Annotated in this window: 46 protein-coding genes and 1 pseudogene (2 of these 47 cut by a window edge); 18 read left to right on the forward strand and 29 right to left on the reverse strand. The window is 74.2% G+C overall.

The window, feature by feature from the left end:
• From ABTX81_RS02855 to ABTX81_RS02880, 6 genes are all read left to right on the forward strand, one after another.
• On the forward strand, positions 1-83 hold the 3' end of the coding sequence (locus ABTX81_RS02855) for a hypothetical protein (RefSeq protein WP_350541144.1). The gene continues 355 nt to the left of window position 1, outside the view; only the last 83 of its 438 coding nucleotides appear in the window; the start codon falls outside the window, past its left edge; it ends in the stop codon at positions 81-83.
• 225 nt (positions 84-308) lie between these two features.
• On the forward strand, positions 309-755 hold the full coding sequence (locus ABTX81_RS02860; protein WP_350541145.1) for a peptidase inhibitor family I36 protein: 447 nt from the start codon (positions 309-311) through the stop codon (positions 753-755).
• A gap of 59 nt (positions 756-814) precedes the next feature.
• The gene (locus ABTX81_RS02865) at positions 815-1,252 is read left to right on the forward strand and encodes a peptidase inhibitor family I36 protein (protein ID WP_350541146.1); all 438 of its coding nucleotides are present in this window, start codon (positions 815-817) and stop codon (positions 1,250-1,252) included.
• Positions 1,253-1,283: 31 nt separating this feature from the next.
• Positions 1,284-1,706, forward strand: a complete 423-nt coding sequence (locus ABTX81_RS02870; RefSeq protein ID WP_350541147.1) for a peptidase inhibitor family I36 protein — start codon at positions 1,284-1,286, stop codon at positions 1,704-1,706.
• A gap of 252 nt (positions 1,707-1,958) precedes the next feature.
• Positions 1,959-4,721, forward strand: coding sequence for an SdrD B-like domain-containing protein (locus tag ABTX81_RS02875; RefSeq protein WP_350541148.1), 2,763 nt, complete (start codon positions 1,959-1,961; stop codon positions 4,719-4,721).
• Positions 4,722-4,965: 244 nt separating this feature from the next.
• On the forward strand, positions 4,966-5,709 hold the full coding sequence (locus tag ABTX81_RS02880) for an alpha/beta hydrolase (RefSeq protein ID WP_350541149.1): 744 nt from the start codon (positions 4,966-4,968) through the stop codon (positions 5,707-5,709).
• An 84-nt stretch (positions 5,710-5,793) separates the two neighbouring features.
• Here ABTX81_RS02880 and ABTX81_RS02885 read toward each other — a convergent pair whose 3' ends face one another.
• The 11 genes from ABTX81_RS02885 to ABTX81_RS02935 all read right to left on the reverse strand — a co-directional run bounded on the left by ABTX81_RS02885 (position 5,794) and on the right by ABTX81_RS02935 (position 19,428).
• Positions 5,794-6,243: a DUF8189 domain-containing protein gene (locus ABTX81_RS02885; protein ID WP_350541150.1), complete on the reverse strand. Its 450-nt coding sequence runs from the start codon at positions 6,241-6,243 to the stop codon at positions 5,794-5,796.
• A gap of 212 nt (positions 6,244-6,455) precedes the next feature.
• Positions 6,456-7,202 (reverse strand): VOC family protein, encoded by a 747-nt coding sequence (locus tag ABTX81_RS02890; protein WP_350541151.1) that lies wholly within the window; start codon positions 7,200-7,202, stop codon positions 6,456-6,458.
• A 271-nt stretch (positions 7,203-7,473) separates the two neighbouring features.
• Complete coding sequence (gene menC / locus ABTX81_RS02895; RefSeq protein ID WP_350541152.1) at positions 7,474-8,583, reverse strand: o-succinylbenzoate synthase; 1,110 nt, start codon at positions 8,581-8,583, stop codon at positions 7,474-7,476.
• Positions 8,580-9,395 carry a GNAT family N-acetyltransferase gene (locus tag ABTX81_RS02900; RefSeq protein WP_350541153.1) on the reverse strand — a complete coding sequence of 272 codons (816 nt, stop codon included), beginning with the start codon at positions 9,393-9,395 and terminating at the stop codon, positions 8,580-8,582. Before ABTX81_RS02900 ends, menC begins: the two co-directional genes overlap by 4 nt.
• Before the next feature lie 53 nt (positions 9,396-9,448).
• Entirely contained in the window at positions 9,449-11,014 is a 1,566-nt protein-coding gene (locus tag ABTX81_RS02905; protein ID WP_350541154.1) for a PucR family transcriptional regulator, read from the reverse strand.
• A 41-nt stretch (positions 11,015-11,055) separates the two neighbouring features.
• Positions 11,056-12,606 (reverse strand): N-acyl-D-amino-acid deacylase family protein, encoded by a 1,551-nt coding sequence (locus ABTX81_RS02910; RefSeq protein ID WP_350541155.1) that lies wholly within the window; start codon positions 12,604-12,606, stop codon positions 11,056-11,058.
• The gene (locus ABTX81_RS02915) at positions 12,599-14,365 is read right to left on the reverse strand and encodes a dipeptide ABC transporter ATP-binding protein (RefSeq protein ID WP_350541156.1); all 1,767 of its coding nucleotides are present in this window, start codon (positions 14,363-14,365) and stop codon (positions 12,599-12,601) included. Before ABTX81_RS02915 ends, ABTX81_RS02910 begins: the two co-directional genes overlap by 8 nt.
• Positions 14,362-15,237, reverse strand: coding sequence for an ABC transporter permease (locus ABTX81_RS02920; RefSeq protein WP_350541157.1), 876 nt, complete (start codon positions 15,235-15,237; stop codon positions 14,362-14,364). The genes ABTX81_RS02915 and ABTX81_RS02920 overlap by 4 nt, the downstream gene beginning before the upstream one ends.
• Positions 15,234-16,172, reverse strand: a complete 939-nt coding sequence (locus tag ABTX81_RS02925) for an ABC transporter permease (RefSeq protein ID WP_350541159.1) — start codon at positions 16,170-16,172, stop codon at positions 15,234-15,236. Before ABTX81_RS02925 ends, ABTX81_RS02920 begins: the two co-directional genes overlap by 4 nt.
• On the reverse strand, positions 16,169-17,635 hold the full coding sequence (locus ABTX81_RS02930; RefSeq protein ID WP_350541160.1) for an ABC transporter substrate-binding protein: 1,467 nt from the start codon (positions 17,633-17,635) through the stop codon (positions 16,169-16,171). Before ABTX81_RS02930 ends, ABTX81_RS02925 begins: the two co-directional genes overlap by 4 nt.
• 212 nt (positions 17,636-17,847) lie before the next feature.
• Positions 17,848-19,428 carry a serine hydrolase domain-containing protein gene (locus tag ABTX81_RS02935; protein ID WP_350541161.1) on the reverse strand — a complete coding sequence of 527 codons (1,581 nt, stop codon included), beginning with the start codon at positions 19,426-19,428 and terminating at the stop codon, positions 17,848-17,850.
• Positions 19,429-19,689: 261 nt separating this feature from the next.
• On the opposite strand from ABTX81_RS02935, the gene ABTX81_RS02940 reads away from it, so the two are divergent.
• Both ABTX81_RS02940 and dapE read left to right on the forward strand, forming a co-directional pair.
• Positions 19,690-20,850 (forward strand): alanine racemase, encoded by a 1,161-nt coding sequence (locus ABTX81_RS02940; RefSeq protein WP_350541162.1) that lies wholly within the window; start codon positions 19,690-19,692, stop codon positions 20,848-20,850.
• Between the two features lie 38 nt (positions 20,851-20,888).
• Positions 20,889-21,970, forward strand: a pseudogene (gene dapE, locus ABTX81_RS02945) (succinyl-diaminopimelate desuccinylase).
• 74 nt (positions 21,971-22,044) lie between these two features.
• Here the strand turns inward: dapE and ABTX81_RS02950 are convergent.
• From ABTX81_RS02950 to ABTX81_RS02985, 8 genes are all read right to left on the reverse strand, one after another.
• Entirely contained in the window at positions 22,045-22,251 is a 207-nt protein-coding gene (locus ABTX81_RS02950; RefSeq protein ID WP_350541163.1) for a DUF397 domain-containing protein, read from the reverse strand.
• 14 nt (positions 22,252-22,265) lie between these two features.
• Positions 22,266-22,469 carry a DUF397 domain-containing protein gene (locus tag ABTX81_RS02955; RefSeq protein ID WP_350541164.1) on the reverse strand — a complete coding sequence of 68 codons (204 nt, stop codon included), beginning with the start codon at positions 22,467-22,469 and terminating at the stop codon, positions 22,266-22,268.
• 78 nt (positions 22,470-22,547) lie between these two features.
• Complete coding sequence (locus ABTX81_RS02960) at positions 22,548-22,754, reverse strand: DUF397 domain-containing protein (RefSeq protein WP_350541165.1); 207 nt, start codon at positions 22,752-22,754, stop codon at positions 22,548-22,550.
• A gap of 14 nt (positions 22,755-22,768) precedes the next feature.
• On the reverse strand, positions 22,769-22,972 hold the full coding sequence (locus ABTX81_RS02965; protein WP_350541166.1) for a DUF397 domain-containing protein: 204 nt from the start codon (positions 22,970-22,972) through the stop codon (positions 22,769-22,771).
• A 103-nt stretch (positions 22,973-23,075) separates the two neighbouring features.
• Positions 23,076-23,282, reverse strand: coding sequence for a DUF397 domain-containing protein (locus ABTX81_RS02970; RefSeq protein ID WP_350541167.1), 207 nt, complete (start codon positions 23,280-23,282; stop codon positions 23,076-23,078).
• A 14-nt stretch (positions 23,283-23,296) separates the two neighbouring features.
• Complete coding sequence (locus tag ABTX81_RS02975) at positions 23,297-23,500, reverse strand: DUF397 domain-containing protein (protein WP_350541168.1); 204 nt, start codon at positions 23,498-23,500, stop codon at positions 23,297-23,299.
• 77 nt (positions 23,501-23,577) lie between these two features.
• Complete coding sequence (locus ABTX81_RS02980; protein ID WP_350541169.1) at positions 23,578-23,784, reverse strand: DUF397 domain-containing protein; 207 nt, start codon at positions 23,782-23,784, stop codon at positions 23,578-23,580.
• A complete protein-coding gene (locus tag ABTX81_RS02985; protein ID WP_350541170.1) occupies positions 23,781-24,611 on the reverse strand; it encodes a helix-turn-helix domain-containing protein in 831 nt (276 codons plus the stop codon). The genes ABTX81_RS02980 and ABTX81_RS02985 overlap by 4 nt, the downstream gene beginning before the upstream one ends.
• Positions 24,612-24,737: 126 nt before the next feature.
• On the opposite strand from ABTX81_RS02985, the gene ABTX81_RS02990 reads away from it, so the two are divergent.
• The 6 genes from ABTX81_RS02990 to ABTX81_RS03015 all read left to right on the forward strand — a co-directional run bounded on the left by ABTX81_RS02990 (position 24,738) and on the right by ABTX81_RS03015 (position 28,896).
• A complete protein-coding gene (locus ABTX81_RS02990) occupies positions 24,738-24,992 on the forward strand; it encodes a hypothetical protein (RefSeq protein ID WP_350541171.1) in 255 nt (84 codons plus the stop codon).
• Entirely contained in the window at positions 24,989-25,186 is a 198-nt protein-coding gene (locus ABTX81_RS02995; protein ID WP_350541172.1) for a hypothetical protein, read from the forward strand. Before ABTX81_RS02990 ends, ABTX81_RS02995 begins: the two co-directional genes overlap by 4 nt.
• Positions 25,187-25,203: 17 nt before the next feature.
• Positions 25,204-25,692, forward strand: a complete 489-nt coding sequence (locus ABTX81_RS03000) for an NUDIX domain-containing protein (RefSeq protein ID WP_350541173.1) — start codon at positions 25,204-25,206, stop codon at positions 25,690-25,692.
• Between the two features lie 144 nt (positions 25,693-25,836).
• Positions 25,837-26,355 carry a hypothetical protein gene (locus ABTX81_RS03005; RefSeq protein ID WP_350541174.1) on the forward strand — a complete coding sequence of 173 codons (519 nt, stop codon included), beginning with the start codon at positions 25,837-25,839 and terminating at the stop codon, positions 26,353-26,355.
• A gap of 262 nt (positions 26,356-26,617) precedes the next feature.
• On the forward strand, positions 26,618-27,181 hold the full coding sequence (locus ABTX81_RS03010) for a GNAT family N-acetyltransferase (RefSeq protein WP_350541175.1): 564 nt from the start codon (positions 26,618-26,620) through the stop codon (positions 27,179-27,181).
• 329 nt (positions 27,182-27,510) lie between these two features.
• Positions 27,511-28,896, forward strand: a complete 1,386-nt coding sequence (locus ABTX81_RS03015) for an MFS transporter (RefSeq protein ID WP_350541176.1) — start codon at positions 27,511-27,513, stop codon at positions 28,894-28,896.
• A 97-nt stretch (positions 28,897-28,993) separates the two neighbouring features.
• On the opposite strand, the gene ABTX81_RS03020 is transcribed toward ABTX81_RS03015, so the two are convergent.
• On the reverse strand, positions 28,994-29,557 hold the full coding sequence (locus ABTX81_RS03020) for a DinB family protein (RefSeq protein ID WP_350541177.1): 564 nt from the start codon (positions 29,555-29,557) through the stop codon (positions 28,994-28,996).
• Between the two features lie 44 nt (positions 29,558-29,601).
• Positions 29,602-30,036, reverse strand: a complete 435-nt coding sequence (locus ABTX81_RS03025; protein ID WP_350541178.1) for a GNAT family N-acetyltransferase — start codon at positions 30,034-30,036, stop codon at positions 29,602-29,604.
• Between the two features lie 101 nt (positions 30,037-30,137).
• On the opposite strand from ABTX81_RS03025, the gene ABTX81_RS03030 reads away from it, so the two are divergent.
• Positions 30,138-31,022: a phosphotransferase enzyme family protein gene (locus tag ABTX81_RS03030; protein ID WP_350541179.1), complete on the forward strand. Its 885-nt coding sequence runs from the start codon at positions 30,138-30,140 to the stop codon at positions 31,020-31,022.
• A gap of 3 nt (positions 31,023-31,025) precedes the next feature.
• Here ABTX81_RS03030 and ABTX81_RS03035 read toward each other — a convergent pair whose 3' ends face one another.
• Complete coding sequence (locus tag ABTX81_RS03035) at positions 31,026-31,847, reverse strand: hypothetical protein (RefSeq protein ID WP_350541180.1); 822 nt, start codon at positions 31,845-31,847, stop codon at positions 31,026-31,028.
• 7 nt (positions 31,848-31,854) lie between these two features.
• On the reverse strand, positions 31,855-32,244 hold the full coding sequence (locus tag ABTX81_RS03040) for a hypothetical protein (protein WP_350541181.1): 390 nt from the start codon (positions 32,242-32,244) through the stop codon (positions 31,855-31,857).
• Positions 32,245-32,317: 73 nt separating this feature from the next.
• On the opposite strand from ABTX81_RS03040, the gene ABTX81_RS03045 reads away from it, so the two are divergent.
• Positions 32,318-36,646 carry a CHAT domain-containing protein gene (locus tag ABTX81_RS03045; protein ID WP_350541182.1) on the forward strand — a complete coding sequence of 1,443 codons (4,329 nt, stop codon included), beginning with the start codon at positions 32,318-32,320 and terminating at the stop codon, positions 36,644-36,646.
• Positions 36,647-36,656: 10 nt separating this feature from the next.
• Here ABTX81_RS03045 and ABTX81_RS03050 read toward each other — a convergent pair whose 3' ends face one another.
• Positions 36,657-37,514: an S-methyl-5'-thioadenosine phosphorylase gene (locus ABTX81_RS03050; RefSeq protein ID WP_350541183.1), complete on the reverse strand. Its 858-nt coding sequence runs from the start codon at positions 37,512-37,514 to the stop codon at positions 36,657-36,659.
• A 175-nt stretch (positions 37,515-37,689) separates the two neighbouring features.
• Here ABTX81_RS03050 and ABTX81_RS03055 point away from each other — a divergent pair, with 175 nt between their 5' ends.
• A complete protein-coding gene (locus ABTX81_RS03055; protein WP_350541184.1) occupies positions 37,690-38,004 on the forward strand; it encodes a hypothetical protein in 315 nt (104 codons plus the stop codon).
• On the opposite strand, the gene ABTX81_RS03060 is transcribed toward ABTX81_RS03055, so the two are convergent.
• A complete protein-coding gene (locus ABTX81_RS03060) occupies positions 37,998-39,017 on the reverse strand; it encodes a hypothetical protein (protein ID WP_350541185.1) in 1,020 nt (339 codons plus the stop codon). The two genes, ABTX81_RS03055 and ABTX81_RS03060, sit on opposite strands and share 7 nt — an antisense overlap.
• A 326-nt stretch (positions 39,018-39,343) precedes the next feature.
• Here ABTX81_RS03060 and ABTX81_RS03065 point away from each other — a divergent pair, with 326 nt between their 5' ends.
• Complete coding sequence (locus ABTX81_RS03065; protein WP_350541186.1) at positions 39,344-42,457, forward strand: AfsR/SARP family transcriptional regulator; 3,114 nt, start codon at positions 39,344-39,346, stop codon at positions 42,455-42,457.
• Between the two features lie 64 nt (positions 42,458-42,521).
• On the opposite strand, the gene ABTX81_RS03070 is transcribed toward ABTX81_RS03065, so the two are convergent.
• The 4 genes from ABTX81_RS03070 to ABTX81_RS03085 all read right to left on the reverse strand — a co-directional run.
• Positions 42,522-42,737 carry a hypothetical protein gene (locus ABTX81_RS03070; protein WP_350541187.1) on the reverse strand — a complete coding sequence of 72 codons (216 nt, stop codon included), beginning with the start codon at positions 42,735-42,737 and terminating at the stop codon, positions 42,522-42,524.
• A gap of 174 nt (positions 42,738-42,911) precedes the next feature.
• The gene (gene ddaH / locus ABTX81_RS03075; protein ID WP_350541188.1) at positions 42,912-43,724 is read right to left on the reverse strand and encodes a dimethylargininase; all 813 of its coding nucleotides are present in this window, start codon (positions 43,722-43,724) and stop codon (positions 42,912-42,914) included.
• 59 nt (positions 43,725-43,783) lie between these two features.
• Positions 43,784-45,100, reverse strand: coding sequence for an MFS transporter (locus tag ABTX81_RS03080; RefSeq protein ID WP_350541189.1), 1,317 nt, complete (start codon positions 45,098-45,100; stop codon positions 43,784-43,786).
• Positions 45,097-57,398, reverse strand: partial view of a non-ribosomal peptide synthetase gene (locus tag ABTX81_RS03085; protein ID WP_350541190.1) — the 3' portion only. Its footprint extends 1,162 nt past the window's final position; the window shows 12,302 of its 13,464 coding nt (coding positions 1,163-13,464); the start codon falls outside the window, past its right edge; it ends in the stop codon at positions 45,097-45,099. Before ABTX81_RS03085 ends, ABTX81_RS03080 begins: the two co-directional genes overlap by 4 nt.

Raw genomic sequence — 57,398 nt, forward strand, 5'->3', positions numbered from 1 at the left:
CCAGCGTGACGGCCACCTTCCGGACCACCACACCGGGCCTGCCGCCGCTGACCGCCACCGTCACGGCCCCGGTCACCTGCTGATCCCCCGCCCGGCGGAGGAGCCCCGACCGGCCGGGCGTGGTCCAGAAGGGCAGTACTCGCCGGGGCCGGCCCAAGCAGTCGCTGTTCCTCCGTCAACAGCTGTCGCTGCGGCCGCAGTCAGATGACTGATGACCGGGTGGGGCCGCCGGCAGCACAGTGGAGTTGCTCCGGGAGCGGGAACGCCGGAGCAACACCCCTGGTAGCAGAGAGAAGGCGGAGGAGATCATGAGGGACCTGCGGCGCACTGGGTTGCGGCTCGCGGTGGGCGCCGCCGCGCTGGCCGGTGCCATCGTCGCCTCGACGACGAGCGCGAGCGCGAGCGTTCTCACCGACATCCAGACCGGCTCCGGCAAGTGCCCGGCCAACTGGGTCTGCCTGTGGAGCGACTACAACTTCGTCCGGGGAAATCCCGCGGGCGGGTACGACTACGGGGCCGTGGGTTCGGACCAGAACGTTCCGGACATGGGCAAGTTCGTCTACGAGAGCAAGTCCTGGCGTTGGAAGGGCATGCAGGACCAGGCCTCCTCGGTGGTGAACAACACCGGCAGCAGCATCTGCTTCTACGAGCACAACGGTTACGGCGGGGCGGAGTTCAGGATCGGCCCCTGGGAGAAGTGGGCCACCGTCCCGGGCTGGATCAACGACAGGATCAGCTCCTTCAAGTACTGCTGATTGCTGATCCGGCCGCGGATTCACCGCCCCGCCACACCACCACTCGGAAAAGAGGGATCATGTTCTCGAAGCGCAGCTTGACGCGGCTCGGACTGGGCACCGCCGTCGCGGCCGGGCTGGTCGTCGCCGCGGCGACGTCCGCCGGGGCCACCACCGTCACCAACATCGGCCACGGTGCCGGGTCGTGCCCCGCCGGCTACATCTGCCTCTGGTCGGAGGGCAACTTCATCCAGGGCGGCTTCGTCTACGACCACAAGTTCGGGTCCTTCGGGTCGAACCAGAACATCAGCGACATGGGCAAGCTGGGCCGCACGTCCACCGGGGACAAGGGCATGCAGGACGTCACCTCGTCGGTGCTGAACAACACCGGCAGCAGCATCTGCTTCTACGAGCACAACGGCTACGGCGGCGCCGAGTTCAGGATCGGCCCCTGGGAGCAGTGGCCGTCCCTCCCGTCGTGGATCAACGACAGGATCAGCTCCTTCAAGTACTGCTGACCCCGAGCGAATTGAACGGATGGTGATGACCATGCCCAAGAAGACGGCCAGGCTCGGACTGCTCGCTGCCGCCGCCACCGGGTTGATCCTGGCAGCGGCGCCCGCCGCAAGCGCCACCACGCTCCCCATCGGAACCGGGTCCGGAGCGTGTCCCAGCAACTTCATCTGCCTCTGGTCCGACTACGACTTCGTCGCCGGCAGTCCCAGCGGCAAGTACGCGGCGCTCGCGTCGGACCAGAACATCGCCGACATGGGGAAGCTCAAGAACGAGGGCGGCTCCTGGACCGGGATGCAGGACATCGCGTCGTCGGTGGTGAACAACACCGGCAGCAGCATCTGCTTCTACGAGCACAACGGTTACGGCGGGGCGGAGTTCAGGATCGGCCCCTGGGAGAAGTGGCGCACCGTCCCGGGCTGGATCAACGACAGGATCAGTTCCTTCAAGTACTGCTGACCGCCGAGTTCCGCTGACCGCGAGGCCGCCGGTCCGAAACCGCCCCCGGCCGTACGCCGGGGGCGGTTTGCCATCAATTCGGCGATGTTGTGACGCACTTGTTGAGCCTCCCTTAAGATCCGGTTCACAAGGCGGATCATCGCCTGAACGATGAGAGCGGGAATGACAGCTACAAGTGAAGAGATGAACGGCGCCGGGCGTGGACCGGGTCGGCGGGGACCGGGGTTAACCGGTCGGCGTCTGGTGGGCCGGGTGGCGGTGCTCGCCGTGGGGATCGGCGGCTGCTCGCTGCTGGCGGCTCCGGCCGCGTATCCGCAGGCGGACGACGGCTCGGTGACGGTGCGGGTGGTACGGGCGGTCGACACCGACGGCGTGTGGAGTCCGGCCCTGGAGCCGGGCATCGGCGGGGTCACCGTGGTGCTCGCCGATGACGGGGGCGCCGAGGTGACCGGTGTGACCGCCCCCGACGGCACGGTCACCCTGGCGCCGGGCAAGGCCCGGTCCGCGAACGGCCGCTACCGGGTGCAGGTGGTGAACCCGAAGCCGGGCCTGCTGTTCCCGGCGTTCGCCTCGCGGCAGGGCCTGGACGGCGCGCCGAACCGGCTGAGCAGCAACGAGGAGTTCGTCGACCTCGCCGGCGGCCGGAACGTGGCGTACACGACGGGTCTGTGGAATCCCGCCGACTACTGCCAGAAGAACGCGCCGCTGGTCACGGCCTGCCAGCCCGCGACGAACGAGTCGCAGAAGCCGCGCACGCTGGTGACCTTCCCCTACAGCGCGCGCGGCACCGACACGGACACCACCGACCTGGCCACCGACGCCGAGACCGGAACCGTCTACGGCATCGGCTGGAGCAAGCCGGGGAAGCGGCTGTTCAGTTCGGCGCTGGCCAAGCGGGACACCACGTACGGCCCCGGCGGCGCCGGCGCGATCTACGTCACCGATGTCGCGAACAAGGCGACGTCGCTGTTCGCCACCGTCCCGGACGCCGGGGCGGCGGTGCACGGGGTCGGCGCCGCGGACGACGCCTTCCTCTCGGCGCCGGGCAAGCAGAGCCTGGGCGCCCTGAAGGTCTCCGAGGACGGCCGCGACCTGTTCGTCGTCAACCTCAGCAACCGCAGGCTGTACCGCTACGACGCCACCGGGCCGACCGCGGCGGCGCCGGAGGCCTCCTACTCGATTCCGGACCCGGGCTGCCCCTCGGCGGTGGACTGGCGTCCGTTCGGTCTTGGCCTGCAGGACGGCGTCGGCTACCTCGGCGGTGTCTGCTCGGGCGAGTCGACCGGGAAGGTCGCGGACCTGCGCGCGGTCGTCCTGCCCTTCGACCCGGCCACGGGCGCGTTCGGCAAGCCGGTGCTGGACCAGCCGCTGGACTACCCGCGCAGCAAGACGGCCAACGGCCTCTGCCCCGGGGACGGCTGGTTCCCGTGGACGGACACCATCCCCGCCGAGCAGAACGGCAAGGCCTGCACCGGCACCGGGTTCTACGCCAACCCCGAGCCCGAGCTGGCCGAGATCGTCTTCGAGACCGACGGCTCCATGCTGCTGGCGTTCCGTGACCGGCACACCGACAAGGCGACGGCGTTCCAACGGACCGGGGACCCCACGACCTACCACAGTTTCGCGTCCGGCGGTGACCTCAACAAGGCGTGCCTGTCCGGCGGCGTGTACGTGATGGACGTCAACACCGGCTGCGGGATGACGCCGCGCGGGACCAGGTTCTTCAGCGTCGGCACCTTCCAGGGCAACCACCCGAACGCGGCCTACGCCGGCATGGCGCTGTCGAAGGTGGAGGACTCCATCGCGGTCTCGGCCGTGGACCCCACCGACGTCTGGTGGACCGTCGGCACGATGTTCACCAACCGTGACGGGACCAGGGAGACCGGGTCCGGCCTGGGGATGAACGACCCGAAGGACAGGCCGGCCTTCGGGAAGGGCGCTTCGATGGGCGACCTGGAGGTGCTCTGCGACCAGGCGCCGCTGCAGATCGGCAACCGGGTCTGGTACGACGCCGAGCGCAAGGGCGTCCAGAGCCCGGGTCAGCGGCCGGTCCCCGGCGCCGCCGTCAACCTCTACGACGAGTCCGGCAAGCTCGTCGCGTCGACGAGGACGACGCCGCGCGGCGAGTACTACTTCGACGACTCGAACGTGCCCGGTGGTCTCAAGCCGAGGACCACGTACACGATCAGGATGGACGATCCGGCGGACTACGCGCCGGGCGGGCCGCTGTACCAGTGGGTGCCGACCGAGGCGGGAGCCGGTGACAACCGCTTCGTGGACTCCAAGGGCGTCGTCCCGGACGGCGCCCGCTACCCGGAACGGACCCTGACCACCGGCGGACCGGGGCAGAACGACCACACCTTCGACCTCGGCTTCCGCCCGCAGGAGGGCCCGGTACGCCTGGTCAAGCACGACCAGGACGGAACGCCGCTGGCCGGCGCGACGTTCGCGCTGTGGCGGGAGACCAACGGCAGCGACGGGCTGCAGACCTCCGGGACGAAGGCCGACACCCGGGTCGGCGGCCCCTGTACGACCGGGGCCGACGGCGTCTGCGCGGCCACGGCGGAGTCCGGAACGTACTACTGGCAGGAGATCAGCCCGCCCGGGGGCTACGCGGTTCCGGAGAACCCGGTGTCCGGCCCGCTGGTGCTGAACTCCGGGACCCTCGACGCCGGGGTCTCCGCGACCGCGGTCAACCGGCTGCTGCCCGCCCCCACGCCGTCGACGACGGTTCCGGCGACGGCGGCTCCGACGCCGACGCCGACGCCGACGCCTGAGCCAGCGCCGTCGGCCACGCCGGTGGCCACGCCGGCGCCGGTGGTGCCGGTCACGGCGCCGACGCCCGACGCGCCCGCGCCGTCAGGCGCGCCGGCCGCGCCGAACGCCGCGCCCGGCGCGCACCTGGCGGCCACCGGCCAGGACAAGGTCGTGCCGATGGCCCTCGCATCCGCGGTGCTCACGGCCCTCGGCTGGGCACTCGTGGAACTCCGCAGGCGCAGGGCCCGGCGCCAGTAGCTCGGGGCGGGGGCCCTCTTCGGTTCCGGAGAGGGCTCCCGCCGGGCTCTGCCTAGCGGCCGGCAGGAAATTAATCGCTTGGCGAAGTATTGCTAGCGCTGCTACCTTTTCTGAGGCCGTGCGAGAGAACGAGGAGGTGGTACCCGTGAACGCAGTATCGAGATGGGTGCTCTCCTCCAGGGTCACGGTCAGGCGATAGGTCGTCCGGGAGCGCCGTTCCAGAGCTCTCCCGAAAGGCACGACCATGCAGTTCACTTCCGAGCAGCGCCTCGACGACGGCGTCCTCGAACGCGAATTCACCCTCGGCGGGATCCCCGGCGTCCTGTGGACGCCCGACTCCGCGTCCGCATCCGCACCGGTGCCGCTGATCCTGATCGGTCTTCCCCCGCTCGGGCTGCGCAGGGTGCACGCCCGGGTGGCGGCGCGGGCCCGGTACTACGCGGCGGAGTACGGCTTCGCCTCGGCCACCATCGAACTCCCCGGGAGCGGTGACCGGCCCCGTCTGGCCGCCACCGAGCAGGCCCGGGCCGACCTGCGCCGGGTGATGGAGGCGGGCGAGCCGGTGACCGGCGAGATCGTCGACGCCCTCGTCCTCCCGCTCGTCGAGAGGGCCGTCCCGGAGTGGCAGGCCGCCCTGGACGCGCTTCTGGCACTGCCCGAGATCGGCGGCCCGGTCGGGTACGAGGGGGGAATCATCTCCATCGGCATCCGGCTGGCGGTGGTCGACCCGCGCATCGCGGCCGCCAATCTGTTCGCCGGGAGCTTCGTGCCCGCCGCCATGGTCGAGGAGGCCCGCCGGGTCACCGTTCCGCTGCAGGTCCTGCTGCAGTGGGACGACGAAGGGAATGACCGGCAGGCGTCCCTGGACCTGTTCGACGCCCTCGGGTCGAAGGAGAAGACCCTGCACGCCAACATGGGCGGGCACACCGGCGTCCCGCACTTCGAACTCGACGCCGGCGCCAGGTTCTTCGCCCGGCATCTGAGCTAGGAGCATATGACCGGGACGGTTCCGGAGAGTTCCGGAACCGTCCCGGGGTTCGGGCCCACTGCCCGGAGGCCCGAGGTCAGCGGATCAGCAGAGGTGCCAGGGGCCCCAGCCGTCGGTCTTGGTGCGGCACCAGAACTGGTAGTCGCCGGTCCACGCGCCGACGCTGGACGGGTTGGGCCAGGCCACCCCGTACCTGAGGTCGAGCCCACTGCCGCCGAGGCTCGTCCAGGAGCCCCAGGAGCCTCCGGCCGTGGTCTGCTCCACGGTCCAGACGGCATGGTCGGTGCCGAGCCCGGTGACCTCCTTGCGGCCGTCCGCCCAGGTCACGACGGTGGTCTGGCTGCCGCAGAGGAGCACGCGGGAGGGCGCGCCGTAGGCGAACGCCGTGGTGCAGCCGCTGACGTTGTCGTAGTAGCCCGGAGCGGCGCCCAGCTCCAGGTCCACGTAGCCGGCGGTTGTGGCGTTCGCGGGCGCGGCAAGGCCGAACAGTGCGCCGACGACAGCGAAGAGGAGCGCGATCAGACGTACCTTCATCTGCAAGGTCCCACCTGTCCATTCCACCCCGGGGACTCTCCTCCGGGAGGTTCGGAGTCTGTCAGAGCCGCCGCGCGCCTCCGTACCCCCAGAGAGGTAATTCCGTGTTCCCCGATTCCGGGAACTTCGGGGACACCGGTGGGACTTGTAGCAGCGCGACGCCCCTCGCGACGGGCCCCGACCGAAAGCCGGTCGGGGCCCGTCACTCAAGGTCAGCGAGGAGCGAGGAGGCAGAACTCGTTGCCTTCCGGGTCGGCCAGAACCGTCCAGGAGATGGCGGACCGGTCGAACCCGGGGTCGGTGGGGCCCACGGCACCCAGGGCACGCAGTCGGGCTTCCTCCGCCGCGAGGTCGTCACCCGGGTAGGGGCGGACGTCGAGGTGGACGCGGTTCCACCCGCTCTTGGTGTCGGGGGTGCGGACGAACTCCAGGTAGGGGCCGACGCCCGCGGCGGACCGCAGGCTCGCGTGGTCGTCGGCGACTTCGTGCACCGTCCAGTCCGTCGCCTGGCCCCAGAACCGGGCCATCTCCCGCGGGTCGGTGCAGTCGACCACCACCGCGGCGATCAGCCCGGTGTCCTGGTGGATCGGGCGGGGCTCCAGGACGCAGAACTCGTTGCCCTCCGGGTCGGCCATGACCGTCCAGGGGACGTCACCCTGACCCACGTCGGCGAGCGTCGCACCGAGATCCTTCAGGCGCGCGACCAACTCCGCCTGATGGGCGGTCGAGGTGGTGGCCAGGTCGAGGTGCACCCGGTTCTTCACCGTCTTGGCTTCCGGGCGGGCGACGATGTCGATACAGATCGCCACGGGGTCGGGGTAGTCAAAGCCCACGGGTTCGAGGTTGGTGACGCCGGGCCCCTCGCTGTCGACACCCCACCCGAGCACCTCCGCCCAGAAGCGGCCGAGCGCGGAGTCGTCGTGGGCCTTCATGTTGATCTGTACAAGTCGTGTTGCCATGCCGCAGATCCTAGAAGCTGCCGACGCCCCAGGTCACCGCGTTTATGCCCGCCCCGGTACCGACCACGGCCGCTCGTCGAGCCTGCGCGAGCGCCGGGGGGCGGTGCCGTGTGCCTGGACCGGGACGGCGGTGGGGTGGGAGGCTGCGACTTCGACGCACTGGCCGCCGTTGTCGCTGGAGGAGCTCGGTGCCGCGCACACAAGCCACCGGCTTCCCGCACCTGCCCCCGGCCCCGGGCACCGCACTGCGGTGCCCGGGGCCCACGGACGGTCAGACGGTGAGGAGCTCCGTGAAGGTGGTGGCGGCCTCCAGGGCGTCGGGGTCGGGGACGATGCCGATCCCCGGGCCCGTGGGGACGGTCAGTCGGCCGTCGTCGAGGACGAAGGGGTCGGTGAGATCGCGGGTGTAGTAGCGGGCCGAGGCCGAGATGTCGCCGGGCAGGGTGAAGCCCGGGAGCGCGGCCAGCGCCAGGTTGGCCGCCCGGCCCAGCCCGGTCTCCAGCATGCCGCCGCACCACACCGGTACGCCGTTCGCCAGGCACAGGTCGTGTATCCGGCGGGCTTCCAGGTACCCGCCGACCCGGCCGGGCTTGATGTTCACGATCGAGCACGCCTCCTGCCGGATGGCGGTGGCCGCGTCCCGGGCCGAGGTGATCGACTCGTCCAGGCAGATCGGGGTGTCCATGCGAGCCGCCAGCCGGGTGTGCGAGAGCAGGTCGTCCGGGGCGAACGGCTGCTCGATCAGCGTCAGCCCGTAGGCGTCGAGCCGGCGCAGGTGGGGCTGGTCCGCCGGACCGTAGGCGGTGTTGGCGTCCACCTGCAAGGCGATGTCCGGGCCGAAGGTGTCCCGGACCGCTCGCAGCGGCTCGGTGTCCCAGCCCGGTTCGATCTTCAGCTTGATCCGGGCGTAGCCCGCGCGCAGATAGCCGTCGACGGCGCTGATCAGCTCGTCGACGGTGTCCATGATGCCGACCGACACACCGACCGCGAGCTCGGTCCGCGTCGCCCCGAAGTACTGGGCGAGGCTGACGCCGGCGGCCCGCAGTTCGGCGTCCAGTACCGCCATCTCGATGGCCGCCTTGGCCATCGGGTTGCCCCTGATCGGACGGAGCAGCTCGGGCACCAGTGCCGCGGTCAGCTCGGGAGCCCGGGACAACCGGGGCAGCAGGAACTCACGCACCACTTCCCGGGCCCCGGCCAGGTACTCGGTGCTGTACGTCGGATCGTCGTCGGCCACGCACTCGCCCCAGCCGACGACTCCGTCGGCCGTGGTCACCTCGACCAGCAGCGAGTTCCGGTGCTCCTGGGTTCCCAGTGAGGTCCGGAACGGCGCGACCAGGGGCAGGGCCACCCCGCGCAACTCCACCTGCTGCAGCTTCATGCCGATGTTTCCTTCCGTCGCAGGACGTACCATCCGGACCGGTCGAACCCGTCGATCCGGTAACCGTTCTCCAGGGCGCCACCGAGCGCCCCGCGCATCGCGGACCGCCAGCGCCGGGCGGCGGCCGGATCCCTTCGCCGCAGGGACTCCGCGTCCACCGGGGTGACACACCGCAGGACGTCACCGGTGGCGGCGCGCGGTACGGGCTCGCCATCGCCGTCCGCTTCGAGCACGGGTTCCGCCACGGCCAGGTCCGGCAACGGTGCCGGTGCCGGTGCCTGCGGCGTCCCGTGCACCGGCCAGCTGACGAACAGCCGGTCGGAGTCGTCGCCGTCGTTGATGCCGTCGTCCAACGGGCCGTAGAAGTCGGGCAGGTACGCCTCCGCGACCGCCCCGAGCCGGTGCAGGTTGAAGTAGGCGTTGCGACGGATCAGCGGGTCGTACGTCCACGAGACCGACGACAGGCCCGCCTCGGCGGCCCACTCCCGCTGGTGCGACTTCATCGCCGCGCCGATCCCGCGCCCGTGCATTCCGGGCACCACGCCGGCCACGTGCGAGTGCAGGCTGTCCCCGACGGTCCGGAACCCGGCGGTCACGCCGACCATCGCCGTCCCGAGGTACGCCGCCGCGACGTAGCCGCCGGTGTGCGCGAGCGCGCACATCACGTCCAGGGCCAACGGTGGCTCGGCGAGGTCCGGGGTGTTCCACACGGCGCGCAGCACCGCGTCGGCCTGCTGGAGTTCGGGTACGGTCCGAAGCAACTGGATTCGGACGTCCGCCCGTTGCGGGACGGCGGAAGGAATGTCGACCATGTGACGAGTCTGCTCGGCGGACCGCCCCGGGCCATTGGCGTCCAGGCCCAAGTTCACCTGGCCTCCTTTGTGCCGATGTCCGGCGTCCGTAGCCGCAGCTGCAGCGCCAGCGCCAGCCGCAGGTCCGGATCATCGATGTCGATCAGCTCGGCCAGCCGGCGCAGCCGGTGCCGCAACGTGTTGGGGTGCAGCGTCATGGCGTCCGCGACCCGCGGCACGTCGTAGTGCCCGGCGATCCAGCAGCGCAGCGTCTTCTCGTACTCCGTCCCGTGCCGGGCGTCATGGTCGAGCACCGTCGACAGCGGTTCCCCGTCCAGGGCCGGACGGTAGCGGAGCGCCTCGTACACGTCCCCCAGGAATATCGGGGCGGCCAGCTCGTCGTGGCGTCCGATCTCCGCCTTGCCGAACGGTCCGCACACCACCTTGAGCGCCTGCCTGGCCTGGCTCAGCCCCGTCGAGATGTCGGCGAGGCCGGGAAGGGTGCGACTGATCCCCGCCCGCCAGCCGCCGCCCAGGGTGTCCCTCGCCCTGGCCAGCACCGTCGCGATGATCAGCTGGATCACGGGCGCGTCGGACGCCGTGTCGACCACCGCCACGGCCTGACCGTCCAGCGCTCCCGCGGCGGCGCCCAGCCGGTAGGCGGAGAGCCCCATCCGCAGCAGGTCGCCGACGTACTCGGCGGCGGAGTCCGGCGACACGCCCCGCGCGTGACCGGCCGGGTCACCGAAGCGGCCGATCACCAGCACGGTCGCCGGGGCGTCGAAGCGTATCCCGAACGAGTCGGCGAGCTCCCGGGTCACTCCCAGGCCGCGGAGCAACCAGCCCAGGCGCTCGGTCCGTTGCCGGCGCTCGGCATCCGCCGCGAGGCTGACCCGGGCCAGGTGGGGCGCGGCCAGCCGCGCGCCCTCGGCGAGGACGTCCGCCGCCTCCTCCGCCAGGGGCTCGTCGCCCTGGAGCACCCAGATGGTGCCCAGCGCCTCGCCGCCGTCCCGGATGGCGATGGCCAGGCGCGGCCAGTAGTCCTTCGGCTCGTAGCTCCACACCGCGGTGTCGGAGCGCAGGACGGCGGCGTACTCCTCGGCGTGGGTCGGGTGGTCCGGTACCCGGCGGCCGAGGATCCCGTCACGACGCGGGTCGTCGACCAGCTGGCCCGGGACCGTGGAGTAGGCCAGCACGCGCATGGACAGGTCCTCGATCGCGACCGCGCCGCCGGCGCGCACGGCGATGTCGTTGGCCAGGGCGAACAGGTCGGTGGACCGGTGCCGGTTCGGCTCGAACACCGGGCTCGTGATCGCCCGCAGCGCGTCGATCAAGGTGTAGAGCTGCCCCCAGGAGATCGCGGCACTGCGCTCCAGGAGCGCCACCCCGGTCCGTTCGGCCGCCCGTGTCAGTGCCGCCGTGTCCGTGCTGCCGGCGCGCGTGACCACCGCCTTGGCGTGGTGCTCGGCGGCCCACTCCAGGACGTCGGCGGTCAGTCGGCCGGGTACCAGGACGATCGCGTCGGTCAGCCCTGTCCCGGGGGCGTCGGTGTCATGGATGGTGGGCGCCCCGACGGCGACCGCCCGGCCTCGTGGCAGCGCGAGCGGCCGGAGGAGATCGGTTCCCAGGCTGTCGAGCACGACCCCGAGGGTGATTCCGGCGGGGGTTCCGGCGGGGGCGGTCACCGCCGCTCCGATCGCAGCATCCGGCCCCGGCGCTCCCCGGTGAACTCACCGTCGGCGATCACCTGTTCACCGGCCAGGAACACCTGGGTGATTCCGGTCGGCCTCAGCTCGGGATGCTCGTAGGTCCCGGCGTGACCGATCCGCGCGGGGTCGAGGACCACCAGGTCCGCGACCGAGCCGCGGCCGATCCAGCCACGGTCGGACAGCCCGAACTGGCTCGCGGTGGCGGAGGTGACCTTCCGGATCGCCTCGGCCAGGTCCACCACGCCGCCGTCCCGCACATAGCCGCCGAGGAAGGTGGGGAAGGTGCCGAAGGTCCGGGGGTGGTTCGGGCCGATCGGGATGTCGCTGTCCGACCCGATCGCGACCAGCGGATCGGCCATGATCGCCCGGACATCGCCTTCGTCCATGGTGTGGCAGACGACGTACGCGTGCGGGTCGGCGATCAGCAACTCGCACAGCGCGTCCCAGGGTTCCCGTCCGGCCAGCACCTCGGCGAGCCGGCGCCCCGTCACCGAGGGATCGGTGTGCCGGAGGATCTGCATGTCCTCGGGGTGGACCTCCCGCCACAACCCGACGCCGGTCCCCGTCCCCGGCCCCTCGGCCGTCGCCCGGAGCGCCGCCCGGGTCCGCGGGTCGAGGAGCCTGGCGCGCAGCGCGTCCACGTTGCCCTCGCACGCCTCGGGAGGCAGCATTGCCGCCATGCCCGTGCAGAAGGCCCGGTACGGGTACTGGTCCCCCCGTGCGTCGACGCCGCTGCGGCGGGCCTCGGCCAGGGTGTCCAGGATCAGCCGGGACGCGCCGTGGACGGCCCGTCCGGAAGCCTTGCAGTGCGACACCTGCAGCCTGACCCCGGCCGCCCTGGCGATCGCGACCGCTTCGCCGAGGGCGTCGGCCAGCCCCTCGCTCTCGCTGCGCATGTGGGTGGCGTACGCCCCGTCGTACCGGCGGGCGATCCGGGCCAGGGCGGTGAGCTCGGCCGGGTCCGCGTACGCTCCGGGCACGTACTCAAGACCGCTGGACAGTCCGCGGGCCCCGGCTGCGAAGGCCTCCTCGGTGAGCTCGCACAGCCGCTCCAGGCCCCCCGGCGGCAGCCGCCGCTCCAGACCGGCCACCGCCAGCCGCAGGGTGTTGTGGCCCACCAGGGGGGCGAAGTGGTTGGTCAGCCCGGCGGCCTCGGCGGCGTCGAGGTAGTCCGCGAAGGTCGTGAACGTCCGCTCGCCCAGCTCGATCGGGCTCAGCCCGGCGGTCGCGGGATCCGCCGGTCCCATCGAGAAGCCACAGTTGCCGATGACCTCCGTGGTGACGCCCTGCAGCAGCTTGAAGGGCTGCGCATCGGGCAGGAACGGAACGCTGTCGGAGTGGCTGTGCGGATCGACGAACCCGGGGGCCGTCACCAGTCCGGTCGCGTCGACGGTCCGTCTGGCCGCCCCGAGGTCCTTGCCCACGGCGGTGACGCGGCCGGCGGTGACGGCGACGTCGGCGGTGACGGGGGCGGAGGCGAATCCGTCGTGGACCTCGCCGCCGGCGATGATCAGATCATGCATGGGCTGTCTTTCCGGTCGGCGCCGGTGGCACGGAGGCCACCAGGCGGCGGGTGTACGCGTGGGTGGGGTTGTCGAGCACCGTCTCGGTGTCGCCCGCTTCGACCACCCGGCCGTGCAGGAGCACGATGGTGCGGTCGGTGATCTGCCGGGCCATGGCCAGGTCGTGCGTGATGAACAGCAGGGCGGTGCCCAGCTCGTTGTTGACGCGGCGCAGCAGTTCCAGGACGTGGGCCTGGACCGACACGTCCAGCGAGGCGGTCGGCTCGTCGCAGATCAACAGCGCGGGGCGCACGGCGAGCGCCCGCGCGATCGCGACCCGCTGCTTCTGACCGCCCGACAACCGGTGCGGCCGCAATCCGGAGTACGCGGGTGGCAGGCCGACCAGCTCCAGCAGTTCGCCGACGGGCAGACGGTCCTCCGGCCGTGCCTGGCCGGCCGCCTCCGCCAGGATGGCGCCCACCGTCATCGCCGGGTTGAGGGAGGTGGACGGATCCTGGAACACGCACTGCACGAGGGTGCGCACGGTTCGCCGCTGGGCCGCGGACAGCCGTCGCGGCCGGGTCGTGTCCGTGCCGTCCAGCAGGATCCGGCCGCCGCTCGCCTCGACCAGGCCGAGCAGGCACCGTGCGAGGGTCGTCTTGCCGGACCCGGACTCGCCGACCAGCGCCACCCTCTCCCCCGGGGCGATCGAGAGGTCGACGCCGTCCAAGGACGTCACCTTGCCGTACTCCTTGCGCAGTCCCTCGACCAGCAGGAGGGGGCGGTCCGACGGCTTCGGAGGCCTGGCCGCGACCGGCTGCTCGTCGACGGCCGGGGGCTCGGGCGGCTGAACCGGGTACCGGCAGGCCGTCCGGTGGGCGACGGCGATCTCGCGCAGCGGGGGCCGGCCGGTGAGGCAGTCGTCCTGCCGCTGCGGGCACCGGTCGGCGAACGCGCACCGGTCGGTGACGTCGGCCGCGCGCGGCACCGAGCCGGGAATGGACACCAGACGCGTGGCGGTGCGTTCCACCGCCGGAAGCGCGCCGATCAGCCCGGCGGTGTACGGGTGGCCCGGGGCGGCGGCGACGGCCCGGCCGCGGCCCGTCTCCAGCACCCGGCCGGCGTACATCACCTGGACCCGGTCGCACAGCGCGAACGCGACGCGCAGATCGTGCGTGATCAGCAGCACGGACATCCCCCGGGCCGCCTGGATCCCGGCGAGCAGCCGCATGATCTCGTGCTGGACGGTGGCGTCGAGGGCCGTGGTGGGCTCGTCGGCGATCAGCAGTTCGGGATCCCCGGCCAGCGCCGCCGCTATCGCCACCCGCTGCCGCATCCCGCCGGACAGCTGGAACGGGTACCGCCGGGCCACCTGCGGGTCGTCGATGCCGACCTCCGCGAGCCGGCGGGCGATCTCGGCCCGGTCGCGGCCGGCGCCGCGGGGAAGCGACTCGGCGATGTGCGCGCCCGCGGTCAGCAGCGGGTTCAGCTGGGTGAACGGGTCCTGCATGAGCAGGCCGACGCGTCGGCCCCGCACTTGGCGCAGCGCCTTCTCCCGCGCCCCGACGAGTTCGGCCCCGGACAGTCGCACCGAGCCGTGGGCCAGCAGGGGCGGGGGCAGCAGTCCGGCTATCGCCCGGGCGGTCAGGGACTTGCCACTGCCCGATTCGCCGACCAGTCCGACGGTTTCGCCGGCCGCGACGGCCAGGTCGACGTCGTCGACGATCCGCCGGTCCCCGAGGGTGACCGTGAGCCCCTGTACCTGGAGCAGCTCACTCATTCCGGAACGCCCTTCCCGGCGTCGAGCCGTTCGAAGATGCTGTCGCCGAGCAGGGTGGCGGCGATGGCGGTGATCATGATGAGCAGCGCCGGTGCCACGGCCGCCCAGGGATTGAGGTCCAGCAGGGTGCGGTTCTCCTGGATCATCAGGCCCCAGTCGGGCGTGCCCGCCGGCAGACCGATGCCCAGGAACGACAGCCCGGTCAGCGCCACCAGCGCGCTGACGAAGCTGAGCAGCAGATTGGCCGTCACGGTCGGCGCCAGATTGGGCAGCAGGTGCCGGAAGACGATCCTGCGGTCCGGCAGGCCCAGCGTGCGGGCGGCGTCGACGTAGGCCAGCTCCCGCTGGCCCAGGGCCAGGCTGCGGATGATCCGGATGTCGGACGGGGCGTTCAGGACGATGAGGGCGAGCACGGCGATCGTGGTCCCGCCGCCGGCGACGCCCACCAGGACGATCAGGACGAGCAGCCCGGGCAGCGCGTACAGCAGGTCGCTCAGCCGCATCAGGACCGCGTCCGGCCAGCCCCGGTGGTAGCCGGCGAGCAGGCCGAGGGTGGTCCCCAGCAGGGTCGTCCCGAGGGCGATCAGCACCGGGGCGACCAGCGCGGTCCTGGTGCCCGCCAGCAGCCGGGACAGCACGTCGCGGCCCAGGTCGTCGGTGCCGAGCAGGTGGGTCGCGCTCGGGCCGGTGGGGCCCAGCTCGACGTTCTGCAGCGCCGGGTCGTGCGGAGCCGCCCAGTCGCCGAGGATCGCGGCCAGCACGATGAGGGCGAGTGCCGACAGCGCCGTCGTCGTCAGGACGCGGCCGCCGGCGATCCGGGGCCGCCGGCCGTGTTCGCGGACGCCCGGCCGGGTCGTCGTCGCCGCGCTCACGCGGGGGCTCCGTGCCGCACCCGGGGGTCGACCACCAGGTAGATCAGGTCCACCAACAGGTTCACGCCGATCACCACCGCGCCACCGAGCAGTACCAAGGCCTGGATCAAGGGAATGTCCTTCTGGTTCACCGCCTGCACCAGGAGCGATCCCAGTCCGGGCAAACTGAATGTCTGTTCCACGAACACCGCTCCGGTCAGGTTCGCCGCGGCCAGCAGTCCCGCGACGGTGAGCACGGGCAGGGCGGCGTTGCGCAGGGAGTAGCTCCCCCAGGTCCGCATCCGGCCGAGGCCCCGGGCCCGGGCGAAGGTGACGTAGTCCTGGGCGCCGACGTCGAGGGTGGCGGCTCGGGTCTGGCGGATCAGGACGGCCGCTTGACCGAGCGACAGCGCGATCGCCGGCAGGGTGTAGTGCCACAGGTCCCCGCCCCCGTACGTCGGGAACCAGCCCAGCTCGACGGCGAAGCCGTACAGCAGCAGCAGGCCCAGCGCGAACGGCGGGAAGGACAGCGCGACGAGCGCGACCAGCGTGACGCCCTGGTCGAGCAGCTTGCCGCGGCGCAGCCCGGCCGCCATGCCGGCCGGAATGCCGAGGAGGAGGGTCAGCACCATCGCGTAACCGGCCAGCGTGGCGGTCACCGGCAGACGCTCGGCGATCACCGTCAGCACCGGCTGCTTGGCGAACACGGAGGATCCGAAGTCCCCCGACAGCACGTCGCTCAGCCAGTGCCAGTACCGCACCGGGAACGGCTCGTCCAGCCGGTACTGCGCGCGGATCGCGGCGACGGTCTCCGGGGTCGACGGGCGATTGCCCAGCAGCGCTTGCACGGGTCCGTCCGGGCTGAGGGACAGCAACCCGTAGGTGAGCACCGACATCACCCCGAGCAGGACGACGGCGGACACCAGCCGCCGGGCGATCAACAGGGCGGCGTTCATCTGGACTCCGCGGGCTTGATCCCGGCAAGGACGTTCAGGGTCCACACTCCGACGTTCTCGGTGAACCTCTTGTTCAGGGCGATCCCCGCGTCCACGCTGTACAGCGGGACGTACGGGGCCTGCTCGGCGGTCTCGGTGAGGATCCCGGTCACCACCCGGCTGCGCTCCTCGCCGTTCTTCAGGGCGAGCACCTTGTCCACCTGGGTGTCCATCCGCGGGCTGGTGAACTGGGCGAAGTTGAAGCCGTAGGGCTGCGCCCCGACACTGGACACGAGGTCGGGCAGCAGCTCGCCCGGGTCCGGGGTGGTGTAGGACAGATCGTTCAGTACCAGGGTGAGTCCCTCGTGCCGGCTCCGGTTGGCGCGGTAGGTGTCGTCGGGCAGCGGGTTGAGCTTGAGCTTGATGCCGATCTCGGCCAGGTCCGCCGCGAGCACCTGCAGGGCGTCCGCCGTGTTGTTGCCGCTGTTGTAGTCGGCGGGCAGCTCGAAGCCATCGGGGTACGCGGACTTCGCCAGCTCGTCCCTGGCCGCGGCCAGGTCGTACGGATACCGGGGCCACCGGTCGGTCACGCTCCGGAAGTCGTCCCCGTAGAGCGCCCGGAGCATGGGATGGGTCAGGATCGTGGTCGCGGGTGACGCCGTGGCGCCGACCACCAGCCGCTGCATCGCCTCCCGGTTCACCGCGTGCGCGACGGCCCTGCGGACGTGGACGTCCGACAGCGGCGGGTAGGTGACGTTGAGGGAGAGGAAGGCGATCGAGTTGCCGGCGTAGAACCGGGTCCTGACGTCCTTCAGCGGGGCCCACTTGCGGATGTCACGCGGCGGTACCTGGGTGGTCCCGTCCACCTCCCCGGAGGAGACGGCCAGCCGCAGGGTCTCCGGATCGGTGATGGTGATCACCTTCACCGTGCCGACGGCCGGCCTGGCGCCCCGGTACTTCTCGTTGGGCTTCAGGGTGATGCCCTTGGTGCTGGAGAACTCGGTGACCTTGTACGGCCCGGTGCCCAGGGTCGGGAAGGCCGGCGTACCCAGGTCCTGCGGGTGCGCCTCGGCGAGCTTCTTCGGCACCACCTGCCACATCACCGCCACGTTCGACAGGAACGTCTGGGTCGGGGCCTTCAGCACGACGGTGACCTCGTCCGGGCCGGTGGCCCGCACCGACTTGACGGCGGCCACCATGCTCGCCGCCTCGGAGGCGACCTGCGGGTCGGTGTGCCGCTCCAGTGAGAACGCGACGTCCTCGGCGGTCACCGGAGAGCCGTCGGAGAACACCACGCCCTCGCGCAGCTTGAACACGTACGTGACCGGGTCCGGTTCGGTCCACGACTCCGCCAGCTGCGGGACGACCTTGCCGTTCTCGTCCCGCGTCACCGGCGACTCCAGGATCGCGAACTGCACCAGGGTGCCCGGGTCGGTGAAGCCGTGGGCGATGTCGAGCACGTTGGGCAGGCTCGTGGTTGCCATCGTGAGCGTGTCCGGGTCGCCAGCGGCCGTGGCGCATCCGGTCAGCAGCAGGCTTCCGGTCAGGGCACCGCCGAGCAGCCCGCGCGCTTTCCGGCGGCTTGGCAGGGTTGGGGTCATGGGGAGTCCTCGTCAGGAGATGGATCGGGTGGAAAGGACGCCGATGAGGGACACCTCGGGGCGGTCGGGGGAGAGCGAACAGCGGGTGGGGGCCGTCAGGTGGCGAGGTTGAGGCCGGGGGGAAGCCCCAGGGGGACGGCGTCGTCGGGCTGTCGGACGAAGCGCAACCGGTGGACACCGTCCGTGCTGATCAGGAGGTCGTCGCCGCTGGGGCGCAGGCTGATCAGGCCGCCCGCGCGGAACGCGCCGTCCGGCGCCGGTTCGATCGCCCCGACGAACTCCAGGCCGAGTTCGAGCGTGCCGTCCCGGGTGACCGTCGCCAGGACGCCGAGCTCCGGACTGCGGTAGACGGCCGGTGGCAGCGTGGCGCCGGCGTCCGCGGGGGGACAGCGCCAGTACTCCGTGGCGCGGCCGGGGCGGTACACCGATCCGATCCTGATCGTGCCGGACGACACCCGCAGCCGGAAGTCGGCGCTGTCCCCCAGGCCCTGCCAGCTGCCGTCGACGGCCGGTGCGAACTCGCCGCCGCGCGGCGCGCCGTGGACGCGGATCCGGCCGCCGCCCACGGCCTCGATCCGGAGCGGGAGGCCGGATCGCGGATCCAGCCAGTCCCCGGTCAGCCGGGCGGCGGGCTCGGCGGCCACCGGGTCCGCCATCAGCTCGACGGGATCGTCCTCGGGCAGCCCGGCGGCCAGCCGGAGCACCCGGGTGGCCAGCTTCGGGGAGTCGATCGAGGAGTTGTTGCCCAGCAGCGCCACGCCGAGACCGGCGTCCGGCATGAACAGCAGCTGCGACCGGTACCCGGGGACACCGCCGGCGTGGCCGAACGCCGGACGGCCCGCGATCGTCGTGTGGTAGAGACCCAGCGTGTACGGCCGCTCCTCGCCGTCCCCGGAGTCGACCCGCCGCACCAGCGCGTCACGGATGTCGGCGCCCAGGACCCGGCCGTCCTGCAGGAACCCGAACCACGGCGCCAGATCGGCGACGCTGGTGGCCAGACCGCCGTCACCGACCGCGGACTCCTCGGTGTCAGCGCGCCGGACGGCACCGCGCGTGACGTCGTACCCGTAGGCGAATCGCGGCAACGGCTCCTGGCTGTCCTCGCGGAACACGGTCTCGTTCATGCCCAGCGGTGCGAACATCCGCTCCGTGGTGAACTCCCCCAGGGTCCGGCCGGTGAGCCGCCGCACGAGCGAGGCGACCAGGACGTACCCCGTGTTGGAGTAGGAGAACGCGGTCCCCGGTTCGAAGTCGACCTCGGTCAGCCCGGCCACGAAGGCCAGCGTCTGGTCCTGGGTGATCCTCGTCAGCGGGCGGCCGGCGATCTCCGCCAGGGCCAGCCAGTCCCGCAGACCGCCCGTGTGCCGCAGGCACTGGCCGACGGTCACCGGCACCGCCAGCTTCAGCTCGGGCAGGTGCGTGCGGATGTCGTCGTCCAGCGACAGCCGCCCGTCGCGGCAGAGCAGCAGCGCCGCCGCGGCGGTGAACTGCTTGCTCATGGAAGCGATGTCGAACCGTGTCCGGGTGTCGACCGGCACCCCGAACTCCACGCTCGCCAGCCCCGCCGATGCCTGGTGGATCAGCTTCCCGTCGGCGTATATCCCGACGGACAGTCCCGGGTCGCCCGGGCGTACCGCCGAGCCCACGACCTCGGACAACGTTGTTGAGAAATCCATGCGCCACAGGCTCTCAGCCACGACTGCCCGGAAGGTTTGTCCCAAACGGCAAAGTCCGCTCGCCCAACGTTGGCCGCAAGGACATGTCCCCATACATCCCGACGTCGGGAGGATTCCTCTGTCGAGCGCGTTCCGGACACGCCGTCGGGCGTGTCGGCGACCCCGAAGCCATCGGCGCGCGTGCGCCGGAACCCGCGCTCCGTCGCACGTGCACGCCCCCCATCACCCAACGGCCCTCAGCTGCCGTGCCCGGAGGAGCCCATGGACCGCGAGATGCCACGAGACGTCCACCCGTCCGCGCAGCTGCCGGAACTCCGCCTCGACGCGCGGGCGCTGGAGCACAACATCCGGCTCATGGCGGCCTGGTGCCACGATCACCGGGTCGAGCTGGCCCCGCACATCAAGACCACCATGACGCGCCCCGTCGTCGAACGGCAGCTGGCCGCGGGGGCCTGGGGCGTCACGGTCGCCACCGTGACACAGGCCGGCATCGCCCTGGAGTGGGGGGCGCGGCGGGTGATCATCGCGAACCAGGTGGTCCACCCGCACGACCTGTCCCGGCTGCGCCGGTGGCTCGACGAGGCACCGGAGCGGGAGCTGTACTGCTTCGTCGACTCCCCGGCCGGCATCGGCTTCGCCCGGTCGTCCACGGCCGGCGCGCGCACCCCCCTGCGCGTCCTCGTCGACGTCGGAACGGACGGGGGCCGCACCGGTGTGAAGGGGCCGGCCGAGGCCGCCGGCCTGGCCCGGGCCGTCCGGGCGGCGCCCGGACTCCTGCTCGCCGGTGTCGCCGGCTACGAAGGCGTCCGGCCCAACCTGAGGGACACCGCCACCCTCGCGGCCGTCGACGAGCACTGCGATCGGACCGTCGCGGTGTTCCGCGGCCTCACCCCGCTCTTCGAGACCACGCGGCCCGTCTTCAGCATGGGCGGCTCGGCCTTTCCCGACCGGGTCGTCCACGCCCTCGCCCGCGCCGAACGCCACCCCGACGGCCTGCCGACGGCGGTGCCCGTCCTGCGGTCGGGCTGCTACGTCACCCATGATCACGGCACCTACGCGCACGTCTCCCACCTGCCCGGCCTGAAGGCGGCGCTGACCGTGCGCGCGGTCGTGCTCTCCACCCCGGAACCGGGGAGAGCCGTCGTCGGCGCCGGCAAACGCGAGCTGCCCTACGACGCCGGCCTGCCCGTCCTCGTCTCCGCCCGCGATCCGCACGGCGCACGGCGACCCGCCGCCGCGGCGACCGCGGAGCGGATCTACGACCACCACCTCGTCCTCACCGAGGCGCGTGATCTGCACATCGGCGACGAGGTCGACCTCGGGATCTCCCACCCCTGCTCCGCCTTCGACCGCTGGCCCGACATCACCGTCGTCGACGGCCAGGGGCACACGGGTGAGGTGTGGCACCCCCGGTTCCGCTGATCAACGACACCTCACCCCCTAGCTGATGGAGCACTGCCATGACCTTCCCCGGCGACACCAGGACCGCACTCGATTCCGGCGCGGACCTCGTCGAGCTGACACGCGCGCTGGTCGACATACCGTCCGAGAGCGGTGAGGAGGCGGCGCTCGCCGACGGCGTGGAGCGCGCGTTGAGGGCCCTGCCCCATGTGCGGGTCGAGCGGATCGGCGACTCCGTGGTCGCCCGCACCGAACTGGGACGAGCCGAGCGCGTGGTGATCGCCGGTCACCTGGACACCGTCCCGGCCTGCGACAACCTGCCCTCACGTCTCGCGGACGGGCGGTTGCACGGGCTCGGCGCCTGCGACATGAAGGGCGGCGTCGCCGTGGCCCTGCACACCGCGGCGACCGTCACGGCTCCGGTCCGGGACCTCACCTACGTCTTCTACGCGTGCGAGGAGACGTCCGACGACCGCAACGGACTGGGCAGGATCGCCGCCGAGCGCCCGAACCTCCTCCACGCCGATCTGGCCATCCTGATGGAACCCTCCAACGGCACGGTGGAGGGCGGCTGTCAGGGCTTCCTCACGGCGGACGTCGTCGTCCGGGGAAGGCGGGCGCACACGGCCCGGGCGTGGATGGGCGTCAACGCGGCGCACCTCGCGGGCGAGGTGCTGCGCAGACTGGCGGAGCACACCCCCGAGGGGTGGTCGTCGACGGGCTGGTGTACCGCGAGGGGCTGAGCGCCGTGGCGGTGCGGGCAGGGGTCGCCGGCAACGTGGTCCCCGACGTGTGCGTGGTCACGGTCAATCTGCGCTACGCACCCAGCCGCACCCCCGGGGAGGCGGAGGCGTACGTGCGGGGGCTCTTTCCCGAGTACGAGGTCGAGGTGACCGACGTGCTGCCGGGCGCCCTGCCGGGGCTCGACCGGCCCGCCGCCGCGTCGCTGCTCGCGCGGCTCGGCACCGCGCCGCAGGCGAAACTCGGCTGGACCGATGTCGCCCGCTTCACCGCGGCGGGGGTGCCCGCCGTGAACTTCGGTCCGGGCGACCCGTCGTTGGCCCACACCCCCGGTGAGTACGTGGAGGTCTCCCAACTGCGCGAAGTCCACCGTGCCCTTCAGCACTGGCTCATCGGCTGACGCCCGGTTTCCCGTCCTCCGGGAGAGGGCGGAGTCCGGGTCGACCACCGTTGCAGTCCAACAGCGGACTTGCGTCAGACGGTGCCGAACTCGCCCGCCTGGACGCCGGCGATGAACGCGTGCCAGTCAGAGATAGGGAAGACCAGGGCCGGACCCTCAGGGTCCTTGGAGTCACGGACAGGGACAGCGCCGGGGAAGCTCGCCGAGACCTCGACACAGTTGCCGCCGTTACCGCTGTACGACGACGTGAACCAGGTGGCGCCGGGCAGATCGGGGCTCATCAGGCTGACTCCCTTCAGAGGATGTCGAACTCGCCTGCCTGGACGGCGGCGAGGAAGGAGCGCCAAGCAGGGGCGCGGAAGAGGAGGGTGGGGCCGTCGGGATCCTTGGAGTCGCGGACGGGGATGGTGGCGGGGTGAGTGGTTGCCACTTCGACGCACTGGCCGCCGTTGGTGCTGTAGGGGCTCTTGCGCCAGCGGATTGAGGCGTTCGGCTTCATGCCCACACGGTAGCGCGGCACGGCAAGCAGCGGGGCCCCGACCGGGGAAACCGGTCGGGGCCCCGCTGTGATCTTGTGTCAGACGGTGCCGAAGTCGCCCGCCTGCACGCCGGCAACGAACGCGCGCCAGGCGGAGGCCGGGAAGACGAGAGCCGGACCCTCAGGGTCCTTGGAGTCGCGAACGGGGACGGCACCGGGGAAGCTCGCGGAAACCTCCACGCACTCACCGCCGTTGTCGGAGTACGACGACGTGAACCAGGTGGCGCCGGGCAGATCGGGGCTCATCAGGCTGACTCCCTTCAGAGGATGTCGAACTCGCCTGCCTGGACGGCGGCGACGAAGGAGCGCCAGGCGGGGGTCGGAAAGAGGAGGATGGGGCCATCGAGGTCCTTGGAGTCGCGGACCGGGACGCCGGTGGGGTGGGAGGCCGCGACTTCGACGCACTCGCCGCCGTTGGTGCTGTAGGAGCTCTTGCGCCAGTGGATTGAGGCGTTCGGCTTCATGCCAACACGCTAGCGCGGCACGGCAAGCAGCGGGCCCCGACCGGGAAACCGGATGCTGTTGGCTAATTCGGGAAACCAGTCGGGGCCCTGCTGTGATCTTGTGTCAGACGGTGCCGAACTCGCCCGCCTGGACGCCGGCGACGAACGCGCGCCAGGCGGAGACGGGGAAGACCAGGGCCGGTCCGTCGGGGTCCTTGGAGTCACGGACAGGGACAGCGCCGGGGAAGCTCGCGGAAACCTCCACGCACTGACCGCCGTTGTCGGAGTACGACGACGTGAACCAGGTGGCGCCGGGCAGATCGGGGCTCATCAGGCTGACTCCCTTCAGAGGATGTCGAACTCGCCTGCCTGGACGGCGGCGAGGAAGGAGCGCCAAGCAGGGGCGGGGAAGAGGAGGGTGGGGCCGTCGGGATCCTTGGAGTCGCGGACGGGGATGGTGGCGGGGTGAGTGGTAGCCGCTTCGACGCACTGGCCGCCGTTGGTACTGAAGGAGCTCTTGCGCCAGGAGATTGAGGCGTTCGGCTTCATAGCAACACGGTAGAGCGGCACCCCAAGCAGTGGGCCCCGACCGGGAAACCGGTCGGGGCCCACACGGTGAGTTCTCGTCAGACGGTGCCGAACTCGCCCGCCTGCACGCCGGCCACGAACGCGCGCCAGGCGGAGGCCGGGAAGACGAGAGCCGGACCCTCAGGGTCCTTGGAGTCGCGCACGGGGACGGCGCCAGGGAAGCTCGCGGAGACCTCCACGCACTCACCGCCGTTGTTGGAGTACGACGACTTGAACCAGGACGCGTTCGACAAGTCAGGGTTCATGGAGTTAGCTCCCTTCGAGCCTTGTGGATCAGTGCCAGGGACGCCGCCTTGGGCAGGGCTTCCACCACCAGCTGATCGTACTCCCTCTCCCACCCCGAGACGATTTCACGCCTTCGTTCAAGGTAGCCGCGCGCATGCGATTCGGCGTAGCCGACGACCGAGCCGTCCGGTAGATCCAACAGGGTCACCGGCATCGTGAACGGCAGGTTCTCGCCCAAGGAGAACGGCGCTACCTGGATAGTGATGTTGGGCCGGGCCGCCAACTCCACGATGCGGTCGAGCTGCTTGAGCATGACGGCTCGCCCGCCGATCCTGCGAACGAGGCAATCCTCATCCAGCGCCACGTGGACCAGAGGCGGTTTCCTTCGATCTAGAACGCGCTGGCGAGCCAGCATGAACTCGACACGTTGCTCAGCCTCGGACTGCGTGATCGCCCCTCGCTGGACAGCCGCGTACGCCAATGCTTCGGCGTACTCCTGCACCTGGAAAAGACCGTTGACGATTGTCAACGCGAATCCACGCAAACGACGGCACCTAGCCTCACCGTCAGCGAACTCCGGGAAGCCCTCCAGGAGGCTGGCCTTCGTGTGCCGGCGCCAAAGTTCGTAGAACGTGCCTCCGGTTTCAAACACTTGGTCGGCTTTAACAGCGAAGTTCATTGTTGGAGGACGCTTCGCTCGTTCGACGTACGACACCAGGGTGTTGGAGTAGCCCATGCGCTTTGCCAGGGCGACCTGCGACCAGCCCCGCGACCGCCGCAGCCTGGCAAGTTCCTGACCGAAGCGAACCGCCGGAGATGACATCGCGTCAACTTCAAGCACGTCCATGAACGCTGGCACCTTTCACGCGCCCAATTGGTCAACGTTCAGACCCTGGCCATCGTAAACCGGAGCGGGTCACTATGGCTACACCCCGTGAGAGATCCGGGACCCTGCGCAACCAATGGAGCCAACATGCCCAGCCGCCCCCGCATTCCCGTCTACTCCCCCACCGTCGGAGAGGTCGTCCGCGACCTCGGGCACCGGGACTTCACCGGAAAGCCCGTCGAGGCCGTCTTCATGGACAACCTCGCCGGGCTCGTCTACCTCCGGCCCGAAAGCGGCGGTTGTGAGTGGACCACCAAGCCCGAACACATCCAGGCCCTGGCCGAGCCCCGCTTCATCGACGCCCAGCAGCCCAGCCGGCCGCGTGCCGCCGACGTGGCGTGAACCGGGCCCTCAAGCTCGTCGCCACCGTCATCGGCGTGCCCGCGCTCTCCGCGCTCGCGGCCTCGCTCGTCTGCTGGCCGATCCACGACGGGCCGCTCGGACCGCAACTCCTCATCTTCGGGCTGATTCTCTCCACCGGCATCTCCGCCGGACTGCCCGCCTGCTTCACCTGGATCTCGTCCGACAAGACCTAATCCCCGGGAACACCACCATGCTCAGCCAACTCCCCGCCATCCTCACCAACCCCCCGCGCCGACGCCTCGGCCACCAGGCCCTCATCCTCAACCGCGACGGCGCCGTCCTCCTCGTCGGAACCGCCTACCGCAGCGGCCTCACCCTCCCCGGCGGCAGCGCCGAGGCCAACGAACTCCCCCACCTCGCGGCCCGCCGACACACCGAAACCGAAACCGGCCTCGTCCTCCCCCTCCGCCACATCCTCGCCACCGACTACGTCGACGCCCAGACCCTCCCCGAGGGCATCAACTTCGTCTACTGGGGCGGGACATTGACCAGCGCGCAGGAAACCACCGTCGCCCGCCACCGACCCCCCGCCACCATCACCGCCGTCCACTGGCTCCACCCCGCCCAACTCGCCGACGCCATGCCCCCCGACCAGCACCGCCGCACCACCCACGCCCTCACCGCCCTCACCCGAGGCATCCACCTCCCCTTCCTGCTCCGCGGCATCCCCGCCGAATAGCCACAGCACGACGCCCCGGCCCCTCGCGCTCAACCGCGCGAGGGGCCGGGGCCCGGGCAAGGTCGGTGCCGAGCGGCGACCCCTTCCGTCGTAGGCAAACAGGATATGGTCCGCTCACCACACCCCAATCTTCCGAGGGAGACCATGCGTACCCGCACCACCCGCCTCGCCATCACGGCTGCCGCCCTGCTTGCCGCCGGGCTGACCGCCTGCTCCAGCACGGCGGCGAGTACCGACGCGAAGAGCACCGCCGCGTCGACCACCGCGGCGGCGGCGCAGCCGACCTCGGCACCGCCCGCGGCGGCCGCGCCGGAGGCTGCCGCGAGCACCCAGGCACCGGCGCCCGCCGGCACCACCGCCGCCGCGCCCGCCTCGGCCGGGCCCGGCGGGCTGCCCCCGAAGCCGGACGCCGCCACGATGGCGAAGTACATCGCGGCCCTGACCGCCATCGACCCGGAGATCGTCGGGGACAAGCCGGACCGTGCAGTCAGTCGCGGCCGGGACCAGTGCAGTTCGGTCTCCCAGCACCCGAAGGACGAGGCGAAGTTGGTGGAGCTGACCGCCCAGCGCTTCACCTCGCCGCAGCACCCCCAGGGCTTCGGGCCGGAGAAGAGCGCCAAGATCCTGGCGGCGGTGCGCGCGCACATCTGCCCGACGTTCTGAGCCCGGGCGCCACGAAGCGCCACTCCGGAAGCCGTCACATCACGGGTGGGCCGGTCGAGTTCGGCGGACTGGCCGGCGCGTGCCCCACGCAGGCCCGCGCCGAAGCCTGCGGCGCGGGCCGCTGATCGGGCGCGGGCGCCGGCCGACGAGGGCGTTCCGGGATCCGGGGGACGGGGTGGTCATGGCCGGGTGCCACGGCCACCCCGTCCGCCCGGGCGGGGGCGGATGGCGAAGGGCCCGTGCGCGACCGCAGAATGAGGGGATGGTCACGCTTGAGACTCCCCGTCTGATCCTGCGTCGCTGGCGCGAGGAGGACGTCGCGCCCATGGCCGCCGTCAACGCCGATCCCGAGGTCATGCGGTGGATCCGGGACGGCAGTGTCCGTGACGAGCGGCAGACCCGCGACGGGATCCGGGCGTGGGAGGAGGAGTGGGAGTCGCACGGCTTCGGCCTGTTCGCCGTGGAGATCCGGTCCACCGGCGAACTCGCCGGGTTCACCGGCCTCTCGGTGCCGCACTTCCTGCCGGAGGTCCTGCCGGCGGTCGAGATCGGCTGGCGGCTGGGGCGTTCGCACTGGGGGCGGGGCCTGGCCACCGAGGCCGCCGTGGCCGCCGTCCGGTTCGCGTTCGAGGAGCGCGGGCTGGAGCGGATCGTCAGCATCGCGCAGGTGGGCAACGAAGCCTCGGAACGGATCATGACCAAGCTGGGGATGCGCCCGGTCCGCGAGACCGTGCATCCCACCTGCGGTCGGCGAGTCCGGGTGTTCGAGCTGTCGTCGGAGCAGGAGACGCGGGGTGGATTCCCGGCCCTCGGGACGGACGGGTGAGGGAAGGGGCCGTCGGGGTCCATGAACAGCCCGCGGAGGTGCCGAGCGTCACACTCCGCGATGCGGGCCGCCCCGCGACCCGCGTCCGCCCCGGTATTGCAGGGCAGAAGCCCTCCCCGTACGGGCCGAGGGCCCGTCCGATTCGGGACCTCCGTCCCGTTTTCCCCTGACCTTCGACCCCGGGGACCCGCCCCTCGACCCGGGCAACTGTGGACGGTCGCCCGGTGGACACCGGACGATCGGCCCGCCGCCCCCGGCGGGCCGCCGACGACCGTCTACGCGGCGCACGGATGCGACAGCACCCGGTGCGCTCCGGAGGACCCGAACGAATGTCCCGCACTATCGACAACGCCCCGTATACCGCCTTCCACCGCAGGCTCGCGCTCGCCTGTTCCGGTGGACCGCTGCTCGACGGATACATCCTGAGCATCGTGGGCGTCGCCCTCATCGGCATGCGCCCCGAACTGGGGCTTTCCACCGCCGACGTCAGCCTGATCGGCGCAGCCGCGCTGATCGGCATGTTCGTCGGCGGAGCGCTCTTCGGCGTGCTGACCGACAAGATCGGGCGGGAGGTGATGTACACCGCCGACCTGCTGGTGATGATCGCCTGCTCGGTGCTCTCCTTCTGGGTCGACGCGGTCTGGGCGATCGCCCTGCTGCGCTTCGTCCTCGGCATGGCGGTGGCCGCCGACTACCCGATCGCGACGTCCCTGCTCGCCGAGTGGCTGCCCGCCAAGCACCGCGGGCGACTGCTCGGTCAGCAGATCATCGCCTGGTACGCCGGCGCCGTGCTGGCCTACGTGACCGGCTACCTCTTCCTGCAGCTCGGCGGCCCCGGCAGCTGGCGCTGGATGCTCGCCAGCTCCACCGTGCTGTGCGTGGTGTTCCTGGTGATCCGCCGCGGCTCGCCCGAGTCGCCGCGCTGGCTGGCCGCCAACGGCCGGGTCGGCGACGCCGTGCGCCTGGTCGAGCGCCACCTCGGGGTCAAGGTCGACGGGCGCGAGCTGATGCCCGAGCCCACCGCCCCCGGCGCCCCGACCGGCCTGCGCCTGCTGATGACGCCGCCCTACCGCCGCCGGACGCTCTTCTGCGGGCTGTTCTTCCTCTGCCAGGTCGGCCCGCTGTTCGCGATGCTCACCTTCGGGCCGCAGCTCCTGGAGGCCTTCGGCATGCCGGGCGGCACCGTGCTCGAAACCCTCGGCACCGGCCTGATCAGCCTGGTCTTCCTGCTCGGCTGCTACCCCGCGCTGCGCCTGATCGACACCTGGGGCCGCCGCCCGGTGATCATCCGCTCCTTCGCGCTGATGATCGTCCCGCTGGCCGTCCTGGGCCTCTTCCCGGACGCCCCGGCCGCCGTCGTGGTCGTCGCGCTCTGCGCGTACGCCTTCCTCTGCGGCGGGCCGAACGTGCTCGACTGGACCTACCCCAACGAGCTGTTCCCCACCGAGGTCCGGGCCACCGCCGTCGGCGTGGCCACCTCGGTCAGCCGGATCGGCGCGGCCGTCGGCACCTACCTGCTGCCGCTGTCGCTGACCGGGATCGGCACCGGCCCGACCATGCTGATCGCCGCCGGCGTCACCGCGTGCGGCCTGCTGGTCTCGGTGCTCTGGGCCGAGGAGACCCGCGGCACGGCGCTCGGCGCGGCCGCGACCGCTCCCGGCGCCGCTCCCCGCAAGGCGCGCGCGGCCCGGCCGGCGCCGCAGCCGGTGCGCTGACCGCCCGGTGAGCTGACCAGCCGGTGCGCTGACCAGCCACGCCGCCGGGGCCGCGTCCGATCGGGCGCGGCCCCGGCGGCGTTCGATGCCTGCCGCCCTACTGGCCGACGCGCCCGTCGACGCACTCGCGCAGCAGGTCGGCGTGGCCGCAGTGGCGGGCGTACTCGTCGATCATGTGCACCATCACCTCGCGGACCGCGAGCTTCTCCCGGCCCAGGCGCACGCCGAGGTCGTCGGCGTGGCGGGCCAGGGTGGCGTCCAGGGCGGCCTGCTCGCGCTCCAGGTCGGCGAACGCGGCGTCCACCACGGCCCGGTCGGCGACGGCCCCGTCGAAGTCGGCGTCGCGCGCGCCGTACAGCTTGGGCAGCGGCTCGCCGTCGGTGATCCAGTTGTGCCAGTCGCGCTCCACCTCGGCGAGGTGGCGGACCAGGCCGAGCAGGGACATCGTCGACGGCGGCACCGAGCGGCGCGCCAGCTGCTCGGCGTCCAGGCCGTCGCACTTCAGGCGCAGGGTGAGGCGGTAGTTGGTGATCGCCTCCCGCAGGGTGGCCAATTCACCGTCCGGGGACGGGCCTTCGTTGTCGCGCGGGTCGTCGTCCGGGTCCATCCACATGTCGGGGTAGACGGTCGCCGTGGTCCAGCGTGCGGGTTGGTCGCTCATTCGGGACATGGTCGTCGGTGGCGGGCGGGGACGCCACCGGGTTTTCACGGGGGAAGGGTGTCCGTGCCGTCGAACGACCAGGCGAGCACCTCCTGCGGCCCGGCCTGCGCGACGCCGCCGGCGCTGCGGTAGAGCGAGCGGGCCGCCGGGTTGTCCGCGTCCGTGACCACCCACATGCCGTAGCAGCCGAGGTCGCGCGCCAGGTCGGCGAGGGCCGAGGTCAGCGCCGGGCCGATGCCGCGCCCGCTGAACCGGACGTCCACGCCCAGGTGGTGGAGGTACATCCCGGTGCCCCGGTCCGGGCGGGTGGTCTCCACGCCGGTGACCATCGCGGCGGGCGCGTCGTCCACGTAGGCGACGAGCAGGTGGTGGCGGTCGTCCGCGAGGAAGCGGGCGGTGGCCTCGGGGAGCGGTGGCGAGTCGAAGAGGTGACCCGCGGCCTGGACGTCCTCGGCGCGGGTGACGCGGCGGATCTCCATGGGGGGATGCTGACAGAATCCCGGCGCGGGAGACAGCGGGCCCGGGGTGTGCGACCGATATCCGGGTGCTTCCCGGCCAGGTGGGCGGATAGGGTCCGCGCGTGAACGAACGAGAAGGACACGCCGAGGAGCGGCCGGTCGTCGCGGACGGCGGGCCGGTTCGGGTCGGCGGGGGCGGGGGCATGAGGCCCGAGGGCGAGGAGGAGCAGCTGACCGGCGGGAACGCCACCGCGAGTGTCGTCCGCGTCGGGGACACGGTGCGGCGCACCGTCGGACCGTGGACGCCGGCCGTGCACGCGCTGCTGACGCATCTGCACGGGGTGGGCTTCCGGGCCGCGCCGCGTCCGCTCGGCATCGACGAGCAGGGGCGGGAGGTGCTGAGCTTCGTGCCGGGCCGGGTGGTGTGGCCGGAACGGTTCGCCCTGCTGGACCCGGTGGCCCGACTGACCCGGGTGGCCCGGCTGATCAGGGAGTTCCACGACGCCGTGGCGGGGTTCACGCCGCCGGCCGACGCGCGGTGGCAGGTGCTGATGCGGGACGACTCGGCGCAGGCCGGTGAGATCATCGCCCATCAGGACCTGGCGCCGTGGAACCTGGTGGTCGACGAGGGGTCCGACCGGTGGGCGTTCATCGACTGGGACACGGCCGCGCCCGGCTCCCGGCTCTGGGACCTCGCCTACGCCGCGCACGGGTTCCTTCCGCTGGCCGCCGACCCCGCCTTCCGGCGCGCCGACGCGGACGCCGCCGAGCGGCTGCGCGCGTTCGTGGACGCCTACGGGCTCGACGAGGGCGAGCGACGGCGGCTGGTGCCGCTGCTGGGGCGGCGCACCCGGGCGATGCACGACTTCCTGCGGGAGCAGTCGGGCCTCGGCGTCCAGCCGTGGACGCGGCTGTGGCAGGAGGGGCACGGCGACACCTGGCTCGCGAACACCGGGTACATCGAGCGGCGCCGGGAGCGGTGGCTGCGGGCGCTGCTCGACGGCTGAGGGTCAGGGCCGGGGGGCGGGGCCGTCGTCCGGCGGCCCCGGGAGGGCGGCGACCGCCTCGGTGGTGCGGCAGAGCGCCTCGACGGCCTGGCGCAGCGCGCGGTGGGCGGCCAGCGCGAGGAGCACCCCGGCGGGCGCCGAGGGCCACCACCAGGCGCCGAGCACGGTGAACGCGACGGCCCAGACCAGGGCCTCGCAGGCGGCGTCGTAGGCGTCGCGGGCGGCGCCCAGGGCCTCCCGGGCGGGGTCGGCGGAGCCCAGGACCAGGCCGGTCCAGGCCTCGGCGACGTCCGTGCCCGTCGTCTCCCGCACGCGCCGCTCGGTGGCCCGCAGACGGTCACCGGACCAGGTGGGCCCGGTGGGCGCGGTGGGGGCGGACCGGGCGCGCAGCGCGTCCAGCCGGGCGGCGCGCGTCTCGCGGCCGGCGGCGCGGGCCCGTACGGCCTCCCGGGCGATCTCGTCGGGCGGCGACCAGCGGCGCCGCCGCCGCTCGGTCAGCCGCCGGCCGAGTGGCGACAGCCACCAGGGCCACGCGCCGGAGGCCAGCGCGCCGAGCGCGCCCGCCGCGAACGGCACGGCGAGGGCGGCGGCCGCCACGGCGGCGGCGAGCAGTACCAGCACCGCGGCGCCGTCGGAGGTGACGCCCTCGCCGAGGCGCAGCGCGCCGGCGACGGCGGCGCGGGCGCGGGCGAGGTCGGACCAGTGTGCCCAGCCGAGCCGCCCGCCGCCGACCACGGCCACCACGACGAACAGCGCGGCCGGGAGCAGCCGGCGCAGGAACCAGCCGTCGGGGACGCGCTTCTGGAGTTCGAGGAGCAGGCCCACCGGCGGATCAGTCCACCTGGCGGAGCGGGCCGCCGGTCAGTGCGCAGAGCGGGTCGGCACCGTCCGCGGCCCGCTCGCCCGGCAGGTCGACGCGGGCGCAGCGGCCGGTCGGGCAGATCCGGCCGGTCGAGCGGGCCGGCGGTCCCGCGGGCCAGTCGCCGGCGCCGAGGGTGGCGCGCAGTCCGATGCCGCCGGGGACCCCGGCCGCCTCCACCGCCTCGTGCAGGGCGCGGACGGCCTCGCGCCAGGCCGCGCCGCCGGGTTCGGCGTCGCGGACGGCGGCGAAGGGCCCGTCCCAGGCGTCGGGGCCGACGAGTTCGCGCAGGTCCCCGGCGTTGCGGCAGAGGTACTCGACGGCGTCCGCGAACACCCGCCCGGCCTTGGCGTCGTTCCCCACGCATGCTCCTTTCGCCCGTACGACTCCCGTTTTTCCGGTGCGCGTTGACGATACGTCACGTTACGGTGGTGCGGTGGGCGAGATCCGGGATCGGGTGACGGCACGGCTGGCGGCGGCTCAGAGCGTGGCGGGTTCCGCCTCCTTGAGGCTCCCGGAGGCGGCGGAGGACGCGCTGGCGCTGCTGCGGGAGGCGACGCCGTCCGCGACGGGCGAGGTCGACGCCGCGGCCGTCAACCTGGTCTTCTGGACGTTCTGCCTGCGGCACACGGGCCCCGGCGATCCGGACGCGGCCCGGAACACCGCCGTCATGAGCTTCACCTTCGGCTTCCTGTACCCCCGTGCGCCCGAATCGGCGGTGTTCCCGGACCAGTTCGAGGCCGCCTTCGACCCCGCCGATCCGCTGCACGACGCCCGGTTCGCGCTCCTGGTGGCGGACACCCACGGCGAGTTCGCGCTCGCGCCGGACGCCGCGGAGGACGAGCGGCCGGCCATGCTGGACCGCGCGCTCGCCTGGTCCGGCCTGGCGCGGAGCCTGCTGCCGCCGGAGCACGCGCCGGACCCCATGGCGGAGTTCCAGGCGTTCCGCTTCGAGGCGGCCCGGTTCGAGCTGGCCGCCGATCCCGACGCGCTGGCCCGCGCCGCCGGGCACGGGCGGGTGGTGTGCGAGGCGCTGATCGCCCAGGTGCCGGACGGCCTGCCCCCGGACGCCGCCGAGCTGCTGGCCGCCGCGCTCGGCACCATGGCGGACGCGGCCAGGCTGCTCGGCGCGCCGGCGGTCGACGAGGTCGAACGGCTGGTCGCGGCGGCGCCGGCCGGGACGCTCGCGGCCGAGGCCGTGCGGGCGCTGCGCGACGTGCGGGAGCTGCGGGCCCGGGCGACCGTCTGGCCCGGGCAGTTCGACCTGCTGATGGGGATCGCCCTCGCCAACGGCGGTGTCGCCGAGGAGGACCGGGGCCGGGTGGCCTGCGCGGTACGGCGGCTGCGCGCGGCCCTCGCCGCGACGCCGGACGGCCACCCGCAGCGCGCCGCCGTCGCCGCGGCCCTGGCCGAGGCGCTGGAGGCGTCCGCCCGGATGCGCGGCGACGAGGAGGCGGCACGCGAGGCCGCCGAGCTGCGGGCCCGGGAGGGCGGGGTGCAGGGCGGCATGCAGGACGGGGAGTTGTCGCCCGAGGAGGCGCTCGCCTTCGTGCAGGACGCCTACGAGCGCTCGGACGGGCCGCCGGTCATCACGATGGAGGTGCTCTCCATCGCGGCGTCGCCCGACGAGCAGCCGGTCTCCGACGAGCGGATCGAGCGGTTCCGGGCCGCACTCGCCCCGGTGGCTCCGGACCACCCGCGCCGCTATGCCTACGACGCCGTGCTCGCCTCCCTGCTCGGCCTGCGGGCCGGGCAGCTGCGGACGTCCGACCCGGCACGGGCGGCGCGGCTGGACGCCGAGGCCCGGGCGCTGGGCCGGGAGGCGGCGGCCGCGGCGCCGCCCGGGGTCCCGTTGATCACGGCGCTGGTCTCCGGGCGGTACGAACTCGCCCTGCCCTACGCCGCCGCCATGGCCGTCCTCGCCGAAGCGGACGGCAGCTTCGCCGATCCGGAGCTCGCCGCCTCGGCCGCCATGCTGTCGCGCCTCAGCGACCTCGCCGAACGCACTGACCGCCGTCCCGACGACCCCGCCGCCCTCGCCGAGACCATCGCCGTCCTGCGGGACCTCATGGCCGGCCTCCCCGAGGGCGACTCCCCCGACCGCGCACGGCTGTCCGGCGCCCTCGGCCTCGCCCTGTCCGCCCACGGCGCGGCGTCGCGCGGCCTGACGGACGCCGACGAGGTCGTGGCGCTCCTGCGCTACGCCCGGGCCCACTCCGCCGAGCGCGACCCGGCGGTCGACGAGACCCTGGCCCAGACGCTGACGCTGCTCTCGGCCCTGCGGTTCGACCCGGAGGCCGCCCGCGAGGCGGCGGCGGTGCGGGCCGAAGCGGCCGCCGGGGGCGCCGGTACCGACAGCGCCGGGGAGGAACCCTCGGACGTCGAGTCGGCGACCGCGACGGCCGTCATGGAGCTCCACGGCGCCCTCCAGAACTACGTCCTGGGCCATGAGCCGGACCAGCTCGAACAGGCCCGGCGGGCGGCCCTGCGGATCAAGGAGCTCGGCGCCCTGGCGGGCGACGACCCGGCCGCCGCGCGACTCGGGCTGGACCGGGCGGGCGACGACTACCTCAACCTGCTCGACGCGGTGGGGCCGGGCGGCGGACCGAAGAGCTCCATCACCGACGAACAGGTGGAGCGGTGCCGCGCGACGTTCGAGGCCTGCCCGCCCGGCCACCCCCGCCGGCTGAACGCAGCGATGACCTACACCAATGTGCTCGTCCAACGGGCCGTGATCGTCCGCCGGCAGGACCCGGCACGGCTGGCGCCCCTGCTGGACGAGGCCCGTCGCATCGTCGGCCTCATCGCTCCGGAGGTTCCCGACGCCCTCACCGAGGGACTGCGCGCGATCATCACCATGGCCGCGGCCGGCCCCGAGGAACTCCCGCGGCTTCTGGACGCCCGGTCCGGGCACGACCCTCTGGGGTTCTTCTCCGCGGAGGGCTTCACGGCCATGGTGGCCGACCTCTTCCCCCGGACCGGGGCCGACGCGGCCCCGTTCCCGGCCGTCCCCACGCCGTCCGCCTGGCTGCGGGCGCACAACGCCATCGGCGCGGCGGCCGGGGCGGTGCGGCGCTCGCCGGAGCAGGGCGGCGGGATCGACGTGGCCCTCGGCCACATCGAGACCGCCGTGGAGCTGCTGCCCGCCGTCACCGACCGGGGCAGCGACCAGCAGTCCGCGGAGCACGCGCTGGTCTCCTTCGACGGGGACCTGCGGGGCATCACCGAACTCGTGCTGATGGCGATCACCCTCGGGAGGGCGCCGGAGCGGTTCGTGAGGCTCCTGGCGGATCCGGGGTACGAGCCCGGACAGTGGAGCGGCGCGGGATCACGGAACCCCTTGGTGGAGTCCGGGCTCGGCGTCGTCGACGGCCCCGAGGTCGAGCGGGCCGTCGAGCTGCTGGAGCGCGGGCGCGGGCTGCTGCTGGCCCGGCGGATCGAAGCGCGGGTCGATGTGAGCGAGCTCCGGGCCGTACATCCGGAGGCGGCCGAGGCGTTCGAGTGGATCACCGACCGGCTCGCCGCACCGGACCCGCGGGCCCTCCCAGAGCAGGCCAGGCTCGACGCGCTGCACGACTCGCGGGCGCTGGACGACCTCATCGGGCGGATCCGCGGCCTGCCCGGCTTCGAGGGCTTCCTGCGCCCGCTCACCGCCGACCGGCTGCGCGGCCTCGCCGAGGACGGGCCGGTGGTGCTGCTCCAGCAGGGGCCCCACCACTGCCATGCCGTCGTCGTCACCGGGGAGTCGATCACGGCGCTGCTCCTCGAACCCGAGACGTCGGAACTGAAGGAGCGGGCCCGGCAGTTGCGCGAGGCCGTCGACGCGATCAACGCCCGGGGCGGCGCCCGGCCCTCGCCGGTGGCGCTGGTCCGCGCGGCCGCGACCGTGCGGCGGTGCCTGTCCTGGACGTGGCACGCGGTCGTCCGGCCCGTGCTCGACCACCTCGGACTCGCCGGGGCGGTGCCCGGGGACGGGCCGTGGCCGCGGGTCTGGTGGGTGCCGACCGGGGCGTTCAACGCCCTTCCGCTGCACGCCGCGCAGTGCACGCCGGGGTCGGCGGACTGCGAGCGCGGCGGCCGGGGCTGCGGGGCGGCGCTGGACGCCGTCGTGTCGTCCTACGTGCCCGGCTTCCAGACCCTCGCGTACGCGCGCGCCCGGGCCGGGCGGCGGCACGCCGGCACCGGGTACGACAACGCCCTGCTGGTCGCCGTCCCCGAGGACGAGCTGCCCGGCGTCGCGGCGGCGGCCCGCTACGCCGCCGGGCTCCTCGGCGCGCCCGGGCCGCTGGTCGGTGCCGCCGCCACCCGCGCGGCCGTGCTCGGCGCACTCGGCGAGGCCCGGTGGGCGCATTTCGGCTGCCACGCGGCCACCGATCCCGACGAGCCGTCCGGTGCCCGGCTGCACCTGCCGAACGGCGAGCAGCTCTCCGTCCTGGAGATCTGCCGCGCCCGGCCCGACGCCGCCCGGCTGGCCTTCCTCACGGCCTGCGGCACGGCGCGCAGCTCGGAACGGCTCAGCGACGAGGCGATCCACATCACCGGCGCCTTCCTGCTCGCCGGGTTCCCCGCGGCGGTGGGCACGCTGTGGGAGATCGACGGCGAGCACGCGGAGCAGGTCACCCGCGGCTTCTACCGGCGCGTCACCGCCGGGGACGGCGGCGCCGCGGCGAGCGCGCTCGCCCTGCACCACACGGTTCGCGAACTGCGGCGCCGGCTGCCGGACCGGCCGCAGCTGTGGGCGGCGTACGTGCACGCCGGGGCGTGAACCGGCGGGACTACTCCCCCGGTACGCCGGGCAGGCCGGGGATGAAGCCGTCGAGGGCGTGGCGGCACGGGCAGGTGCGGGCCGCCGGCAGGGCCTCCAGCGCCTTGAACAGCACGGTGCGCAGCCGGTCGACGTTGCGGCCGAACACCTCCAGCACCTCCGCGTGGGTGACGCCCGCGCCGCTCTCCACGCCCGCGTCCAGGTCGGTGACCAGGTTCAACGAGGTGTAGCAGAGGCCGAGTTCGCGGGCCAGCACGGCCTCCGGGTGGCCCGTCATGCCGACCGTGGACCAGCCGTTCGCGGTGAACCAGCGCGACTCGGCGCGGGTGGAGAAGCGCGGGCCCTCGATGACCACCAGCGTGCCGCCGTCCACCGGCTCCCAGGCCGCCGCGCGCGCCGCCCCCAGCACCGCGGCACGCCCCGCCGGGCAGTACGGGTCCGCCATCGGCGCGTGCACCACGCCGGGCACCGAGCCGTCGGGCAGCGGCAGGCCGTCGTAGAAGGTCTGCGCCCGGGCGGCGGTGCGGTCCACGAACTGGTCCGGCACCAGCAGCGTCCCCGGCCCGTACTCCGGCCGCAACCCGCCCACCGCGCACGGCCCGAGCACCTGCCGCACCCCGAGCGAGTGCAGCGCCCAGAGGTTGGCCCGGTAGTTGATCCGGTGCGGCGGGAGCCCGTGCTCCCGCCCGTGCCGCGGCAGGAACGCCACCCGCCGCCCGCCGGCCTCCCCGATGAACACCGAGTCGCTCGGCGCCCCGTACGGCGTCTCGACGGCCACCTCGGCCACCTCGTCGAGCAGCGCGTACAGCCCCGACCCCCCGATCACCCCGAGCTCCGCCCCCACCCCGGCCACCCGATCGCCCGCCATGCCGCCCGCCTCTCGTCGAAGACCTCTGGGAGGGACCAGCCTAGGTCCTCCCTGTTGTACGTTGGCGGGCGACGAGGAGGTGGGGACGGTGCGGGGTGTCGGGCCGCTGGTGCACGTGTGTGACGGGCCGGGTGGGTTGGCCGTTTGGGGGGTCGCCGAGCCGGAGCGGTGGGGGGTGGACGTCCATGTGATGGTGGAGGCGGGGGAGGACGTCGGGGCGGTGGATCTCGGTGTGCTCGGGGAGGTGTTGGAGCGGCTGGACGAGGTGGTGGCGGGGGCGCGGCGGTTCGTCTGCGGGGAGTTGGGGGTGACGGAGGAGCAGGCGGGGCTGGGGTCACCGGAGGTGGACGTGTACGGCGACGGGTGGATGCTGCGGTTCGCGGAGTCGGGGTTGGAGATCGGTGAGCCGTTCGGGGTGGGGGTGTGGTTCGAGGGCTTGCGGCCGGTGCGGGTGGAGGACCTGAGCGAGGCGGAGGAGATCGGTCACTGAGCGGCGTCCCACCGCTGGAGGGTCGCGAGGGCGCCGGCGCGGTCGGCGGGGCCGAGGAGGTAGTCGGCGACCGGGGTGAGCAGCAGGGTGGCGTGGTCGGGGGCGGGCAGGAGGCGGGCCTCGTCCCAGGTGTGGCGGATGACGGTGCGGCGCAGCAGGGTGCCCCGGCGGGCGGTCAGGCGGGGGGTGGCGGCGGCGTCGGTGCGGCGGCGCTGTTCGGGGGCGAGTTCGGGGGTGAGGGCGGTGCGGACGGCGGCGAGGGTGCCGAGCGGCAGGCGGGGGGCGGCGAGGTCGAGCAGGGCGGCGGCTTCGGGGGCGAGGCGGTAGGCGGCCAGGACGGCGGCGGTCTCGGCGGGTTCGAAGGGCTGCCGGGTGAGACAGGAGAGGTCGAGGAGGGTGAGCGGGTCGAGGTCCGCGCCGGCGGGTGCGTGCAGGTGGGCCTCGGCGAGGGCGATCAGGCACTCGACGTGGTCGTCGGCGACGAGGTAGGGGCGGACCGGGACGGTGGCGCGGTCGCCGGGGAGGGCGGCGGTGGTGAGGTGGACGCGGTACCAGGGGTCGAGCAGCGGGTCCTCGGCGGGCCAGCGGACGGTGACGGCGGTGTGGTGCGGGCGGTCGCCGAGGAGGGTGACGTCGATGGTCTCCACGGGGTGGTCGGTGACCAGACGGACGACGGCCTGCCAGAGCGCGGCCTCGCCCGGGGCGACCAGGTCCAGGGAGGCCTGGGGCCGGAGCAGGCCGGCCGGGTAGTAGCCGGCCAGCGGGATGCCGTGGATGGCCCGGACGCCGGTGGAGCGGGCGAGGTCGTGGGCGAGGCGGGTGTAGTGGTCGGCGCGGGTGCGGGCGCGGCGCAGTTCGGCGCGGGCGGGCTCGCCCATCCGGACGTCGTCGCGGGCCAGGGCGGCGAGCACGAGGTGGGGCAGGTGACGGCTGCCGCGGGCGCGGTGGAGCAGTTCGGCCGGCCCGTCGGCCGGGTCGACGTCGAGCAGGTCGTACAGCAAAGCGGTGTTCACGGACGTCCGCCTCCGAAGGTATCGTCATGGCGCCCGACGCCGCCGACGGCCGAGGGCGGGGCATCACGGCCGGTTGCTGGGGGCACCCGGTCGCGGGAGGTGAAGGAGGGGCGGACCGGACCGTCTCCGGCGGGCCCCGGCACGGCCATGGTGGCCGGTCGGGTTCAACGCGCGGTCACCACAGGCTCAACGGAGCCTCGACACCGCGCCCGGCCTTGTGGTTTAACACGTCACACAGAAAATGACATGTGCACGAGCGGGGCGGGCACTGTCCTGGGGCAGCAGGGGGCAGGATGGGCGATCTCCGTTTTTCCTTACTGGGTCTGATGCGGGCGCACCGCGGCGCGACGGCGCTCAAGGTGGGCAGCCCGCAGCAGCAGGCGATGCTGGCCGTGCTGCTGCTGCGGCCCGGTCATTCGGCGAGCGCCACGGATCTGATCGCGGCGCTGTGGGGCGAGGAGCCGCCGAGCGCGGCGATGACCACCGTGCGGACGTACGCGTGGCGGTGGCGCAAGGTGCTGGACGCCCCGGAGCCGGCGGAGCCCGGCGGGGCCGGGGGCGGGGAGAAGGCGCCGGGCAGCGTCCTGGTGTCGATGGGCGACGGCTACCGGCTGGTCCTGCCGAAGCTGGCGGTGGACGCGGCGCAGGCGGAGACGCTGGCCGCCGAGGCGGAGCGGACGGCCAGGGCCGAGCCGCTGCGCGCCCGCGACCTGCTCAACCAGGCGCTGGAGCTGTGGCAGGGCGAGCCGCTGGCCGGGATCCCCGGGCCGTTCGCGGAGCGGCACCGGCAACGGCTGGAGGAGCTGCGGCTGACGCTGCTGGAGGAGCGGATCGGCCTGGACCTGGCGCTGGGCCGCTACTCGCGGTGCATCCCGGAGCTGACCTCGCTGACCACCGAGCACCCGTTGCACGAGCGGGCGTACGGGCTGCTGATGCGGGCGCTGTACCAGGCCGGGCGGCAGGCGGACGCGCTGGCGGTGTTCCGCGGGGTGCGGCAGCTGTTCCTGGCGGAGCTGGGGGTGGGGCCGGGCGCGGAGCTGGAGCAGTTGCACCGGCGGATCCTGGAGGGCGACCCGGCACTGGCCGCGCCGGAGGCGCCGGGCGCGGGTGCGGGTGCGGGTGCGGCGGGCCCCGCCCCGGTGGCGGCGGAGGCCGCGGCCGGGGAGCGCGCGCCGGCGGCGGACGGCGAGGACGGGACGAAGGACACGGACGACGCCGGCGCCCCGGCCGCCCGCGCCGCCGCCCGGCCCTCCGGCGCGCCGCCGAGGCCGGCCCAGCTGCCGCCGGACGCCGCCGACTTCACCGGGCGCACGGCGCCGGTGCGGGTGCTGTGCAAGGCACTGGCCGCTCCCGCCGAGGACGGCGGGGCGCCGGAGCGTGCGCAGCAGGCGCTGGTGGTGGCGACCGTGGTCGGGATGGGCGGGGTCGGCAAGACGGCGCTGGCACTGCACGTGGCGCACCGCGTCCGGGAGGCCTACCCGGACGGCCAGCTGTACGCGGACCTGCGCGGCTCGGACCCGGTGCCGGCCGATCCGGAGGCGGTGCTGAGCGGCTTCCTGGTGGCGCTCGGGGTGGCGGCGGACGCGGTGCCGGACGGCCTGGACGCGCGCTCGGCGCTGTTCCGCTCGGTGGTGGACGGCCGGCGGCTGCTGCTGGTGCTCGACAACGCCAAGGACGCGGCACAGATCCGGCCGCTGCTGCCGGGGGCGGTCGGCTGCGCGGTGCTGACCACCGGCCGGACCAGGCCGGCCGGGCTGCCGGCGACCGTGCAGGTCGACCTGGACGTGTTCCAGCCGGACGAGGCGCTGGACCTGCTCGGCCGCACCATCGGCGCGCAACGCCTCGCCGCCGAGCCGGACGCCGCCCGGGAGCTGGTGGTGGCCTGCGGGCACCTGCCGCTGGCGGTGCGGATCGTGGCCGCCCGGCTGGCCGCGCGGCCGGGCTGGACGGTGGAGACGCTGAGCCGCCGGCTGCAGGTGGAGCGGCGGCGGATCGACGAACTGCGGATCGGCGACCTCGCGGTGGCGGCCGCCTTCGAACTGAGCTACCGCCAGCTGACCGGGGACCAGGCCAGGGCATTCCGGCTGGTCGCCTCGGTGGACGGCCCGGACATCGGGCTGCCGGCGGCGGCCGCCCTGCTGGCCCTCGACGAGTACGACGCCGAGGACCTGCTGGAGGCGCTGGTGGACGTGGCGATGGTGGAGTCGCCGTTCCCCGGGCGCTACCGGTACCACGACCTGCTGCGGGCGTTCGCGCGCCGGCGACCCGCGCAGGAGCCGGGGACCGGCGGGGCGGAGGGCGGTGAGGCGGTGGCGGCCCGGGACCGGCTGCTGGACCACCTGCTGGCCACCGCCTGCACGGCCTTCCAGCACGCCGTCCCGGGCGATCCGGCGGCGGGCGCGCTGGGTCCGGCGCACTCCCCCGGCGTCCCGCTGCCCGGCCGGGACGCCGCCCGGGAGTGGGCGGCCGTCGAAGGGGCGGGCGCGGTGGCGCTGGCGGCGCAGGTGGCCGCCGACACCGCCGCCGGGCGGGGGCCGGCGCTGCGGGCGGCGATCGACCTGCTGATCGCGCTCACCCCGTTCGTGCTCACCCCGCCGAGCCGTCAGCTCGCGGCGACGGCCGACGCGCTGGCCGAGGCGTCCGCCCGGGACGGCGACGTCCGGGCCGAGGGGCGGGCGCACTTCCTGCGCGGCAACGTCGCGCTGGCCGCGACCCGGCTGGACGCGGCCGAGGCGGCGTCCCGGCGGGCGGTGGCGGCGGCGCGGGCGGCCGAGGACTCGGTGGTGCTGCGCCAGGCGCTCAACGACCTCGGGCTGATCTGCCAGTTCCTGAGCCGCTACGACGAGGCGGTGGACCACTACGACGAGGCGCTGCTGCTGGCCAACCGGCTCGGGCACCGCTCCGGCGCGCTGGTGACGACGGTGAACGCGGCGCTGGCGCGGGTGCGCAGCGGGCGGGCGGACGAGGCGGTGACGATCTGCCACGAGGTGCTGGCGGAGCTGCGGACCCGGCAGGACGACCCGGGCCGGGCGTACACGCTGTACGTGCTGGGGCTGGCGCTGCACGCGCTGGGCCGGCACGAGGAGGCGGTGACCTGGTTCGGCGAGTGCCTGGCGGTGTCGGTGGCGGCCGGGCTGCGGGACCGGGCGGCGCACGCGCGCTACCGGCTGGCGGACAGTCTGCGCGAGCTGGGCCGGGCGGACGAGGCGCTGGAGCACGCGGAGCAGGCGCTGGTGCTCTGCGTGGAGCTGGGGGCGGAACGGGACCAGGCGCAGGCGCTGGTGGTGCTGGGCTGCGCGCTGGCGGACCTCGGGCGCGGGGCCGAGGCGGGGGCGCGCCTGCGGGAGGCGCTCGCGATCTTCCGGCGGCTGGGGCTTCCGGAGGCCGCCGAGGTGGCGGGGCTGCTCGCGGAGCCGGCCTTCGCTCTGGTGGATCCGTGAGCGGGGGTGGTTCGGGCGGGGCGGCAGAAACGGTTCTGCTTCCAGTGACGGGCGTGCCCGGGGCTCAGGAGCCGGTGCTGTTCCAGTCCGAGTGGCCGCTGCCGTCGGTCGGGGTGGGGGTCGGGGTGGCGGCGGGGGCGGTGGTGCCGGTGCCCGTGCCGGTCGCCGCGTCGTCGGCCATCGCGGTGCCGGCCGCGCCGAGGGCGAGCAGGGCGCCGAGGCCGAGGCCCGCGACGGCCAGGCTGATCCGGGTGGTGCCGCTCGTCGAACGCTTCGCCATGACTGCTCCTCGGGTGGTCTTCCCCGGTGGGAAGGGGCTGCGCCGGGCTCTCCCCGGCTGACGTGATCAGCATGGCAAGCGGCGTTCAACGGCCGATCGACGCACGAGCAGCGTGCGTCGATCGGCCGCGTTGATCGGGGTGCGATCGGGACGTCGATCCCGGAAAGCCGCGGGTCAGACGGCCTCGCGGAGCTCCAGGGTGCAGCACTTCACGCTGCCGCCGCCCTTGAGCAGCTCGGACAGGTCCATCCCGATCGGCCGGAAGCCGTGCGCCCGCAGCTTCGCCGCGACCCCGGTGGCCGGCTCCGGGACCACCACGTTCAGGCCGTCGCTGGCCACGTTGAGCCCGAACGCCTCGGCGTCCTCCTCCCCCACCAGCACCGCGTCCGGGAAGAGCCGGCGCAGCACCGCCCGGCTGCCGGCCGAGAACGCGCCCGGGTAGTACATGATCTGGTCGCCGTCGAGCACGCTGAGCGCGGTGTCCAGGTGGTAGAAGCGCGGGTCGACGAGGTCCAGTCCGATCACCGGGCGGCCGAGGAACTCCTGCGCCTCGGCGTGCCCGGCGGAGACGCTGCGAAAGCCCCGGCCGGCCAGCAGGCAGCGGTCGGTGAGCAGCAGGTCGCCCTCGCCCTCGTTGACGTGCACCGGGTCGTGGGTGGTGAAGCCGTGGGCGCGGAACCACTCCAGGTACGCCGGGCCCTCGGCGGCCCGCTCGGCGTTGCGGAACCGGGCGCCGAGCACCCGGCCGTCGACCACGGTGGCGCCGTTCGCCGCGTACACCATGTCGGGCAGGCCGGGCAGCGGGTCGATCAGGTCGACGCGGTGGCCGAGGTCGAGGTACAGCTCGTACAGGCGCTCCCACTGGGCCACCGCGAGGTCGGTGTCGACGGGCTTGTCCGGGTCCATCCACGGGTTGATGGCGTAGCTGACCTCGAAGTGGGTCGGACGGCACATCAGGTAGCGGCGGGGACGGGCGGTGCGGGTCATGGCGGGCTCCGGGAGGGTGAGGGTGGGAGGAGCGGGGGCGGGAGGAGCGGGGCGGCGGTTCAGGAGGTGGCGGGGCGCTCGGGGAAGTCGCGCATGGCGCGCAGCGGGCTGGTCAGCAGGACGGCGCCGGCGGAGAGCAGCACGCTCGCCATGATCCAGATGGTGGTGCGGGCGCCGAGCACCTCGCCGAGCCAGCCGCCGAGCAGGGCGCCGACCGGGATGGCGCTGAAGTTGACGGTGGAGGCGCTGGCCCGGATCCGGCCGATCATCGCGGGCGGGCAGTAGGCCTGGTAGAAGCTGCCGGCGATGACGTTGCCGGCGATCACCCCGCAGACCGCGACCGACCAGGCGACGGCGCTCACCGCGAGCGGCAGCCGGGCGCCGGCCATCGGCAGCAGCAGGATGAACGGGGCGGCGACCAGTTCGCAGAGCAGCAGGCCGCGGGCGGTGCCGAAGCGGCGGGCGATCCGGCCGGCGAGGGCGGCCCCGGCCAGGCCGCCGACCGAGACCACCGCGAAGACCGCGCCGACGCCGCCGGGCGAGACCCCGACGCTGCGGACCAGGAAGACCGTCTGCACGGCCTGGATGCCGTTCAGGCCGAGGTTGCCGACGGCCGCGAAGGAGGCGAGGGTGCGCAGGTAGGGGTCGTGGACCAGGAAGCGCACGCCCTCGCCGATCTCGCGCAGGATGCCGCGCCGCTCGGACTTCGCGGGCGGCCGCTCCTCGGCCCGGATGGTACCCAGGCAGAACGCCGACACCAGGTAGGTGACCGCGTCGGCGAGCAGTCCGCTGGCCGCGCCGAACGCCTGGGAGAGCAGGCCCGCCACACCGGGGCCGGCGATCTCCGCCGCCGAGTCCCCGGAGCGCAGCTTGACGTTGGCCTCCAGCAGGTCCGGCTTGGCGACCAGGGACGGCAGCACGGCGCTGTACGCGGTGGAGAAGAACACCTTCACCGCGCCGGCCAGCAGCGCGACCAGGATGAGCTGGGCCATCGTCAGGGCGTCGAACCAGCCCGCCACCGGCACGCTGCCGAACAGCGCGAGCAGCAGCAGGTCGCAGACCAGCATGACCTTCAGCCGGGGCCAGCGGTCCACCCAGGCGCCGGCCAGCAGGCCGAGGAAGAGCCAGGGCACCCAGGCGGAGGCGGTGAGCACGCCGACCATGAACGGCGAGGCGTCCAGGGTGACCACCGCGACCAGGGCGAGGGCGACGTTGCCGACCGCGGTGCCCAGGCCGCTGGTCGTCTCGCCGATCCAGAGCTTGCGGAAGTTCGGCTGGGCCCACAGGCCCCAGCGGCCCCGGCGGGGCGGTTCGTCGGCCGGCGCGGCCGGCTGGACCGGCGCGGTCCTCGTCGCGCTCGTCGCACTGGTGGTCATCGCGGGTCACTCTCCAGCGTCTCGGCCAGCACGGCGGCGATCCGTGCGAGGGGCTCGGGTCGGGTCAGGGCTCCGTGCGCGCAGTCGATCCGGTGGGCGGTGACGGGGCCGGTCAGGTACGGGGCCCAGGCGGCCTCGTAGGGCCAGTCGGCGGGCTTGTCGGCGGTGGCGCCGACGAAGACGGCCGGGCCCCGGTAGTGGCCGGGCACGTGCTCGGCCATCAGCTTGCGGTGCAGGTCGAAGACGTCCGGCAGGAGGCCCGCGGCGTCGCCGAGCAGCGCGGTGAGGTCGGCCCGGCCGCGCCCGTCGGCCGGGTCGTAGCCGAGCGAGGCGAGCAGTTCGGCGAGGGTCTCGACCGGGTCGTCGGACGGCGGGGCGGGGCGGCGGGCGCCGGCGTGGTCGGCCGGCAGGCCGTCCAGCAGGGCCAGCAGGGCGACCTCCTGGCCGGCGGCCTGGAGCCGGACGGCCATCTCCTGGGCGACCACCGCGCCGAACGACCAGCCGAGCAGGTGGTAGGGGCCCTGCGGGCGGACGGCGCGGATCTCCCGCACGTAGTCCTCGGCGATCTCGGCGACCGAGGCCGGGGAGCCGCCGCGCAGGCCGCGGGCCTGGAGGCCGAAGACCGGGCGGTCGGGGTCGAGGTGGCGCAGCAGGCCCGAGTAGACCCAGCTGATGCCGGCGGCGGGGTGGACGCAGAACAGCGGGGCCCCGGTGCCGCCGGCGCGCAGCGGGAGCAGGACGTCGAGGGCGTCCTGGGCGTCGGAGCGCTCCGCTCCGGTGCCGTCCAGGCGGCGGGCGAGCCCGGCCGGGGTCGGGGCCTCGAAGACGTCCCGCATGCCGAGTTCGGCGCCGAGGACGGTGCGGAGGCGGCCGAGCAGCTTCATGGCGAGCAGCGAGTGGCCGCCGAGGTCGAAGAAGCCGTCGTCGACGGTGACCTCGGGGACGCCGAGGACGTCGGCGAAGAGCCGGCAGAGCACCTCCTCGCGCGGGGTGCGGGGCGCGCGGCCGGTGGGCGAGGCGGTGAGGTCGGGGGCGGGCAGGGCGCGCCGGTCGACCTTGCCGCTGGCGGTCAGCGGGAAGGCGTCGAGGACGACGACGGCGGCCGGGACCATGTAGCCGGGCAGCGACTCGGCGGCGAAGGCGCGCAGGTCGGCCGGATCGGGGACGGTGCCGTCGGCGATCACGTAGGCGACCAGGCGGGGCCCGGCGGGGCCGTCCTCGCGGGCCGTCACGGTGGCGGCCAGGACGCCGGGGTGGCGGGTGAGCACGTGCTCGATCTCGCCGAGTTCGATCCGGAAGCCGCGGATCTTGACCTGGTGGTCGGTGCGGCCGAGGTAGTCGAGGCCGCCGTCGCGGGTGCGCCTGACCAGGTCGCCGGTGCGGTACATCCGGGCGCCGGGCGTGTACGGGTCGGCGACGAAGCGCTCGGCGGTGAGCGCGGCGCGGCCCAGGTAGCCGCGGGCGAGGCCCGCGCCGGCCAGGTACAGCTCGCCGGGGACGCCCGGCGGGACGGGGGCCAGGTGCTCGTCGAGGACGTAGCCGCGGGTGCCGCGCACGGTGCGGCCGAGGGACGGGCGGTCGCCGGCGGTGAAGGGGTGGGTGAGGGCGTCGACGGTGGACTCGGTCGGGCCGTAGAGGTTGCGGGCGGTGGTGCGCGGGGCCGCCTCGCGCAGCCTGGTCCACAGCGCCTGGCCGACGGCCTCACCGCCGAGGAGCAGCAGGCGCGGGGCCGCCTCGCCGTCCAGCAGGCCTTCGGCGACGAGCTGTTCGGCGTAGCCGGGGGTGATGTTGACGGTGTCGATCCGGGCGGCGCGGACGTGGCGGACCAGGGCGGTGGCGTCGCGGCGCAGGTCGTCGCCGATGAGGTGGAGCTCATGGCCGGCGATCATCGCGAGCAGGCTGTCCCAGGAGGCGTCGAAGCAGAGCGAGGCGGTGAGGGCGCAGCGCAGCCGGCCGTGGGCGCGTCCGGCTTCGGCGAAGGTCTCGGCGCGGTGGTGGGCGAGCAGGGCGGCGATCGAACCGTGGGTCACCACCACGCCCTTGGGGCGGCCGGTGGAGCCGGAGGTGTAGATGACGTAGGCGGCGTGGGCCGGGTCGGGTGCGGCGGCGGGGACCGGGTCGACGGGTTCGGCGGAGTGCACCGGCAGGGTGGGCAGGCCGGCGAGCAGTCCGGGCAGCGGCCAGCCGTCGCCGGTGACGGCCAGGGCGGGCGCGGCGTCGGCGAGCATCGCCGCCGTCCGGTCGGCCGGGTACTCCGGGTCCAGCGGGAGCGAGGCGGCGCCGGACTTGAGGACGGCGAGCAGGGCGACCACCGTCTCGGCCGAGCGCGGCAGGGCCAGGGCGACCACCGCGTCCGGTCCGGCGCCGGCCGCGCGCAGCCGGGCGGCCAAGTGGTCGGCGCGGGCTTCCAGTTCGGCGTAGTCCAGCCGGGTGTCGCCGAAGACCAGCGCGGTCGCCCCGGGGGTACGGGCCGCCTGGGCGGCGAAGGCGGCGGGCAGCAGCGGCAGGTCGGCGGGCAACGCGTCGGCGGGCGCGAGGAGCCGGGCGCGCTCGTGGTCGTCCAGCAGGTTCGCGCGGCCGATCGGCCGGCCGGGGTGCGCCGCGACGGCGGCCAGCAGGCGGCCGAAGCGGGCGGCGATCGCCTCCACGGTCTCGCGGTCGAACAGGTCGGTGGCGTAGTCGATCGCGCATTCCAGCCCGGCGGGCGTTCCGTCGGCGGCGAAGGACTCGCCCATGCCGATGGAGAGGTCGAACTTGGCCGCGTACCCGCCGACCGGCTCGACGGCGGCCGGCAGTCCGGCCAGGTCGAGCGGCGCGTCGCCGAGGCCGGCGGCGCCGGGGGTGCCGCCCTGGAGCAGCAGCATCACCTGGAACAGCGGGTGGCGGGCCAGCGAGCGGGCCGGGTTGAGGTCCTCGACCAGCCGCTCGAACGGCACGTCCTGGTGGGCGTGGGCGTCGAGCTGGGCCTCCCGGACGCGGGCCAGCAGGTCGGCGAAGGCCGGGTCTCCCGAGGTGTCGGTGCGCAGCACCAGGGTGTTGACGAAGAAGCCGACCAGGTCGTCCAGCGCCTCGTCCGAGCGGCCGGCGACCACCGAGCCGATCGGCACGTCGGTGCCCGCGCCGAGGCGGGTGAGCAGCGCGGCGAGCCCGGCCTGCAGGGTCATGAACATCGTCACCCGGTGCTCGCGCGCCAAGGTGACCAGCGCGCGGTGGAGTTCGGCGCCGAGCGGCAGGACGACGCGGTCGCCGCGGTGGCCGGTGTCGGCGCGCCGGGGGCGGTCGACGGGCAGCGACAGCTCCTCCGGAAGGCCGGCCAGGGTCTCGCGCCAGTAGGCGAGTTGGCGTGCGGCCGGGCTGTCCGGGTCGCTCTCGTCGCCGAGCAGCCCGCGCTGCCAGAGCGCGTAGTCGGCGTACTGGACGGGCAGCCGGCGCCAGGCGGGCGCGGCGCCGGCGCGGCGGGCGGCGTAGGCGGCGGCGAGGTCGCGCAGCAGCGGGTCCATCGACCAGCCGTCGCCGGCGATGTGGTGCAGGACGAGGACCAGCAGGTGGTCGTCGGTGCCGTCGCCCGCCGGGAAGAGGTGGGCGCGGACGGGCAGGTCGGCGGCGAGGTCGAAGGGGACGGCCGCGCAGGCGGCGACGGCGGCCGCCGGGTCGGCCGGCGCCGTGGTGCGGTGGTCGAGCGGGACGCGGGCCTCGTCGGCCGGGACGATCCGCTGGTGGGGCTCGCCGTCCCGGTCGGCGATGACGGTGCGCAGGCTCTCGTGCCGGGCTGCCAGGTCGCTCAGGACGGCGGCCAGCACGGCGGGGTCGAGCGGGCCGCCGACCCGCAGGGCGAGCGGCAGGTTGTAGAGGGCGCTCGGGCCCTCCATCCGGTCGATCAGCCAGAGCCGCCGCTGGGCGAAGGAGAGCGGCAGCAGCTCGGGGCGCTCGCCGGCGGTGAGCGCGGGCCTGGCCTCGGCGCCGCCGTCCAGGCGCTGGGCGAGGCCGGCCACGGTCGGGGCCTCGAAGACGTCCCGGATGCCGAGTTCGGCGCCGAGCACCGAGCGGACCCGGCCGGCCAGCTTCATGGCGAGCAGCGAGTGGCCGCCGAGTGCGAAGAAGTCGTCGTCGATGGAGACCCGGTCGAGGCCGAGGACGTCGCCGAACAGGCCGCAGAGCAGTTCCTCGCGGGCCGTGCGGGCCGCGCGGCCGCCGGCGAACAGGGTGAAGTCGGGGGCGGGCAGGGCGCGCCGGTCGACCTTGCCGCTGCCGGTGAGCGGCAGTGCGGCGAGCGGGACGACGGCGGCCGGGACCATGTAGCCGGGCAGCGTCTCGGCGGCGAACCGGCGCAGCTCCAGGGCGAGTTCGGGGCCAGGATCGGAGGTGGTCGCGCAGTGGGCGACCAGCCGGCGGTCCCCGTCGGCGCTCTCGTGCAGGGTGACGACGGCCTGCCGGACGGCCTCGTGGCGGGCCAGCACCTGCTCGATCTCGCCGAGCTCGATCCGGAAGCCGCGGATCTTGACCTGGTGGTCGGTGCGGCCGAGGTAGTCGATGCCGCCGTCCCGGTTGCGGCGCACCAGGTCGCCGGTGCGGTACATCCTCGCGCCGGGGGTGAACGGGTTGGCGACGAAGCGCTCGGCGGTGAGGGCCGGGCGGCCGAGGTAGCCGCGGGCCAGGCTGGGGCCGGCCAGGTAGAGCTCACCGGGGACGCCGGCCGGGACCGGGCTCAGGTGCTCGTCGAGGACGTGGGCGTGGGTGCCGAGCACGGTGTGGCCCATCGAGGGGCGCTCGGAGTCGGCGTAGGACTGGAGCAGGGTGTCGACGGTGGCCTCGGTGGGGCCGTAGAGGTTGTGGCCGGTGGTGTGCGGGGCCGCCGCGCGCAGCCGGGTCCAGAGCGCCTGGCCGATCGGCTCGCCGCCGAGCAGGACCACCCGGGGAGCGGTCCCCTCGCGGCCGGCGCCGTCCAACAGGCCTTCCCCGATGAGCTGTTCGGCGTAGGTGGGGGTGAGGTTGAGGGCGTCGATCCCGGTGGTGCGCAGGTGGCGCACCAGGGCGGCGGGGTCGCGGCGCAGGTCGTCGCCGATCAGGTGGAGCTCATGGCCGGCGACCATCCAGAGCAGGCTGTTCCAGGAGGCGTCGAAGCAGAGCGAGGCGGTCAGGGCGGCGCGCAGCCGGCCGTGGACGCGCTCGGGCTCGCCGAAGGTCTCCGCCCGGTGGGCGGCCAGCAGGCCGGCGATCGCACCGTGGCTCACCAGGACGCCCTTGGGGCGGCCGGTGGAGCCGGAGGTGTAGATGACGTAGGCGGCGTGGGCCGGGTCGAGGCGGACGGCCGGCGCCCCGGCGGGCAGCTCGGCCCAGGCGGCGGCGTCGGCGGGCAGCACGGTCAGGCCGTCCAGGACCTCGGGCAGCGGCCATCCTCCGGTGCTGAGCACGACGGCCGGGCGGGCGTCGGCCAGCATGTGGGCGGTGCGCTCCAGCGGGTACTCGGCGTCCAGCGGCAGGAAGGCGGCGCCGGCCTTGAGCACGGCCAGTTGGGAGACCACCGTCTCCACCGAGCGGGGCAGGGCGAGCGCGACCAGGGACTCGGGGCCGACGCCGGCGGCCAGCAGGCCGTGGGCGAGCCGGTTGGCGCGGGTGTCCAGCTCGGCGTAGCTCAGCCGGGTGTCGCCGTGCACCAGGGCGGTGGCGCCGGGTGTCGCCGCCACCTGCGCGGCGAAGGCGGCCGGGACGAGCGGCAGGTCCTCGGGCAACGGGCGGTGGCCGCCGAGGAGTCGGGCGCGTTCGCCGTCGGCGAGCAGGTCGGCCCGGCCGATCGGCTGTCCCGGGTCCGCCACCACGGCGGCCAGCAGCCGGCCGAAGCGGGCGGCGATCGTCTCCGCGGTCTCCCGGTCGAACAGGTCGGTGGCGTAGTCGAGCGCGCAGTCCATGCCGGCCGGGGCGCCGTCGGGGCCGAAGAACTCCTCCAGGGTGACGTTGAGGTCGAACTTGGCGACACCGGTGTCCGAGGGCAGCGCCTCGACCGTCAGGCCCGGCAGCTCCAACGCGCCCTCGCCGTGGGACTGGAGGACCATCGCGACCTGGAACAGCGGGTGGCGGGCCAGCGAGCGGGCCGGGTTGAGCTCCTCGACCAGCCGCTCGAACGGCACGTCCTGATGGGCGTAGGCGCCCAGGCCGGTCTCCCGGACGCGGGCGAGGAGGTCGGCGAAGGTCGGGTCACCGGAGGTGTCGGTGCGCAGCACCAGGGTGTTGACGAAGAAGCCGACCAGGTCGTCCAGTGCCTCGTCCGAGCGGCCGGCGACCACCGAGCCGATCGGCACATCGGTGCCCGCGCCGAGGCGGGTGAGCAGCGCGGCCAGCGCGGCCTGGCAGGCCATGAAGAGGGTGACCCGGTGCTCGCGGGCCAACGCGCCCAGCGCGCGGTGGAGTTCGGCGTCGATCGGCAGCGCGACCCGGCCGCCGCGGTGGTCGGCGCGGGCGCCGCGCGGGCGGTCGACGGGCAGCGCGATCTCCTCCGGCAGCTCGGCCAGCGTCTCGCGCCAGTAGCCGAGTTGGCGGGCGAGCAGGCTCTGCGGGTCGGTCTCGTCGCCGAGCAGCTCGCGCTGCCAGAGCGCGTAGTCGGCGTACTGGACGGCGAGCGGGTCGCGGACCGGCCGTTCGCCGCCGAGGCGCAGGGTGTAGGCCTCGGCGAGGTCGCGCAGCAGCGGGCCCATCGACCAGCCGTCGCCGACGATGTGGTGCAGGGCGACGACCAGGACGTGGTCGTGCTCGGCGACCCGGAGCAGGGTGGCCCGCACGGGCGGCTCGGCGGCCAGGTCGAAGGGGCGGCGGGCGGCGCGCTCCACCTCCTCCTCGACGGACTCCGGTGCGCAGTCGAGGAGTTCGACCGGCACGTCGGTCCCGGTGAGGATGTGCTGGTAGGGCTCGCCGTCGTACTCGGCGATGACGGTGCGCAGGCTCTCGTGCCGGGCGGTCAGGTCGCCGAGCGCGGCGGAGAGCGCGTCCGGGTCGAGTTCGCCGGTCAGGCGCAGGGCGAGCGGCATGTTGTAGAGGGCGCTGGGGCCCTCCATCCGGTCGATCAGCCAGAGCCGCTGCTGGGCGAAGGAGAGCGGCACCCGGACCGGGCGCTCGCCGGCGGTGAGGGCGGGGCGGGCGTCGGCGCCGTCCAGGCGCTCGGCGAGGCCGGCCACGGTCGGGGCCTCGAAGACGTCCCGGATGCCGAGGTCGGCGCCGAGGGTGGCGCGGACCCGGCTGAGCAGCTTGGTGGCGAGCAGCGAGTGGCCGCCGAGGGCGAAGAAGTCGTCGTCGATCGTGACGGCGCCGGGCAGACCGAGGACGTCGGCGAACAGGCCGCAGAGGATCTCCTCGCGGGCCGTGCGGGCCGCCCGGCCGCCGGCGGTGGCGGCGAAGTCGGGGGCCGGCAGGGCGGCCCGGTCGAGCTTGCCGTTGACGTTGAGCGGCAGCGCGTCCAGGGTGACGAAGGCGGCCGGGACCATGTAGTCGGGCAGGGTGGCGGCCGCGTGGGCGCGCAGCTCGGCCGGGTCGGCCGCGGTGGCCAGGTAGGCGACCAGCCGGGTGCCGGCCGTGCCGTCCCGGTGCGGCAGCACGGCGGCCTGCCGCACGCCGGGGTGGGCGGCCAACACGGCCTCGATCTCGCCGGGTTCGATCCGGAAGCCGCGCACCTTGACCTGGTGGTCGGTGCGGCCGAGGAACTCCACCGAGCCGTCGGGGCGGCGGCGGGCGAGGTCGCCGGTGCGGTACATCCGGGCGCCGGAGGCGAAGGGGTCGGCGACGAAGCGCTCGGCGGTCAGCGCCGGGCGGCCGAGGTAGCCGCGGGCCAGCCCGGCGCCGCTCAGGTACAGCTCGCCGGGGACGCCGACGGGCACCGGGCGCAGCCGTGCGTCCAGCAGGTGGGCGCGCAGGTTGGGCAGCGGGCGGCCGATCAGCGGGCGGGCGGCGGTGCCGTCGAGGCGGTGGTGCAGGGCGTCGACGGTGCACTCGGTGGGCCCGTACATGTTGAGCACCACGGTGTCGGGCGCGGCGTCCAGGGCGGTCCACAGCTGCTGGCCGAGGGCCTCGCCGCCGACCATCAGCAGGGCGGGCGGGCAGTCGTCGAGCAGCCCCTCCTCGATCAGCCGCTCGGCGTGGCCCGGCGTGACGTCGAGGACGTCGGCGCCGGTGCGGGCGAGGTGGCCCACCAGGGCGGCGGCGTCGCGGCGCAGCTCGTCGTCGATCAGGTGCAGCTCCTGGCCGGCGACCATCCAGAGGAAGGACTCCAGGGCGGTGTCGAAGGACAGCGAGCCGGTCTGGGCGAAGGTGAACCGCCGCCCGGGGTGGGCCTGTTCGGCGGCGGCGATGGTGCCGGCGCGGTGGAAGGAGAGCAGGTTGGCGAGGCCGCCGTGGCGGACCACCACGCCCTTGGGGCGGCCGGTGGAGCCGGAGGTGTAGATGACGTAGGCGGCGTTGTCGGGGCCGATCCGGACGGGCGGCTCGTCGGCGGGCTGCTCGGCCCAGGCGGCGGCGTCGGCGGGCAGCACGGTCAGGCCGTCCAGGACCTCGGGCAGCGGCCAGCCTTCACCGCCGAGCACGGCGGCCGGGCGGGCGTCGGCCAGCATGTGGGTGAGCCGGTCGCGCGGGTACTCGGCGTCCAGCGGCAGGAAGGCGGCGCCGGCCTTGAGCACGGCCAGCAGGGCGACGATCGACTCGGCGGAGCGGGGCAGGGCGAGCGCGACCAGCGACTCGGGGCCGACGCCGGCGGCGGCCAGGCCGTGCGCCAGGCGGTTGGCGCGGGCGTCGAGTTCGGCGTAGCTCAGCCGGGTGTCGCCGAAGACCAGCGCGGTCGCATCCGGGGTGGCGGCGGCCTGCGCGGCGAAGGCGGCCGGGACGAGGACCTCGCCGCCGGGGCGGGCGGTGTCGTGCCAGCGGGCGAGCGCCGTGCGCCCCGCCGCGCCGAGCACGTCCAGGTCGGCGACCGGGCGGTGCGGCTGCTCGGCGGCCTGGGCGAGCAGGTGGACCAGCGCCGCGGCGAGCCGTTCGGCGGTGGCCCGGTCGAACAGGTCGACGGCGAACTCCAGGCCGCCGCAGAGCCCGGCCGGGGTGCCGTCGGGGTGGTGGCGCTCGGAGAGGTTGAGGGTGAGGTCGAAGGCGGTGGTGGGCAGGCCCAGCGGCTCGTAGGCGGCGCGGGTGCCGGGGAAGGCGGGGCCGCCGCCGGCGGTGTTGTCGAAGGCGATCATCACCTGGAACAGCGGGTGCCGGGCCAGGGTGCGGACCGGGTTCAGCTCCTCGACCAGCCGCTCGAACGGCACGTCCTGGTGGGCGTAGGCGGCCAGGTCGGCCTCCCGGACGCGGGCCAGCAGCTCGGCGAAGGTGGGCGCGCCGCTGAGGTCGGTGCGCAGCACCAGGGTGTTGGCGAAGAAGCCGACCAGGTCGTCCAGGGCGGTGTCCAGGCGGCCGGCCAGCGGGGTGCCGATCGGCAGGTCGTCGCCGGCGCCGAAGCGGTGCAGCAGGGCGGCCCAGGCGGCCTGGAGCACCATGAACAGGGTGGCGCCGTGCGCGCCGGCCAGGGCGGCGAGCCGGGCGTGCAGGGCGGCGTCGAGTTCCAGCTCGACCACGTCGCCGCGGTGGGTGGGCACCGGCGGGCGCGGGCGGTCCAGCGGCAGCGGCAGCTCGTCGGGCAGGCCGGCCAGGGCCTCGCGCCAGTGGGCGAGCTGGCCCCCCAGCAGCGAGCCGGGGTCGGTGTCCGCGCCGAGCAGCCGGTGCTGCCAGAGGGTGTAGTCGGCGTACTGGACGGGCAGCGGCCGCCACTGCGGCGCGGCTCCGGCGCGGCGGGCGGTGTAGGCCTCGGCGAGGTCGCGGAAGAGCGGGCGCAGCGACCAGCCGTCGCTGGCGATGTGGTGCATCACCAGGGTGAGGACGTGCTCCTCGGGGCCCTCCGCGCGCAGGTAGGCGTGCAGCGGGACGTCCGTCGCCAGGTCGAAGGTGTGCTCGACGAGGTCCTGCGCGGGGCGGTCGGTGCGGGTGAGCAGCGGCGCGGGCGGCGCGGCCAGCACCCGCTGGTGGGGCACGCCGTCGTGTTCGGTGAAGACGGTGCGCAGGGACTCGTGGCGGGCGGCGACGTCGCCGAGGGCGTGTTCGAGGGCGGCGGTGTCCAGCGGGCCGGTCAGCCGCAGGGCGAGGGTGACGTTGTAGGTGGCGGCCGGACCCTCGGCCTTGCCGAGGAACCAGAGCCGGCGCTGGGCGAAGGAGAGCGGCAGGTGGTCGGGGCGCGGCTCGGGGCGCAGCGCGGGGCGGGCCGGGGCGCCGGCGATCCGGGCGGCGAGGGCGGCGACGGTCGGGGCCTGGAAGAGGTCGCCGATGGCGAGTTCGGCGCCGAGTTCGGCGCGCACCCGGCCGACCAGGCGGGTGGCGAGCAGGGAGTGGCCGCCGAGGGCGAAGAAGTCGTCGTCGATGGTGAGGCCGTCGAGGCCGAGGAGCTCGCCGAACAGCGTGCACAGGGCCTGCTCGCGCTCGTCGCGCGGGGCGCGGCCGGCGGCGTCGGCGGTGAGGTCGGGGGCGGGCAGGGCGCGCCGGTCGACCTTGCCGTTGGCGTTCAGCGGAAGGGCGGGCAGCACCACGACGGCGGAGGGCACCATGTAGCCGGGCAGGGTGTCGGCGGCGAACCGCTTGAGCCCGGCGGCGAGTTCCGGGTCCTCGTCGAGGGCGGCGCAGTAGCCGACCAGCCGGGTGTCGCCGGGGCGGTCCTCGCGGGCGACCACGATGACCTGGCGGACGGCGGGGTGGCGGGAGAGCACCGCCTCGATCTCGCCGAGCTCGATCCGGAAGCCGCGCAGCTTGACCTGGCCGTCGATCCGGCCGAGGAACTCGATCGCGCCGTCGGCCCGGCGGCGCACCAGGTCCCCGGTGCGGTACATCCGGCCGCCCTTGTCGTACGGGTCGGCGACGAAGCGCTCGGCGGTCAGCGCGGCCCGGCGCCAGTAGCCGCGGGCCAGGCCCGCCCCGGCGATGTACAGCTCGCCGGGCACCCCGGGCGGTACCGGGCACAGGCGGGCGTCCAGGACGTGGGCGCGCATGTTGTCCAGCGGCAGGCCGATCGGCGCCCGGGGGCCGTCCAGGTCGGCGGGGAGGAGGGGGTGGTGGGTGGCGAAGGTGGTGGCCTCGGTGGGCCCGTAGACGTGGGCGAGCAGCAGGTCCGGGCAGTGGTCGAGGACCCGGCGCATCAGGGTGCCGGACGCCGCCTCGCCGCCGGTGCAGACCGTGCGCAGGGCGCGGAAGGTCTCCGGGGCCTGCTCGGCGACCAGGTCGAACAGCGCCTTGGTGAGGAAGACGGCGGTGACGCCGTGCCGGGTGGCGAGCGTGTGCAGGGCGGCGGCGTCCAGGGTGCCGGGCGGGGCGACGACGACCGTGCCACCGTGCAGCAGCGGCGCCCACAGCTCGTAGGTGGCGGCGTCGAAGGCGTGCGGGGAGTGCAGCAGGATCCGCTCGTGCCGGCCGTCGCGCCAGCGGCGGTCGTCGGCGAGGTCGACGACGTCGCGGTGGCGGACGGCGACGCCCTTGGGGGTGCCGGTGGAGCCGGAGGTGAACATCACATAGGCCAGCCGGTCCGGGTGGACGGGCAGCGCGGGGTCGTGGCCGGGCCCGTCCGCGCCGTCGCCGGGGCGGACCACGGCGGCGGTGTGCGCGAAGCCGGGCTCGGCGCGGTCGGTGAGCAGCACGGGCGCGGCGGTGTCGGCGAGCAGCGCGGTCATCCGCTCGGGCGGCAGGCTCGCGTGCATCGGCACGTAGCAGCCGCCGGCCTTGAGCACGGCGAGGGTGGCGACCACCAGGTCCACCGAGCGCTCCATCAGCAGGGCGACCGGCGACTCGGGGCCCACGCCCGCCGCAATCAGGTGGTGGGCGAGCCGGTTGGCGCGGGTGTTGAGCTCGGCGTAGCTGACGGCGCCGCCGTCGTGGGCGAGCGCGACCGCGTCCGGGGTGCGGGCGGCCTGGGCCTCGAACAGGGCGGGCAGCGAGCCGGTGCGCACGGGCGCGGCGGTGGCGTTCCAGTCCTCGGCGAGGCGGGCGCGCTCCTCGGGGGCGAGGATGTCCAGGGTGCCGATCGGCGCCCGCGGGTCGGCCGCCGCGGCGGCGAGCAGCCGGCCGAAGCGCTCGAACAGGGCGGTGACGGTGGCGCGGTCGTAGAGGTCGGCCGCGTACTCGACCGATCCCTCCAGGCCGGCCGGGGCGCCGTCCGGTCCGTGCCGCTCGGTGACGCCGATGTTGAGGTCGAACTTGGCGACCCGCAGGCCGAGCGGCTCGGGCGCCGACTCCAGTCCGGGCAGGCCGA

The organism is Kitasatospora sp. NPDC097605 (assembly GCF_040302725.1).
GTDB lineage: Bacteria > Actinomycetota > Actinomycetes > Streptomycetales > Streptomycetaceae > Kitasatospora.

Bases quoted from the DNA above. Each gene is read 5' to 3' on its own strand.
- menC (WP_350541152.1), bottom strand. From the start codon at position 8,583: ATGAAGCTGCAGCAGGTGGAGTTGCGCGGGGTGGCCCTGCCCCTGGTC.
- ABTX81_RS02880 (WP_350541149.1), top strand. From the start codon at position 4,966: ATGCAGTTCACTTCCGAGCAGCGCCTCGACGACGGCGTCCTCGAACGC.
- ABTX81_RS02900 (WP_350541153.1), bottom strand. From the start codon at position 9,395: ATGGTCGACATTCCTTCCGCCGTCCCGCAACGGGCGGACGTCCGAATC.
- ABTX81_RS02965 (WP_350541166.1), bottom strand. From the start codon at position 22,972: ATGAAGCCGAACGCCTCAATCCACTGGCGCAAGAGCTCCTACAGCACC.
- ABTX81_RS02970 (WP_350541167.1), bottom strand. From the start codon at position 23,282: ATGAGCCCCGATCTGCCCGGCGCCACCTGGTTCACGTCGTCGTACTCC.
- ABTX81_RS02865 (WP_350541146.1), top strand. From the start codon at position 815: ATGTTCTCGAAGCGCAGCTTGACGCGGCTCGGACTGGGCACCGCCGTC.
- ABTX81_RS02860 (WP_350541145.1), top strand. From the start codon at position 309: ATGAGGGACCTGCGGCGCACTGGGTTGCGGCTCGCGGTGGGCGCCGCC.
- ABTX81_RS02885 (WP_350541150.1), bottom strand. From the start codon at position 6,243: ATGAAGGTACGTCTGATCGCGCTCCTCTTCGCTGTCGTCGGCGCACTG.
- ABTX81_RS02910 (WP_350541155.1), bottom strand. From the start codon at position 12,606: ATGCATGATCTGATCATCGCCGGCGGCGAGGTCCACGACGGATTCGCC.
- ABTX81_RS02950 (WP_350541163.1), bottom strand. From the start codon at position 22,251: ATGAGCCCCGATCTGCCCGGCGCCACCTGGTTCACGTCGTCGTACAGC.
- ABTX81_RS03080 (WP_350541189.1), bottom strand. From the start codon at position 45,100: ATGACCACCAGTGCGACGAGCGCGACGAGGACCGCGCCGGTCCAGCCG.
- ABTX81_RS03065 (WP_350541186.1), top strand. From the start codon at position 39,344: ATGCGGGCGCACCGCGGCGCGACGGCGCTCAAGGTGGGCAGCCCGCAG.
- ABTX81_RS03010 (WP_350541175.1), top strand. From the start codon at position 26,618: ATGGTCACGCTTGAGACTCCCCGTCTGATCCTGCGTCGCTGGCGCGAG.
- ABTX81_RS03050 (WP_350541183.1), bottom strand. From the start codon at position 37,514: ATGGCGGGCGATCGGGTGGCCGGGGTGGGGGCGGAGCTCGGGGTGATC.
- ABTX81_RS03000 (WP_350541173.1), top strand. From the start codon at position 25,204: ATGCTCAGCCAACTCCCCGCCATCCTCACCAACCCCCCGCGCCGACGC.
- ABTX81_RS03070 (WP_350541187.1), bottom strand. From the start codon at position 42,737: ATGGCGAAGCGTTCGACGAGCGGCACCACCCGGATCAGCCTGGCCGTC.
- ABTX81_RS03005 (WP_350541174.1), top strand. From the start codon at position 25,837: ATGCGTACCCGCACCACCCGCCTCGCCATCACGGCTGCCGCCCTGCTT.
- ABTX81_RS02890 (WP_350541151.1), bottom strand. From the start codon at position 7,202: ATGGCAACACGACTTGTACAGATCAACATGAAGGCCCACGACGACTCC.
- ABTX81_RS02980 (WP_350541169.1), bottom strand. From the start codon at position 23,784: ATGAACCCTGACTTGTCGAACGCGTCCTGGTTCAAGTCGTCGTACTCC.
- ABTX81_RS02935 (WP_350541161.1), bottom strand. From the start codon at position 19,428: ATGGATTTCTCAACAACGTTGTCCGAGGTCGTGGGCTCGGCGGTACGC.
- ABTX81_RS03020 (WP_350541177.1), bottom strand. From the start codon at position 29,557: ATGAGCGACCAACCCGCACGCTGGACCACGGCGACCGTCTACCCCGAC.
- ABTX81_RS02925 (WP_350541159.1), bottom strand. From the start codon at position 16,172: ATGAACGCCGCCCTGTTGATCGCCCGGCGGCTGGTGTCCGCCGTCGTC.
- ABTX81_RS03015 (WP_350541176.1), top strand. From the start codon at position 27,511: ATGTCCCGCACTATCGACAACGCCCCGTATACCGCCTTCCACCGCAGG.
- ABTX81_RS02985 (WP_350541170.1), bottom strand. From the start codon at position 24,611: ATGGACGTGCTTGAAGTTGACGCGATGTCATCTCCGGCGGTTCGCTTC.
- ABTX81_RS02940 (WP_350541162.1), top strand. From the start codon at position 19,690: ATGGACCGCGAGATGCCACGAGACGTCCACCCGTCCGCGCAGCTGCCG.
- ABTX81_RS02975 (WP_350541168.1), bottom strand. From the start codon at position 23,500: ATGAAGCCGAACGCCTCAATCTCCTGGCGCAAGAGCTCCTTCAGTACC.
- ABTX81_RS02930 (WP_350541160.1), bottom strand. From the start codon at position 17,635: ATGGCAACCACGAGCCTGCCCAACGTGCTCGACATCGCCCACGGCTTC.
- ABTX81_RS02870 (WP_350541147.1), top strand. From the start codon at position 1,284: ATGCCCAAGAAGACGGCCAGGCTCGGACTGCTCGCTGCCGCCGCCACC.
- ABTX81_RS03025 (WP_350541178.1), bottom strand. From the start codon at position 30,036: ATGGAGATCCGCCGCGTCACCCGCGCCGAGGACGTCCAGGCCGCGGGT.
- ABTX81_RS02990 (WP_350541171.1), top strand. From the start codon at position 24,738: ATGCCCAGCCGCCCCCGCATTCCCGTCTACTCCCCCACCGTCGGAGAG.
- ABTX81_RS02955 (WP_350541164.1), bottom strand. From the start codon at position 22,469: ATGAAGCCGAACGCCTCAATCCGCTGGCGCAAGAGCCCCTACAGCACC.
- ABTX81_RS02915 (WP_350541156.1), bottom strand. From the start codon at position 14,365: ATGAGTGAGCTGCTCCAGGTACAGGGGCTCACGGTCACCCTCGGGGAC.
- ddaH (WP_350541188.1), bottom strand. From the start codon at position 43,724: ATGACCCGCACCGCCCGTCCCCGCCGCTACCTGATGTGCCGTCCGACC.
- ABTX81_RS02960 (WP_350541165.1), bottom strand. From the start codon at position 22,754: ATGAGCCCCGATCTGCCCGGCGCCACCTGGTTCACGTCGTCGTACTCC.